General features: G+C 63.4%; 53 protein-coding genes (2 of these 53 running past the window's edge). 28 read left to right on the plus strand and 25 right to left on the minus strand.

Features of this window, described 5'->3' with window-relative positions:
- A protein-coding gene (gene dhaL / locus NKJ91_RS08940) for a dihydroxyacetone kinase subunit DhaL (RefSeq protein WP_352455235.1) crosses the window boundary here: on the plus strand, positions 1 to 450 show its 3' portion. 189 nt of this gene lie to the left of the window's left edge; only the last 450 of its 639 coding nucleotides appear in the window; its start codon lies beyond the left edge, outside the window; it ends in the stop codon at positions 448 to 450.
- Here dhaL and derI read toward each other — a convergent pair.
- The 3 genes from derI to NKJ91_RS08955 are packed head-to-tail and all read right to left on the minus strand — an operon-like array spanning position 447 to position 2,450.
- A complete protein-coding gene (derI, locus tag NKJ91_RS08945) occupies positions 447 to 890 on the minus strand; it encodes a D-erythrulose-4-phosphate isomerase (RefSeq protein ID WP_023676015.1) in 444 nt (147 codons plus the stop codon). The two genes, dhaL and derI, sit on opposite strands and share 4 nt — an antisense overlap.
- A 26-nt stretch (positions 891 to 916) precedes the next feature.
- Positions 917 to 1,675, minus strand: coding sequence for a triose-phosphate isomerase (locus NKJ91_RS08950; protein WP_352455236.1), 759 nt, complete (start codon positions 1,673 to 1,675; stop codon positions 917 to 919).
- 10 nt (positions 1,676 to 1,685) lie between these two features.
- The gene (locus NKJ91_RS08955) at positions 1,686 to 2,450 is read right to left on the minus strand and encodes a DeoR/GlpR family DNA-binding transcription regulator (protein WP_023676017.1); all 765 of its coding nucleotides are present in this window, start codon (positions 2,448 to 2,450) and stop codon (positions 1,686 to 1,688) included.
- A gap of 255 nt (positions 2,451 to 2,705) precedes the next feature.
- Between NKJ91_RS08955 and fba the strand changes: the two genes are divergently transcribed.
- Positions 2,706 to 3,770, plus strand: coding sequence for a class II fructose-bisphosphate aldolase (gene fba, locus NKJ91_RS08960; protein WP_352455237.1), 1,065 nt, complete (start codon positions 2,706 to 2,708; stop codon positions 3,768 to 3,770).
- A gap of 47 nt (positions 3,771 to 3,817) precedes the next feature.
- Here the strand turns inward: fba and NKJ91_RS08965 are convergent, their stop codons facing one another.
- The 10 genes from NKJ91_RS08965 to NKJ91_RS09010 form a co-directional block, all read right to left on the minus strand.
- Positions 3,818 to 4,756 carry a sugar phosphate isomerase/epimerase family protein gene (locus tag NKJ91_RS08965; RefSeq protein ID WP_352455305.1) on the minus strand — a complete coding sequence of 313 codons (939 nt, stop codon included), beginning with the start codon at positions 4,754 to 4,756 and terminating at the stop codon, positions 3,818 to 3,820.
- Positions 4,756 to 6,273, minus strand: a complete 1,518-nt coding sequence (locus NKJ91_RS08970) for a glycerol-3-phosphate dehydrogenase (protein WP_352455238.1) — start codon at positions 6,271 to 6,273, stop codon at positions 4,756 to 4,758. The genes NKJ91_RS08965 and NKJ91_RS08970 overlap by 1 nt, the downstream gene beginning before the upstream one ends.
- Positions 6,274 to 6,292: 19 nt before the next feature.
- Entirely contained in the window at positions 6,293 to 7,333 is a 1,041-nt protein-coding gene (locus NKJ91_RS08975; RefSeq protein WP_352455239.1) for a 2-hydroxyacid dehydrogenase, read from the minus strand.
- Positions 7,334 to 7,340: 7 nt separating this feature from the next.
- Positions 7,341 to 8,903 carry an FGGY-family carbohydrate kinase gene (locus NKJ91_RS08980; RefSeq protein ID WP_023676022.1) on the minus strand — a complete coding sequence of 521 codons (1,563 nt, stop codon included), beginning with the start codon at positions 8,901 to 8,903 and terminating at the stop codon, positions 7,341 to 7,343.
- The gene (locus NKJ91_RS08985) at positions 8,903 to 10,027 is read right to left on the minus strand and encodes an ABC transporter ATP-binding protein (protein ID WP_352455240.1); all 1,125 of its coding nucleotides are present in this window, start codon (positions 10,025 to 10,027) and stop codon (positions 8,903 to 8,905) included. Before NKJ91_RS08985 ends, NKJ91_RS08980 begins: the two co-directional genes overlap by 1 nt.
- A complete protein-coding gene (locus NKJ91_RS08990) occupies positions 10,024 to 11,142 on the minus strand; it encodes an ABC transporter ATP-binding protein (RefSeq protein WP_023676024.1) in 1,119 nt (372 codons plus the stop codon). Before NKJ91_RS08990 ends, NKJ91_RS08985 begins: the two co-directional genes overlap by 4 nt.
- A gap of 4 nt (positions 11,143 to 11,146) precedes the next feature.
- Positions 11,147 to 12,004, minus strand: a complete 858-nt coding sequence (locus NKJ91_RS08995; RefSeq protein ID WP_023676025.1) for a carbohydrate ABC transporter permease — start codon at positions 12,002 to 12,004, stop codon at positions 11,147 to 11,149.
- Between the two features lie 9 nt (positions 12,005 to 12,013).
- Positions 12,014 to 12,937 (minus strand): carbohydrate ABC transporter permease, encoded by a 924-nt coding sequence (locus NKJ91_RS09000; RefSeq protein WP_352452414.1) that lies wholly within the window; start codon positions 12,935 to 12,937, stop codon positions 12,014 to 12,016.
- A 152-nt stretch (positions 12,938 to 13,089) separates the two neighbouring features.
- Complete coding sequence (locus NKJ91_RS09005) at positions 13,090 to 14,535, minus strand: ABC transporter substrate-binding protein (RefSeq protein ID WP_352455241.1); 1,446 nt, start codon at positions 14,533 to 14,535, stop codon at positions 13,090 to 13,092.
- 44 nt (positions 14,536 to 14,579) lie between these two features.
- On the minus strand, positions 14,580 to 15,554 hold the full coding sequence (locus tag NKJ91_RS09010; protein WP_352455242.1) for a sugar-binding transcriptional regulator: 975 nt from the start codon (positions 15,552 to 15,554) through the stop codon (positions 14,580 to 14,582).
- A gap of 228 nt (positions 15,555 to 15,782) precedes the next feature.
- On the opposite strand from NKJ91_RS09010, the gene NKJ91_RS09015 reads away from it, so the two are divergent.
- The 3 genes from NKJ91_RS09015 to NKJ91_RS09025 all read left to right on the plus strand — a co-directional run bounded on the left by NKJ91_RS09015 (position 15,783) and on the right by NKJ91_RS09025 (position 19,052).
- A complete protein-coding gene (locus tag NKJ91_RS09015) occupies positions 15,783 to 16,826 on the plus strand; it encodes a LacI family DNA-binding transcriptional regulator (RefSeq protein WP_352455243.1) in 1,044 nt (347 codons plus the stop codon).
- Positions 16,827 to 16,862: 36 nt separating this feature from the next.
- Positions 16,863 to 18,131, plus strand: a complete 1,269-nt coding sequence (locus NKJ91_RS09020; RefSeq protein ID WP_352455244.1) for an ABC transporter substrate-binding protein — start codon at positions 16,863 to 16,865, stop codon at positions 18,129 to 18,131.
- Between the two features lie 75 nt (positions 18,132 to 18,206).
- On the plus strand, positions 18,207 to 19,052 hold the full coding sequence (locus NKJ91_RS09025; RefSeq protein ID WP_352455245.1) for a carbohydrate ABC transporter permease: 846 nt from the start codon (positions 18,207 to 18,209) through the stop codon (positions 19,050 to 19,052).
- 8 nt (positions 19,053 to 19,060) lie between these two features.
- Here the strand turns inward: NKJ91_RS09025 and NKJ91_RS09030 are convergent, their stop codons facing one another.
- A complete protein-coding gene (locus NKJ91_RS09030) occupies positions 19,061 to 20,272 on the minus strand; it encodes an IS110 family RNA-guided transposase (RefSeq protein ID WP_352455246.1) in 1,212 nt (403 codons plus the stop codon).
- A 263-nt stretch (positions 20,273 to 20,535) separates the two neighbouring features.
- Between NKJ91_RS09030 and NKJ91_RS09035 the strand changes: the two genes are divergently transcribed.
- The 9 genes from NKJ91_RS09035 to NKJ91_RS09075 all read left to right on the plus strand — a co-directional run bounded on the left by NKJ91_RS09035 (position 20,536) and on the right by NKJ91_RS09075 (position 32,974).
- Positions 20,536 to 21,378, plus strand: a complete 843-nt coding sequence (locus tag NKJ91_RS09035; RefSeq protein WP_352455247.1) for a carbohydrate ABC transporter permease — start codon at positions 20,536 to 20,538, stop codon at positions 21,376 to 21,378.
- 21 nt (positions 21,379 to 21,399) lie between these two features.
- Positions 21,400 to 22,440 (plus strand): ABC transporter ATP-binding protein, encoded by a 1,041-nt coding sequence (locus tag NKJ91_RS09040; RefSeq protein ID WP_352455248.1) that lies wholly within the window; start codon positions 21,400 to 21,402, stop codon positions 22,438 to 22,440.
- Positions 22,441 to 22,472: 32 nt separating this feature from the next.
- Positions 22,473 to 23,753: an amylo-alpha-1,6-glucosidase gene (locus NKJ91_RS09045; protein ID WP_352455249.1), complete on the plus strand. Its 1,281-nt coding sequence runs from the start codon at positions 22,473 to 22,475 to the stop codon at positions 23,751 to 23,753.
- A gap of 192 nt (positions 23,754 to 23,945) precedes the next feature.
- Complete coding sequence (locus NKJ91_RS09050) at positions 23,946 to 25,346, plus strand: SWIM zinc finger family protein (RefSeq protein WP_352455250.1); 1,401 nt, start codon at positions 23,946 to 23,948, stop codon at positions 25,344 to 25,346.
- A 305-nt stretch (positions 25,347 to 25,651) separates the two neighbouring features.
- Complete coding sequence (locus NKJ91_RS09055; protein WP_352455251.1) at positions 25,652 to 26,776, plus strand: DUF5691 domain-containing protein; 1,125 nt, start codon at positions 25,652 to 25,654, stop codon at positions 26,774 to 26,776.
- 20 nt (positions 26,777 to 26,796) lie between these two features.
- Positions 26,797 to 27,876 (plus strand): ATP-binding protein, encoded by a 1,080-nt coding sequence (locus NKJ91_RS09060; RefSeq protein ID WP_352455252.1) that lies wholly within the window; start codon positions 26,797 to 26,799, stop codon positions 27,874 to 27,876.
- Positions 27,877 to 27,880: 4 nt separating this feature from the next.
- Positions 27,881 to 30,139, plus strand: a complete 2,259-nt coding sequence (locus tag NKJ91_RS09065) for a DUF5682 family protein (protein WP_352455253.1) — start codon at positions 27,881 to 27,883, stop codon at positions 30,137 to 30,139.
- A complete protein-coding gene (locus NKJ91_RS09070) occupies positions 30,132 to 31,388 on the plus strand; it encodes a VWA domain-containing protein (protein WP_352455254.1) in 1,257 nt (418 codons plus the stop codon). The genes NKJ91_RS09065 and NKJ91_RS09070 overlap by 8 nt, the downstream gene beginning before the upstream one ends.
- Before the next feature lie 185 nt (positions 31,389 to 31,573).
- Complete coding sequence (locus NKJ91_RS09075) at positions 31,574 to 32,974, plus strand: FAD-binding oxidoreductase (protein WP_502900682.1); 1,401 nt, start codon at positions 31,574 to 31,576, stop codon at positions 32,972 to 32,974.
- A gap of 35 nt (positions 32,975 to 33,009) precedes the next feature.
- On the opposite strand, the gene NKJ91_RS09080 is transcribed toward NKJ91_RS09075, so the two are convergent.
- From NKJ91_RS09080 to NKJ91_RS09090, 3 genes are all read right to left on the minus strand, one after another.
- On the minus strand, positions 33,010 to 33,939 hold the full coding sequence (locus NKJ91_RS09080; protein WP_023676041.1) for a pseudouridine-5'-phosphate glycosidase: 930 nt from the start codon (positions 33,937 to 33,939) through the stop codon (positions 33,010 to 33,012).
- 12 nt (positions 33,940 to 33,951) lie between these two features.
- On the minus strand, positions 33,952 to 35,061 hold the full coding sequence (locus NKJ91_RS09085; RefSeq protein WP_352455255.1) for a carbohydrate kinase: 1,110 nt from the start codon (positions 35,059 to 35,061) through the stop codon (positions 33,952 to 33,954).
- A gap of 242 nt (positions 35,062 to 35,303) precedes the next feature.
- Positions 35,304 to 36,152 carry a MurR/RpiR family transcriptional regulator gene (locus NKJ91_RS09090; protein ID WP_352455256.1) on the minus strand — a complete coding sequence of 283 codons (849 nt, stop codon included), beginning with the start codon at positions 36,150 to 36,152 and terminating at the stop codon, positions 35,304 to 35,306.
- Between the two features lie 186 nt (positions 36,153 to 36,338).
- Here NKJ91_RS09090 and murA point away from each other — a divergent pair, with 186 nt between their 5' ends.
- The 9 genes from murA (at position 36,339) to NKJ91_RS09135 (ending at position 46,996) form a co-directional block, all read left to right on the plus strand.
- Positions 36,339 to 37,595, plus strand: coding sequence for a UDP-N-acetylglucosamine 1-carboxyvinyltransferase (gene murA / locus NKJ91_RS09095; RefSeq protein ID WP_352455257.1), 1,257 nt, complete (start codon positions 36,339 to 36,341; stop codon positions 37,593 to 37,595).
- Positions 37,592 to 38,482 carry a glucosamine kinase nucleotide-binding domain-containing protein gene (locus tag NKJ91_RS09100; protein ID WP_352455258.1) on the plus strand — a complete coding sequence of 297 codons (891 nt, stop codon included), beginning with the start codon at positions 37,592 to 37,594 and terminating at the stop codon, positions 38,480 to 38,482. Before murA ends, NKJ91_RS09100 begins: the two co-directional genes overlap by 4 nt.
- Before the next feature lie 185 nt (positions 38,483 to 38,667).
- Positions 38,668 to 39,591, plus strand: a complete 924-nt coding sequence (murQ, locus tag NKJ91_RS09105; protein WP_352455307.1) for an N-acetylmuramic acid 6-phosphate etherase — start codon at positions 38,668 to 38,670, stop codon at positions 39,589 to 39,591.
- Positions 39,592 to 39,690: 99 nt separating this feature from the next.
- Positions 39,691 to 41,211 (plus strand): ABC transporter substrate-binding protein, encoded by a 1,521-nt coding sequence (locus NKJ91_RS09110; RefSeq protein WP_352455259.1) that lies wholly within the window; start codon positions 39,691 to 39,693, stop codon positions 41,209 to 41,211.
- A gap of 34 nt (positions 41,212 to 41,245) precedes the next feature.
- On the plus strand, positions 41,246 to 42,205 hold the full coding sequence (locus NKJ91_RS09115) for an ABC transporter permease (RefSeq protein ID WP_352452397.1): 960 nt from the start codon (positions 41,246 to 41,248) through the stop codon (positions 42,203 to 42,205).
- A complete protein-coding gene (locus NKJ91_RS09120) occupies positions 42,205 to 43,044 on the plus strand; it encodes an ABC transporter permease (protein ID WP_023676049.1) in 840 nt (279 codons plus the stop codon). Before NKJ91_RS09115 ends, NKJ91_RS09120 begins: the two co-directional genes overlap by 1 nt.
- On the plus strand, positions 43,041 to 44,789 hold the full coding sequence (locus NKJ91_RS09125) for an ABC transporter ATP-binding protein (protein WP_352455260.1): 1,749 nt from the start codon (positions 43,041 to 43,043) through the stop codon (positions 44,787 to 44,789). Before NKJ91_RS09120 ends, NKJ91_RS09125 begins: the two co-directional genes overlap by 4 nt.
- Before the next feature lie 69 nt (positions 44,790 to 44,858).
- On the plus strand, positions 44,859 to 45,860 hold the full coding sequence (locus NKJ91_RS09130; protein WP_352455261.1) for a serine hydrolase domain-containing protein: 1,002 nt from the start codon (positions 44,859 to 44,861) through the stop codon (positions 45,858 to 45,860).
- Between the two features lie 5 nt (positions 45,861 to 45,865).
- Positions 45,866 to 46,996, plus strand: coding sequence for an anhydro-N-acetylmuramic acid kinase (locus NKJ91_RS09135; RefSeq protein WP_352455262.1), 1,131 nt, complete (start codon positions 45,866 to 45,868; stop codon positions 46,994 to 46,996).
- On the opposite strand, the gene NKJ91_RS09140 is transcribed toward NKJ91_RS09135, so the two are convergent.
- Positions 46,997 to 47,425 (minus strand): GNAT family N-acetyltransferase, encoded by a 429-nt coding sequence (locus NKJ91_RS09140; RefSeq protein ID WP_352455263.1) that lies wholly within the window; start codon positions 47,423 to 47,425, stop codon positions 46,997 to 46,999. It abuts the gene before it with no gap.
- A 49-nt stretch (positions 47,426 to 47,474) separates the two neighbouring features.
- Positions 47,475 to 48,656, minus strand: a complete 1,182-nt coding sequence (locus NKJ91_RS09145) for an MFS transporter (RefSeq protein ID WP_352455264.1) — start codon at positions 48,654 to 48,656, stop codon at positions 47,475 to 47,477.
- A 48-nt stretch (positions 48,657 to 48,704) separates the two neighbouring features.
- On the opposite strand from NKJ91_RS09145, the gene NKJ91_RS09150 reads away from it, so the two are divergent.
- The 3 genes from NKJ91_RS09150 (at position 48,705) to NKJ91_RS09160 (ending at position 50,851) form a co-directional block, all read left to right on the plus strand.
- Entirely contained in the window at positions 48,705 to 49,244 is a 540-nt protein-coding gene (locus NKJ91_RS09150) for an Lrp/AsnC family transcriptional regulator (protein ID WP_352455265.1), read from the plus strand.
- Between the two features lie 139 nt (positions 49,245 to 49,383).
- Positions 49,384 to 49,923: a dihydrofolate reductase family protein gene (locus tag NKJ91_RS09155; protein ID WP_352455266.1), complete on the plus strand. Its 540-nt coding sequence runs from the start codon at positions 49,384 to 49,386 to the stop codon at positions 49,921 to 49,923.
- A gap of 10 nt (positions 49,924 to 49,933) precedes the next feature.
- Complete coding sequence (locus NKJ91_RS09160) at positions 49,934 to 50,851, plus strand: sigma-70 family RNA polymerase sigma factor (protein WP_352455267.1); 918 nt, start codon at positions 49,934 to 49,936, stop codon at positions 50,849 to 50,851.
- A gap of 75 nt (positions 50,852 to 50,926) precedes the next feature.
- Here the strand turns inward: NKJ91_RS09160 and NKJ91_RS09165 are convergent, their stop codons facing one another.
- Genes NKJ91_RS09165 through NKJ91_RS09190 form a run of 6 tightly spaced genes read right to left on the minus strand, consistent with a single transcriptional unit; the run spans position 50,927 to position 55,306 of the window.
- On the minus strand, positions 50,927 to 52,186 hold the full coding sequence (locus NKJ91_RS09165; protein ID WP_352455268.1) for an ABC transporter substrate-binding protein: 1,260 nt from the start codon (positions 52,184 to 52,186) through the stop codon (positions 50,927 to 50,929).
- A gap of 48 nt (positions 52,187 to 52,234) precedes the next feature.
- Positions 52,235 to 52,663, minus strand: a complete 429-nt coding sequence (locus tag NKJ91_RS09170; RefSeq protein WP_023676059.1) for a DUF4440 domain-containing protein — start codon at positions 52,661 to 52,663, stop codon at positions 52,235 to 52,237.
- A gap of 8 nt (positions 52,664 to 52,671) precedes the next feature.
- Entirely contained in the window at positions 52,672 to 53,727 is a 1,056-nt protein-coding gene (locus tag NKJ91_RS09175) for an aldo/keto reductase (protein WP_352455269.1), read from the minus strand.
- Positions 53,724 to 54,083: a TIGR04076 family protein gene (locus NKJ91_RS09180; protein WP_352455270.1), complete on the minus strand. Its 360-nt coding sequence runs from the start codon at positions 54,081 to 54,083 to the stop codon at positions 53,724 to 53,726. Before NKJ91_RS09180 ends, NKJ91_RS09175 begins: the two co-directional genes overlap by 4 nt.
- Positions 54,084 to 54,572 carry a DUF3830 family protein gene (locus tag NKJ91_RS09185; protein ID WP_031211593.1) on the minus strand — a complete coding sequence of 163 codons (489 nt, stop codon included), beginning with the start codon at positions 54,570 to 54,572 and terminating at the stop codon, positions 54,084 to 54,086.
- A complete protein-coding gene (locus NKJ91_RS09190) occupies positions 54,569 to 55,306 on the minus strand; it encodes a GntR family transcriptional regulator (RefSeq protein ID WP_352455271.1) in 738 nt (245 codons plus the stop codon). Before NKJ91_RS09190 ends, NKJ91_RS09185 begins: the two co-directional genes overlap by 4 nt.
- A 126-nt stretch (positions 55,307 to 55,432) precedes the next feature.
- Between NKJ91_RS09190 and NKJ91_RS09195 the strand changes: the two genes are divergently transcribed.
- Positions 55,433 to 56,230, plus strand: coding sequence for an ABC transporter ATP-binding protein (locus NKJ91_RS09195; protein WP_352455272.1), 798 nt, complete (start codon positions 55,433 to 55,435; stop codon positions 56,228 to 56,230).
- Positions 56,227 to 56,865: the 5' portion of an ABC transporter ATP-binding protein gene (locus tag NKJ91_RS09200; protein ID WP_352455273.1), read on the plus strand. It continues 111 nt past the right edge of the window; the window shows 639 of its 750 coding nt (coding positions 1-639); it begins with the start codon at positions 56,227 to 56,229; the stop codon falls past the right edge of the window. Before NKJ91_RS09195 ends, NKJ91_RS09200 begins: the two co-directional genes overlap by 4 nt.

Here is a 56,865-nt window from a genome sequence, read left to right on the forward strand (position 1 = left end):
CCGACGGCGCTGCTCAACACTGCGGCGAAATCCTTCCTCAACGCGGTCGGCGCCTCGTCAGGCCCGCTCTATGCGACCGCCTTCATGCGCGGTGCCGCCGCCGTCAAAGGCAAGGCAATTCTGGAGGACGCTGACATCATCGCCATGCTCCGGGCGATGGCGCAAGGCATCCAGGATCGCGGCAAGGCCGAGCTCGGCGAAAAGACCATGGTCGACGCCTGGCTGCCGGCGGCGCAAGCAGCGGGTGCCGCGCAGGAAGCCGGCAAGAGCCTGTCCGAGAGCCTGGAGGCTGCACTTGCAGCGGCCGAACGAGGTGCCGAGGCGACCAAGGACATGATCGCCGCCAAGGGCCGCTCATCGCGGCTCGGCGAGCGCTCGCTCGGGCATATGGACCCCGGCGCCGCATCGGCCGTGACGATCATCAGAGCGATGTGGAACAGTCTGGCTTAACCCCGCTTCGCCGCGTCGAGCCTGTCGATCGCCTGGACATTGCCGGCCGATGGTCCCTTCTCATCGAATTCCGATGCAAGCCATGCATCGACGATCGACTTGGCCAGTTCCGGGCCGATGACGCGGGCGCCCATGGTGATGATCTGGGCGTTGTTGGATTTTGCCGCGCGCTCGGCCGAATAGGTGTCGTGGGTGAGTGCGGCGCGAATGCCGGGCACCTTGTTGGCGGATATGGATACGCCGATGCCGGTGCCGCAAAACAGGATGCCGCGATCGTTTTCGCCGTCCAGGATGGTCTGCGCGAGCTTCTGTGACAGGTCGGCATAGTAGCCCGACTGGCTGAGGTCGCTAACCGTGAGGCCGGGCTTGGTAGCGAGGTGAGCGGCAATGACGTCGAGCAGCGGCTTGCCGGCGCTATCAGCTCCAATGGCAATTTTCATGTTCCGTTTCCTTCCTGTTTGATGATTCAGATCGCCGCCGAGGCGCGCTTGAGGATGTCGACATAGCCGTCCGCCTGCCAGGCCGAGCGGCCGATGAACAAGCCGTCGATGTTGGGCTGGCCGACCAGTTCGGCGGCATTTTGCGGATTGACGCTGCCGCCATAAAGCACCGGCGGCACCATCGGCAGCAGGTCGCGTGCGATTTTCTTGATTAGCGCCTGCTGCCTGTCGGCATAGTCCGAACTGGCCGGCACGCCCTTGTCGCCGATCGCCCAGACGGGCTCATAGGCAAACAGGATCGTCGCCGCCTTCGCCGCGCCTTCGAGAAACTGCAGCGCGCCGTGCACCTGCAAGGCCAGCACCGCAGCGGCCTGCCCGCTGTCGCGTTGAGCCAAGGTCTCGCCGACGCAGATGAGTGGCACGAGACCGTGCTTCACCGCCGCCGCAGTCTTCAGCCCGACAGCCTTGTCGGTCTCGCCGAAATGCTCGCGCCGTTCGCTGTGGCCGAGCTCGACCATGTCGAGCCCGCAGTCTTTCAGCATGACCGGCGAGATCTCGCCGGTCCAGGCGCCGGCGTCGGCCCAATGCATGTTCTGCGCGCCGACCTTGATGCGCGTCGGCGACAGCGCTTTCCTGACCTCGCGGATCGCCGTGAAGGGCGGGATGACGAAAGGCTGGATGCGCTCGTCGAAACCGGGGACGAACTCCGCCAGCGCCTCGGCGAAAGCCATCGCCTCGGCGAGCGTCTTGTTCATTTTCCAGCTGGTGCCGACCCAATAAACCATGCGTGCCCTCCTATTCTGCGATCACTGTCAGCGAAACGCCGGCACCATCCAGCGCGGCGCGCATCTGCGGCTGCGGCTCGCGGCCGGTGAAGACCGTGTCAAAGGCCTTGAGATCTGTCAGGAAGTGCAAGGCAGTGCGGCCGAATTTCCCATGATCGACCAGCAGATATTTGCGCGCTGCTGCGGCCATCATCAGCCGTTTGGTCTGGACCACTTCCTGATCCTGGTGAAAGGCAGAGGCACCATGGATGGCCGATGACGACAGGAACGCGACATCGGCGCGCAATGATTTCAGCGTGTCCTCGGCGAGCAGGCCGAAGAAGCCGTGAAACTTCTTGTTGTATTGGCCGCCGAGCGCAATCAGGTTGATGCCGGCAACGCCCGCCAAATCCTGGATGACAGCCAGATTGTTCGAGATCACCGTCAGCGGACGCAGATCGGCAAGATGCCGAGCAACGCCGCCCGCGGTTGAGCCGTCGTCGATGATCACCGTCTGACCCGGTTCGATCATCGTCACGGCAGCGGCGGCGATGCGCTTCTTCTCGTCGCCGGCCAGCCGCTGGCGGTAGCGGAAATCGCTCTCGAAAAGGCTGCTCGGCTGGATCGAGGCGCCGCCGCGCACCTTGCGCAGGAAGCCGCTTTCCTCGAGCTCGTCGAGGTCGCGGTGGACAGTCATCTTTGACACGCCGAAGCGTGAGGCAAGATCGTCGACACTGGCGGTGCCGATGTCCATCAGAAAATCCATGATGCCTTGCCGACGGCCGTCGCTCTTCATTTCCGCGGCTTCCTCGTGCAATCCGGTTCCGAGATATAACAGCAAACGTCGCACAAGCCACCAAATTTTTGTGATAATGTTATATCTCTATGGGATATCATGACGCTTCTGGTCGCGTCCTGTAACAAGAATTGCTGCCGGCCGAGCGCCTAGCGGTTGCGGTGCCGCGGAAATCCGGCCAGAAGCATCAGGGGCTCGACGACAACCGAACGGCCCGCAAACACTGGCTCGAAACCGGATACGGGAGACTACTGAGTGGCTCGCATCACACTGAGACAATTGCTCGATCATGCCGCCGAATACGGCTACGGCGTGCCTGCCTTCAACATGAACAATATGGAACAGGGCCTCGCCATCATGGAGGCAGCCGAGGAGACCAAATCGCCGGTTATCCTGCAGGCGAGCCGCGGCGCGCGAGCCTACGCCAACGACGTGGTGCTGGCCAAGCTGATCGACGCGCTGGTCGAAATCCATCCCGATATCCCGGTCTGCATGCATCTCGACCATGGCAACAACGAAGCCACTTGCGTCACGGCGATCCAGCACGGCTTCACTTCGGTGATGATGGACGGATCGCTGAGGGAAGACGGCAAGACGCCGGCCGACTACGCCTATAATTCCGGCATCACCCGCCGCGTCGTCGACATGGCGCATTGGGGCGGCGTCGCGGTGGAAGGCGAGATCGGCGTCCTTGGATCGCTTGAGATGGGCGGCGGCGAGCAGGAAGACGGCCATGGCGTCGAGGGCGTCATCAGCCACGACCAGCTGCTGACCGACCCGGTGCAGGCCGAACAATTCGTGCGCGACACCCGTGTCGATGCGCTGGCCGTCGCCATGGGCACCAGCCACGGCGCCTACAAGTTCAGCCGCAAGCCGGACGGCGCTGTACTGGCCATGAACGTCATCGAGGAAATCCACCGCCGTCTGCCGAGCATGCATCTCGTCATGCACGGCTCGTCCTCGGTGCCGGAGGAGTTGCAGGAGATCATCAACAAATATGGCGGCCAGATGAAGCCGACATGGGGCGTGCCGGTCGAAGAGATCCAGCGCGGCATCAAGCACGGGGTGCGCAAGATCAATATCGATACCGACAACCGCATGGCGCTGACCGGCGCAATCCGCAAGGTGCTGACCGAGAACCCGAGCGAATTCGATCCGCGCAAATATCTGACGCCGGCAATGGCCGCGATGCGGAAGCTGTGCAAGGAGCGCTTCGAGCAATTCGGCACCGCCGGCAACGCACCGAAGATCAAGCCGCTGCCGCTGTCGGAAATGGCCAAGCGCTACAAGTCCGGAAGCCTCGATCCGAAATTTGGCTGACGTATTCCGGTTCTGAGCAGGAGCTGCCTCAGCTCCTGCTCATCCGATCATGCTCGCGGCAAGAGATCGGCCCTGCCGGTGTCGATAAATGGTGCCCAGTAGTCGACCGACTCGCGGATCATGGCGATGACCTGGTGGTCGACGGGCTCGCGCTCGCGGAACGACAATTCGAGGCAGATCTCGTTGTCGACGCCGCCGCCGCGACGCACCGTCTGAAGGAGCTTTTCCGGCGTGATACGGCCGTCGTTGTTGTAGGTCGCAGTGAACGGCCAATGGCCGCCCTTGTTCATCGACGACTGCTTGACGTGGATGATCGGCGATTGCCTGGGAAAGACTTCGGCCCAGGCATAAGGGTCGGTGTCCGCCGGATTGCTCGAGGTCACGTCGCCATGGTCGATGTCGACCATCATCTTGAGCGGGACGGCCATGCCGGCCGCTTCGATCTCGCGCTGCAGTGCCCGGCAGCTTTCGATCGTATGGCCGAATTCGCGGCCGACCGACATCGGCTCCCAGAACAGGTAGGTCAAGCCGGCTGCTTTCGCATGCTCGGCGACCTCGCGCCAGCATTCCAGCGCGATGTCGAAAAGCCGCGCGCGACGTTCAGGATTGTCGTAATCCCGGTGGGTGAAGATCGCGAATTGCGTGCCCATGCCCGCGGCGCCGAGCTCGGCCGAAATTTCGGCAAAGGTCTTGAACCAGTCGACATAATAACGCCGCACGTCGGCATCGGGATGGCCGAAATGATTGAGCCGGCCGTAAGGGCCAGTCATCGCGGAGGTCACGCGCACACCGGTGCGATTGAGCGCGGAGCGGAACAGGCGGACGAATTTGGCGATCGTCGCCGCCGGCCAGCCGGGATTGACGAATTCATGGGTGAGTTGGACGTCCCTGATGCCGATGTCGTAGGCGATCGCATCGATCAGATCGTCCGGTTCGGCGAAACGGTTGACCAGCGGATTGGTGTTGAGGGACAGCGTGAATGCCATCAGCCGGCCTTCGCCAGCCGGCTCGAACACCAGTCCTCGAAGGCGGTTCTTTCCGCGGCCGACAGATGCAGGCCGTGCTTGGTGCGCCGTTCGAGGATATCGGCGGCGGTCTCGGCCCATTCATGCTCGAACAGGTAATTGGCTTCGCGCTCGAAAAAATCCTTGCCGAAGCGCCGGCCCAGTTCGGCGAGCGAGGTGGCCGCGCCGACCAGATCGCGCGTCCTTGTGCCGTAGAGCCTGCCGTAATGCTTGACCAACGATGCCGGCATCCAGGGAAATTCATGGCCGAGGTCGCCCAGAAACTGCTCGAAATCGGCATTGGCGATATCGCCGCCCGGCAGGTGCCCTTTCGAGGTCCACGGCTTGCCCATTTTCGGAAAGAACGGGGCGATACGGTCGAGCGCGTGCTCGGCCAATTTGCGGAAGGTGGTGATCTTGCCGCCGAAGACCGAAAGCAGCGGCGCCTGCCCAGCCGGTGCGTCGAGTTCGAATATGTAATCGCGGGTCACCGCGCTCGGATTGTCGGCATTGTCGTCATAGAGCGGCCTGACGCCGGAAAACGAGTAGACGACGTCGCTTCGTGCGAGCTGGCGCTTGAAGTAGCGATTGACTGCCTTGATCAGGTAATCGATCTCGCTCGCATCGGCGGTCACGTCTTCCGGCCGCCCGTCATAGGGAATGTCGGTGGTACCGATCAGCGCCAGATCGTTCTGGTAGGGATTGATGAAGATCACGCGCTTGTCGCTGTTTTGGACGAGATAGGCCTGTCGCCCTTCCCAGAATTTCGGCACAACGATGTGGCTGCCCTTGACCAGGCGCACGTTGCGCCTGGAATTCTGGCCGGCGACGCGGTTGATGACGTCGTTGACCCAGGGTCCGGCGGCGTTGATCAGCGCCCGCGCCCGGACTGTGGTCCTGACGCCGGTTCGACCGTCGCGCATCTCCACCGACCACAGGCCGTTTTCGCGACGGGCGGCTGTGCAGGCGGTGCGGGTGAATATCCTGGCTCCGCGCTCAGCGGCGTCGAGCGCGTCGATGACGACCAGGCGAGCGTCATCGACCCAACAGTCAGAATATTCGAAGCCGCGCTTGAAGGCGTCCTTGATCGGCGCGCCTTCGGGCGCGGTGCGCAGGTCGAGCGTACGCGTGGCCGGCAGCCGCTTGCGGCCGCCAAGATGGTCGTAGAGGAACAGGCCGAGCCGGACCAGCCAGGCCGGCCGGTCATCGGGGCTGTGCGGCAGCACGAAGCGCATCGGCCAGATGATGTGCGGCGCGGATTCGAGCAGCACCTCGCGTTCGATCAGCGCCTCCCGCACCAAGCGGAACTCGTAATATTCCAGATAGCGCAAACCGCCATGAACGAGCTTTCCCGATCGCGAACTGGTGCCCTCGGCGAGATCGTCTTTTTCGCAAAGAATGACCGACAGGCCCCGGCCTGCCGCATCGCGCGCGATCCCGGCGCCATTGACGCCGCCGCCGATGACGAAGAGGTCGACGATTTCGGTTTCACCGCTCATCTCGCTCTATGCCCTGTCGTCAGCATGGATTGACCGGAGGCAGACCGGCGATGAAGCGGCGCACTTCCTCGGCCGCCTGCTCGGCCGCGTAGGTCACGGTGCGTACCGACGCGCCGGCGATATGCGGCGTCAGTGTCACGTTCGGCAGCTGCAGCAAGGGCCAGTCGGCAGGCACCGGCTCGACGGCGAACGTCTCCAGCATAGCACTGCCGATGTGTCCCGCGACGAGCGCCTCGTAGAGCGCATCGTAGTCGACCAGCGGTCCGCGCGCGGTATTGACGAAGATCACGCCGGGTTTCATCCGGGCGATGGCGTCCTTGCCGATCAGGCCGCGCGTCTCCTCGGTGACCCGGGAGTGCAGCGTGACCACATCGGAGCGCGACAGCAGATCGTCCAGCGCAACCAGCTCGACGCCGGCATTGCGGTCCTCGGCGCTTAATTGCACATAGGGATCGCAGACCAGGATGCGGCAGCCGAAGGCGCGCAGCAGCCGAACCAGCCTGGTGCCGATATTGCCGTAGCCGATGACGCCGACGGTCATTTCGTTGAGCTCGCGGCCGGTACGGTCGGCGCGGTAGAGATCGCCGCGCCACTCGCCCTTGCGCAAAGCTTCGTGACCGACGCGGATCAGCCGCGTTTCAGCGAGAATGGCGCCGATGGTGAACTCGGCCACGGCGCTGGCGTTGCGGCCGGGCACATTGACCACGGTGATGCCGTGGGCCTTGGCGGCGGCCATGTCGATGTTGATCGGTCCGCCGCGCGAGACCGCAACCAGCTTGAGCGTGGGCAGGCGCTGCATCATGCTTTCGGAGAGCGGCGCAAGCTGGGTGACGAAGATTTCGGCGTCGCCGATGAAATCCACCACCTCGTCGGGATCGCCGAAATACTCCTTGACCTTGTCCAGACCAAGCGCGGCATTGCCGAATTGCATCGGCTCGTCGGGCCAAGCGGTCTCAATGCTGCGGATGTCGAGGTTGTCGCCGCAGGCTGCCTCGATTTTCTCGCGAAACACTTCCGGAAGCATGAAGCGGTCGCCGATGATCGCAATTTTTTTGGGCATGCTCTTCTCAATTCACGTCGGTTTGTCTGGACGCGGCCATCGAACGCCAGACCGGCCGCAGCGCCTCATGCGCCAATGTGTAGGACGGAGCCATCGCCTCATAGGCAGCGGCAAGTTTCCGATCGCTGGGTTCGGCCGTACGGAGCAAAGGCGTGACCCATTCGCTGACGCAATCGTCCATCGATGCGTATTGGCCGACGCAGACCGCAGCAATCATTGCGGCGCCCGCAGCACCGGCCTCCTCGCGCTCGCTGGTGCGAATGTCGGCGCCGACCGCAGCACCCAGGATCTTGCGCAGAGCCGGGCTCCTGGCCGCTCCGCCGGTCAGGCGGATTTCCTTGGGAAGTGGCCCCATGGCGGCGTAGCAATCGCGTGCCGCGAAAGCCAGCCCCTCGAACACCGCGCGGACCATGTCGGCATAGCCGTGCCTGGACGAAATGCCGATGAAGCCGGCCCTGGCATTGGCATCGACGAACGGCCCGCGCTCGCCGGCCTCCGAGACATAGGGCTGGTAGAGCAGCGAGCCTGGCTCGGACGACGATATCCACTGGTCGACCAGCGCGATCATCTCGCCATTGGTCCGCGTAATACCTTGCGAGGCGAGAATGCCGGAGGCGAGGCCAAGGACCCAGTCGATATTGAGCGTTGCCGCCATGTTCGACTGCATCTGCGCAAAGACGCCGGGTGCCGGCATCGTCATCGTGTAGCCGGTTGCAGCCTCGTTGAGCAGAACCTCGTCCGGCGTTTCGGCAAGCCGCATATGCATTCCGGTGGAGCCGATGATCGAGCATCCCGGCTTGCGTTCGCGATCGAACAGGCCGGCGCCGAGCGCCGTGCAGGCGACATCGACATAGGCCAGAACGACCGGTGTGCCGGCGAGCAGGCCGGTCGCATCGGCTGCTGCCACCGACAGCGAGGTGCTTTGCCTGGTGCCATCGACGATGGGCGGCAGTAGATGCCGGAGATCGGTGACGCCGAGTACCTCGAGCACATCATCGCAATAGCCGCGCGTGCGGAAGTCGCCGAAGGTGAAGGTGCCCTCGGACGGATCGGTGGCGCGGTGGCCGGTCAACTTGAAATAGAGCCAGTCCTTGCAGTGGAACGCCGTCGCTGCATTGGCAAGCATCGCGGGCATGTGGCGCTTCATGAACACGAACTGCGATCCCTGCTGGCAGGCAGCGAGCCCGCTGCCGGTCTTTTCGAAGCGCAGCCGGTCCTCCGGCCGCGCGCGGATCTCCTCGACGACCGCGGCAGCGCGCGCGTCGAGCCACAGCCAGCCCTTGGCAACCGGCTCGCCATCCTTGTCGATCAGCCAGGTACCGTCGCCCTGCCCGGTCACGGCGATGGCAATGGTCCGGCTGGCGAGATCCGGCACCTTGTCGGCAAGCTCGCGCAAGGTCGTCGCGGTATCGGCCCAGGTGCGTGTCAGGTCCTGCTCGGCACCGCCGCCCGGCAGTGTCTCGTATTTATTGGGCAGCGCGGCGGACGCGATCTGCCTGCCCGCCGTGTCAAAGGCGACGGATTTTATGACAGACGTGCCGGCGTCGATGCCGATCAGCACATCCTGCATCAAGCAAGCTCCGTGCCGTGCGAAATGGCGTCGCCGCTCGCCTGATCGAAGACGTGCAGGTTTTTCGGATCGATGCTGATCTTGATCGGTGCGCCGAGCTCCAGGCGCGTCCGGTCATGTTCGACCAGAACCAGCGAACCGCCGGCGAAATCGGCGGCAATATGGGTCTGGTCGCCAAGCCATTGATTGGCCGAAACCATGGCCGGGACGCCATCCTTCGAGCGGCGCACGGCATAGGGCCTGACGCCGATGACGACGCGTTGGCGGTTGAGCAATTCGTCGCGAACCGGGCCGCTGAACGCATCCTTGTCGTAGTCGAGCGAAAGCCCGTCGGGCAGCTTGAGACTGATCTTGCCGGCAGCCGTGCCGACATAGGCCTCGAAGACATTCATCGGCGGCTCGCCGACGAAGGTGCCGGTGAACAGGTTTGCTGGCCGCTCCTTGAGCCTGTCAGGCGTATCGAACTGCTGCAGCACGCCGCCCTCCATAACGGCGATGCGGTCGGCCAGCGCATTGGCCTCGGTCTGGTCGTGGGTGACCAGAATCGCGGTCAGGCCGCGCTCCTTGATGAAGTGCTTGATGCGGCCGCGCAGCACGGCGCGAAGCTGCGGCTCGAGCTGGCCCATCGGCTCGTCCAGCAGATGCAGGTCGGCCTCGCGGATCAGCGCCCGGCCGAGGCTGGCGCGCTGCTGCTGGCCGCCGGAGATCGAGCTCGGATAGCGCTCGAGAATGTCCTCGATCTCGAGCAGCTTGGCGATGTTGGCAACCTTTGCATCGACCGCACTCTTCGCCAGCCTGGCCGCCTTGAGGGCGAAGGCCATGTTCTCGCGCACGGTCAGCGGCGGGTAGAGCGAATAGCCCTCGAAGGCCATTGCGACGTTGCGCCTGACCGGCGGCAACGTGTGCACCTTGCGGCCGGCAACCGCGATGGTGCCGCGCGAGACCTCTTCGAAGCCTGCGATCATGCGCAATGTCGAGGTCTTGCCGCAGCCGGACGAGCCGAGCAGCGCCACGATCTCGCCCTTGGCGATTTCCATCGTCAGGTTCTTGACGGCGTGTACGCCGCGGTCGATCGGACCGTAGAACTTGTCGACGCCCGAAATGGTGATTGCGGTCGGGCTCATGCCGCTTCTCCGCTGCGCAAATTGACGACGTTTTTCGAGCCGATGCGCTCGCCGCTTGTGCGATCGAACAAAAGGGCGCTTTTACTGTCGACGGCAATGTAGACCTTGCCCTCGGATTGGCCCGGTGTCCCGGAAGGACGCGAAACCAGGATTTCACGGCCGCGCACGGTGCGCACCAGCGTGACGATCTTCTCGTTGAGCGGCGTCTCGGCCTCGACCGTCACCGGGATGGCGCCGGGCGTGCGTTCATCGACAAACGCCAGCGCCTCCGGCCGCAAACCGATCACGCAGTCGCGGCCGACCGCCGCCTCATGAGCGCCGGCAAGATGGACCTGGACGTTGGACAGGCCGACATAGATGCCCTTGGCGTCCCGCGCCGGCTTGACGTCCAGAAGGTTGATGGTCGGATCGCCGAACAGCCGGGCGATCTCGACATTGGCCGGCTCGCGGTAGATCTGCTCGGGCGTGCCGAGCTGTTTGACGACGCCCTGCGACATCACCGCGATGCGGTCGCCGAGCGCCATCGCTTCCTTGTAGTCCTGGGTGACGTAGATGACGGTCGCGCCACGATCCGCCAGCAGTCTTGGCAATTCCAGCCGCATTTCGAAGCGCAATTTGGCATCGACGTTGCGCAAGGGATCATCGAGCAGCAGCAGCGGCGGCGAGCCGACCAGGGCGCGGGCAAGTGCGGTGCGTTGCTTCTGGCCGTTGGACAGCGCCCGTGGCTTGTGGCTGAGCACATGGCCGATTTTCAACAGCTTGGCGACGCTCTCGACGCCGGTCTTTATCGTGCCTTGCGATGAGTGCTTCGCCTGCAGCGGCGTCGCAATGTTATCGAACGCCGTCATATGCGGGAACAGCGCGAAGTTCTGAAATGCCATGCCGACGCCGCGGAACTCGGCGTCGAGATCGGTCATGTCCTCGCCGCCGATGAGTATCTTTCCCTCGTCGGGGTCGATGACGCCGGCCACCAGCCGCAGCAGCACGGTCTTGCCGGCGCCGGACGGCCCGAACAGGACCAGCGTTTCGCCGTCGGCGACGGTCAGCGACAGATTGTCGAGAACAGTCTGGCTTTTATAGCGCTTGACGATGTTTCGCAGTTCGAGGCTTGCCATCGGACTATCCTTTCACCGCGCCAAGCGACAGGCCTTCGACGAGATAACGTTGTGCATAGAGCGCGAGCGCCAGCGTTGGCGTGATCGACAGCACGATCGCCGCCGAGATCTGGCCGTACTGGATGCCCGAGGAGGTGATGAAGGCGAGCGCGCCGACCGTCACCGGCTGCTTGTCGGCCGAGGCGAGCACCAGCGCAAAAACGAAATTGTTCCAGGCAAAGATGAAGGCGAGCAGACCGGCAGCGGCAATGCCTGGGCCGGCGAGCGGCAGCGCGATCTTGCGGAAGGTGGCAAACCAGGAATGTCCGGCAATGCGGTAGGCGTATTCGATGTCGGCGGGAATGTCCTCGAAATAGCCGCGCACGATCCACAGGATCAACGGCAGGCAGATCAGCTGATAGACCCAGATCAGCCCGATATAGGTGTTGGCCAGCCCGAGCTTCTGGAAATAGAGGGTGAGCGGCAGGAGCACCAGCAGCGCCGGCGCAAACCGGAACGACAGCAGCGTAAAGGCAATGTCCTCCGAGCCGCGGAATTTGTGCCGCGCAAAGGCGTAGGCCGCCGGAACGCCGAGCAGCAACGCGACGGCAACCGAGGTGACCGACAGGAAGACGGAATTCCAGAGGTTGCGCATGAAGGCGATATCGAGCGTGCCGGCCGCCGTCATCAGCTTGCCGGTGATCAAGGCAGTGTAGTTGGCGAGCGTCGGCTCGAAGACAAGCTGCGGCGGAATCCGCAGGATTGTCTCGTTGGTCTGGAACGACATCATCAGGATCCAGACGATCGGGAACATGAAGAAGATCACGACCAGCGCCAGGGCAATGCCGCGCAGGATGCGTTCGAGAAGCGAGGTGTGTTCCACGCCAGCCTCCTATGCCTGGCCGCGGGCGCGTTCGCGCAGCCGCAGCCAGTTCTTGATGAAAATGTTCGAGAGGAAATAGGTGATCGCCCACAGGATGATCATCAGTGCCGCCGAGCGGCCGACATTGGTCGACTGGAAGAAATTGAGATAGGCCTCGACCTGGAACACGGTCAGCGTGTCGCCCGGGCCGCCCTGGGTCATAGCGTAGATGATGTCGAATTGCTGGATCGAATCGAGCAGGCGGAACAAGGTCGCCGTCAAGATGTAGGGGGTCAGCATCGGCAGTGTGATGCGGAAGAAGACGAAGCTGCGTGGCACGCCGTCGAGTGCTGCCGCCTCGAAGGGCTGCGTCGGCAGGCTGCGCAGGCCTGCAAGCAGCAGGATCATGATGAAGGGCGTGTAGACCCAAATGTCGACGAGCACGACGGTGAGCAGCGCCGTCGACGGAGACGAGGCCCAGCGGAAATCCTGCAACCCGATCAGGCTGGCGAGATAGCTGAGCACGCCGAAACCGGGATTGGTCATCAGCTTCCACATCAGCGCGGCGAGCGCCGGCGCCGTCATCAGCGGCATCAGCAGCATGATCGAGATGAAGTTGTTCAGCGTCGAGCGCTTTTGCAGCAGCATGGCGATGCCGAGACCGAGAAGCAGTTCAAGCACAACGGTGATGCCGGCGTAGAGCAGCGAGATCTCCAGCGTGTTCCAGAACTTCGGGTCGGTGAAGAAGGAGATATAGTTGTCGCCCCAGTTGAACTGCCGCGCCCAGGGTTGGCTCAACCGGTAGCGCTGGAACGAATAGACCACCGACGTCAGGAACGGGATCAGGATGCCGATGCAGACCAGCAGAGCCGGCAGGCTGAGGAGATAGGGCAGCACCCGCTTGCTGATCCTGAAGCCCGACGGCCTGTTTCTTTGTATTGTCGCCGCAGTCATCGGCTGCTCCGTCATCCTGTTGCTTCGCCGTCCCGGCCGCCCAAGGGAGCAAGGCGGCCGGTCGGGCGAGCAGGCGGCACCTTTCGGGACCGCGTCGCAAACGTATCACATCTCAAAGGCTGGCCCGCGGACGGGTCAGCCTTGGCCGCGGCTTAGCCGAGCCCGGCTTCCTTGAGCTGGCTGTTGATGCTCTCGGCCAGCTTGTCGAGGCCCTCGTCGACCGGCACTTCCTTGGCCACCATCTTCTGCAGCGTCGCCGCCCATTCGGTGGTGAGATCGAAGAACAGCGGCTGCGGGGTGAACTTGATGCTGGCGCCTGGCGCCGAGACGTCGAACATCTCGACATAACCCGGATAGCTCTTGTTCAGCTTCTCGCGGAACATCTCGTCGTTCCAGACCGACTGACGAACCGGATTGACGAAGTCCATCTTGGTCGCACCGAACAATGCATGCTCGGGTCCGGATGCCCATTGCATGAAGTACCAGGTGGCGTCCTTGTCCTTGGAGAAGTTGGACATCGACAGCGACCAGATCCAGATATTGGGCGTCGGCGCCTTGGCGGCAGGATTGGCCTTGAATGCCGAAAAGGCGAGCTTGCCGGCCATCTTGTTGTCGCCGCCATTCATGAAGTAGCCAAGGATGTCGGCGTCGTAAATCATCGCCGAAGCACCTGCACCGAGATCGGTGCCGACCTGATACCAGGTGTAGGTCGACCAGTCCTTCGGGCCGCTCTCCTGGATCATCTGGACCCACTGCTTGTGGAAAGCCTTGGATTCGGCGGTGCTCATCGCGGCCGACAGCTTGCCGTCAGCCGAGACGTTCAGGTCCTTCTGGTCGAAATTGGCGTAGGCCGACAGGAAGCCCGGGTGGATCGTTGCCCAGGAGCGCGAGCCGCGCACGCCGATGCCGTAGACGCCACCGCCGACGTCCTTGGTGAGCTTCGCCGCCGTAGCGACCATCTCATCCATATTGCCGGGAACGCTGACGCCGACCTTGTCGAACATGCCCTTGTTGTAGGTGATGTTGTTCTGCTCGAAGCCCCACGGAATGCACCATTGCTTGGCGTCCGCCGAACCGAGCGCGCCGCCCGGCTGGCCGTTCCAGGCGCAGGAGTTCTTGACGCCTGGCAGGAAGTCGTCCCAGGCATATTTCGGGTTGGTCTTGGCCGGATCCTTGATCCATTCGTTGAGGTCGGTGATCCAGCCGGCCGGGCCGTAGGTCCAGGTCATGTAGGCGCCGGTCATGAAGGCATCGTATTCGGGCGAGCTGGCCGACAGCGCGGCGGTAACCTTGTCGAAATAGACGTCTTCCGGGAATACGTCATAGACGACTTCCATGCCGGTCAGCTTCTTGAAATTGTCGAGGTTGGCGATCATCGCATCGGCGTAAGGATGCTTGTTGAGCAACAGCTTGATGGTTTTGCCCTTATGCGCCTGCCAGTCGAAATCAGCCGCCAGGGCGCGGGTCTGCCCGAAATTGAGCAGTGTGCCGGCGGTGCTGGCGGCAAGGCCCATTGCACCGAGGCCCTTGATCAGCCCACGGCGGTCGACTTGTCCACGCAGGAATGCGTCGATGAGGTCTTTCTCTTTCTCATGCATTTCTCTTCTCCTCCACAGGGTAGTTTCAACGAAATGGTTGCCGGCTACCCGACCGGCGTCTGTTCCACGAGCGATCGCGCCGTCCGCTCGTCGGTTATCAAGCCTTTGAGATAACGGCCCTCCAGCACTGACTTGATGGCGCGAACCTTCACCTTGCCGCCGGCGACGGCGACAATCCTGCGGTTGCTGATGTCTTCGCGCGCCAATGCCAGCGCCCGGTTGGAAAGGGTCGTCGCAACGGCCTTTCCGGCATCGTCGAAGAAATGGCCGAGCAGTTCGCCGACGCCGCCGTTGCGGCGGATCTCCTCCATCTCGCCCTTCTCGATCATGCCGGTGGCGACAAGCGAGGCCTCACGCTCGGCGGTGCCGATGCCGGCAATGAGCAGGTCGGCGGTCTTGGCGAGGTCGAAGACATCGCTGACGCCCTTCTGCCCGAGCAACACCGTTCGATCCTCGACCGTGTTGGCGAACATCGGTACGGGCATCACATAGGCCTCCGCACCAGTCCGCTCGGCGACGCGGTGGATGACGTCATGCGGATTGGCCGAGAATTTGCGCGTCAGGCCGCCAAGCAGCGAGACGAAACGGATCCTGCCGGCCGATATGCGCGGCAGATATTCCACGCAGGCGGCAAGCGTGCGGCCGTGGCCGACGCCGATCAGCGCCTCTTCGCCGCGTTCGATCTCGCGCTTGAGAAACTGCGCGCCAGCAATGCCGAGCGCCTTGAGCGGCAGGTCTTCGGCATCGAAGTCCGGAACCACCTCGCAGTAGTCGAGGCCGTACCGGCCGGACAACTCATCCTCAAGCTCCACGCATTCGGAGACTTCGCCGTCGATGTAGACTTTGACCAGGCCTTCCTGATTGGCCTTGGTGATCAGGCGATGCGCCTTGAGACTGGTCAGGCCAAGCCGTTTGGCGACTTCCGACTGGGTCAGGCCGCCGGCATAGTGAAGCCAGGCGGCACGGGCTGCCATGCCGGTCTCATCGTCGCGCAGCAGGCCGTTGCCAAAACCAACCATTTCCGCCCTTTGATATTTTTATCAGTTGCTGCAAAATTTTTCACAAGGCGTCGCCCGAGTCAAGCAACCGCTGCGTTTAAATCTCCGGCCAGGAGCTTGCCGGCCGGGGCCGAATAGGGGCCGCGCTAACCAACGGGCAAGAAACAACACCGACCGCGCACCATTTAAAACGTTTGCAATTTCGCTTGAAGTGATTACAAACGTTTCAAACTTCGTTCGGGAGGAACGATGCCGGCCCGCGTTACCACCCTCAAGGAACTTGCTGCGCAGCTCGGCCTGTCGATTACCACCGTTTCGCGCGCCCTTGCCGGTCACGAGCAAATTGCCTTGAAAACGCGCCAACGTGTCGCCGAGGCTGCGCATCAGGCCGGCTATGTGCCGAACACCGCAGCCCGCACGCTGGTCTCCGGCCGCAGCGGCTTTGTCGGCATGGTACTTCCGATCCGCGGCCCCAATCTGGTCGATTCCTTCCTCGGCGAATTCGTCACCGGGCTCGGCGAAGGGTTGGTTTCGCACGGCTCCGACCTGATCCTGGCCGCAGCGGCGCAAGGCCAGTCGGAACTTTCCGTGCTTCGCCATGTCGTCGAATCCGGACGCGCCGATGGGGTCGTCGTCACCCGCATCGCCGAGGTCGACGAGCGGCTTGCCTATCTGCGTCACCGCAATTTCCCGTTCGTCGCGCATGGCCGGCTGCTCGACGGCGACTTTGCCTACCATTGGCTCGATACCGATGGCGCGCACGCATTCGGCGAGGCCTTCGACATGCTCTACGATCTCGGACACCGCCATTTCGGCCTGGTGACGATTTCCGAGCCGATGACATTTCGCCATCTCAGACAGGACGGGCTCGCCGCCGCGATCGCCCGCCGGGGCGATCCGTCCGTCAGGCTCGATGTGGCGACGGCGCCGCGTTTCGATCGCGGTGCCCGCATCCAGGCAATCAACCGGCTTCTGCACGCCACCGACCGGCCGACGGCGATTGTCGCGCTGTTCGACGAGCTGGCGCTGACTGTGATGGAAGAGGCGGGGCGCGCCGGACTTGCCATTCCTCGCGACCTTTCGGTGATCGGCTTCGACAACATAGCCGCCTCCGCCTATGCGCCGCCGGGGCTGACCACTTTCGACGCCTCGATCCGCCGGTGTGCGCGCGAGATCGGCGAGATGCTGCTGACCGTCATCGGCGACAGGCCGGACGCGCCACTGACGCGGCTGGTCCGGCCGACACTTGTCTCGCGGGCAAGCCATGGCCCGGCACCCACAGGACGGAACTGACGCCTTAGCGGCGCACAACCAGGGAGGAAGACGACGATGAATGCGTTGAGGACATTGGCAGGTGCGGTGCTGGCGTTGTCGCTTGCTGCCGGCGCAGCACAAGCCCAGCAGGTGTTGTTCTGGTCGACACAGGCGCGACCAGTGGAAGAGACACAGAAGATGCGCAGCGAAGTGCTGAAGGGGTTTGACGGCCAGGTCGACTATCAGGTCGCCGAGGACGGGCCCTGGCTCACCCGCCTTCAGGCCGAACTGCAGGCCGGCTCCGGCACCATAGGCGTGCTCGGCGGCCTGCACGGAGACTTCTCCACCGTCGGCGCGAACCTTGTCGATCTCTCTGGCGTCGATCTCGGTGGCGTCAAGGTCAACGAGACCTACAAGAAGCTCGGCATGCTCGGCACCGGCGAGCAGAAGTACCTGCCATGGATGCAGGCCACCTTTCTGATGGCGGCCAACAAACAGGCGCTGCAATATCTGCCGGCCGGCACCGATCTCAACACCATCACTTATGACCAACTGATCGAGTGGGCGAAAAACATCGCTGAAAAGACCGGTTCGCCCAAATTCGGTTTTCCGGCCGGCCCGAAAGGGCTGAAGCACCGTTTCTTCGAGGGTTTTCTCCTTCCATCGTATACCGGCTCGATGGTGACGAAATTCCGCTCGGCGGAGGCCGAGACGGCGTGGAATAAGTTCAAGGAATTGTGGCAATACACCAACCCGAATTCGACCAACTATGCCTTCATGCAGGAGCCGCTGCTGACCGGCGAAGTCTGGGTGGCATTCGATCACGTGGCGCGCCTCGCCGACGCCTTCAACCAGAAACCCGACGAGTTTGTCGCCTTCCCGGCGCCGGCTGGCCCGGCAGGCCGCGGCTACATGCCGGTGGTGGCCGGTGTCGCTATCCCGAAGACCTCGCCTGACATGGACAAGGCCAAGGCGCTGGTCGCCTATATGCTGAAACCGGAAACCCAGATCGCGACGGTGAAGGCGACAAACTTCTTCCCCATCGTCGACGTCAAGCTGCCCGACGACATGCCGGCCTCGGTGAAGGCCTTCAGCCCAGTGATCGCCACCATGACCGGAGCTCCCGATGCGTTGCCGGCGCTGCTGCCGATGGGACTTGGCGGCCTCGGCGGCAAGTTCAACCAGGTCTACACCGACAGCTTCGAGCGCATCGTGCTCGGCGGCGACGATGTGCACGGCGTGCTCGACGAACAGGCGACGGCGCTGAAGGCGATCATCGACCAGGCGAAGGCGCCATGCTGGGCGCCCGACAAGCCCTCGCAAGGCGCCTGCCCGGTCGATTAAGAATCCTCCCGGGCGTCCGGATTTCCAGCGCGCCGGGCGCCCACCCCTTTTGAAGCTTCGAATAGAGAGCGCTCCATGCACAGCAAGGCCCTGCCCTATCTGCTGCTGACGCCGGCGACGCTGTTCCTCTGTGTCTTTTTCCTCTACCCGTTCGTGTTGGTCGCCTTCGAGGCGTTCACCCGCGACGGCGGCTTTACGCTCGACAATTTCCGCACCATGGCGGGCAGCTGGAAGTTTCCGGTCACTGTCCGCAATACGCTGCTGCTGAGCGCCATCGTCGTGCCGATCCAACTGGTGATGGCGCTGCTGATGGCAACGGTGGTGTCGCGGCTTGAAACCGGGCGCAGCGCTGCGCTTTACATCTTCGCTATTCCGCTCGGCATCTCCGATCTCGCCGCCGGGCTGATCTGGCTCGCCATCTTCGACCAGTCCGGCTTCCTGAACACCTTGCTCTCCAATCTCGGCGTCATCGACAGGCCGGTCATGTTCCTCGGCTACCAGAGCAAGCTGACGATCTTCATCGCCGTGGCGCTGGCTGAGATCTGGCGCGCGACCGCCATCATGATGGTCATTCTGGTCGCCGGCATGGGGCTGATCCCCCGGGAATACTACGAGGCGGCGGAGGTTTTTGGCGCTAGCCCGTGGAAGCGCTTCATCAAGATCACGCTGCCTCTGCTGCGCCCAAGCCTGCAGACGGCGATCATCCTGCGCGTCATCCTTGCCTTTGAGGTCTTTGCCGTGGTTGCAGCACTCGGCGGCACCAATCTGCCGGTGCTGATGGGCGAGACCTACAATTGGCAGTTCACGCTGCAGGACCACAATGTCGCCGCCGCCATGGCGCTGTTCATCCTCGCCATCTCGATCGGCTTCACGCTGTTCTTCCTGCGGGTGCTGCGTGTGCCGAAGGAGGCGCGGATATGATTCCTGTGTCAACCACTGGCGAGCAAAGCGCGTGCGGCTGGGTGTTTTTGGGGATCGTAGGGCATACCGTCCTGCCATGCTCTCCAGAGGATGCGCAGCCATGCGCGAGCGAGGATGCGCACGGCGTGAGGATGCCGGCATCCGCGTCTTCTGGCGTCTTGATAGATCTTCGCGGCCCATGGGCTTGCATGTCTGGAGTTGTCGGCGAAGCAGGTTATGGCAGCGCGCAGGCGTTTGTTGCAGGCCCATCGCCAGCCGACGCCTCTGGATTTGCCGCTCTGGTAGGTGACGGGAGCGACGCCGGCCTCGGCGGCGAGATGATCCTCGCTCTGGAAGCGGGTGCGCACGTCACCCAGCTCGGCGGTGATCTGGGCGGCGCAGATTTTTCCGGCGCGCGGAAACGACATGACGATGCGTCCTTCCGGCAATTGAGCAACGGCATGTTCGATGCGGCTGGAGAGCTTGGCGATCTGGGCGACGAGGCCTTCGAGAGTGCCGGCGATGGCGCGGACGAGTTCGCCCTTGGCGTCGGCTTCGGCTTCGGCGGCGGTTGGACTGGGAGCGGAGCGGAGCCGGCCGAGCACATCAGCGACGCTGCGCCGGCCGCAATACTGGTTCTGGGCAAGGAAGGCGGCCATGCGCTTCTCGGCCAGGCGGCTGGCGCTTTCCGGCGTCGGGTAGCGCTGGATGAACGCCAGCGCGATGGGGCTTGCGATGTCGGCGAACAGGCCGGCGGGACCAGGCCAGAAGCTGTCGAGCAGGGCGCGCAGCTGGTTGGCGAGCACAACCTTGCTGGCGACGAGATCGTCGCGGCCGCGCACCAGCGCGCGCAGGGCCTTGATGGCGTCGGATTGTGGCCTGAGCGGGATCAGCCGATGGCCGTCGGTCCGCAGGATGTCGGCGAGGATGTAGGCATCGCCGGGATCGCTCTTGGCGGCGACGGCGCGATAGCGCGACCGGCACGCCTTGACGACATTGGGATGGATCGGGGTGACGACGAACCCGGCCTCGACCAGCACGTCGACGAGAAGCCCGCTCGGCCGTTCGATGGCGACCGACATCTCGCCGGGCGGGCCGTACCGGCGCAGGCGGGCAAGGAGATCGGCAAGCCCGTCGCGATCATGGGCGACGGTAAAGTGGTCGAGGATCTTGCCGGCAGCGTCGACGATACAGACGGCATGGCTCGATCCGCCCCAATCGAGACCGACGAAAATGGTCATGGATGCACCTCAGCAAACTGGAGTATGGTGCCCGGTGCCGGGAGCCCTCACGGGATGCTCATCAATCGGCGCTCTGGACCTATCTTGGCCGAAATGTCCGTGGCGCATCTTCCTGTAGCCCGTCTGGAGCTCCCGGCCACCGCAACGCCTCAAGTCTCATTTGGGCCCTCGTGGGGCAAGCAACGCAGGCGGTCGTCACGGTGGCGCGGGACCAACGCCCAATCAGCCCTTAAACTGATTCAACGCAATCGCGAGGTTGCCTGATGAGCACTGTCGCGGAGATCTCGATCGCCGCGCCTGAGGCCCGCAAAGCCGGCAACTGGTTGCTGGTCGCAACGGTCATCCTGCTTTGCGTCTGGGTGCTGCTGCCGATCTATCTGTTGATCGTCAACGCGCTGTCGTCGCCGGAAGAGGTGACCGCCTTTCCCAAGCGCTTCTTCCCGTCATTCGATTTCGGCAGCCTTTCTTTCTTCATCAATTTCGCCGGCGTCGCCAAGGCGCTGTGGAACTCCGTGCTCGTCGCCACGCTGACGATGATCCTCTCGATCGGCTTCGGCGCACCCGCGGGCTACGCGCTGTCGCGCTTCGATTTCCCCGGCAAGGAAACGTTCCGTTTCCTCGTGCTGATGACCCGCGCCTTCCCGCTGCCGCTGCTGGCGCTGCCGCTGGCGGTGATGTTCATCCGCACCGGCCTCGACGACACCGCGATCGGGCTGGCGCTGGTCCACACCACGCTGGCGCTGCCGTTTGCGGTGCTGATCACCTTCTCGCTGTTCTCCGGCATTCCCGTCGAGCTGGAGGAGGCGGCCTGGACGCTCGGCTGCACGAGATTGCAGGCATTCCGAAAAGTCATTCTGCCGCTGGCGCTGCCGGGCATCGCGGCGTCGGCGGTGTTTGCCTTCACCATCTCCTGGAACGAGGTGTTTGCTGCCGCAGTGCTCACCATAGAGAACCGGACGCTGACTGCCTTCCTGTTGCAGAGCCTCGGCGAATCGCCGCTCTACCTCAAATTTGCCGGTGGCGCGGCACTGGTCATTCCGGCGCTGATCTTCATCTTCGCCGTTCGCAAATATCTGTTCGCCATGTGGGGGATCGCCAACCGATGACGCGCACAAAAGAGAACGCCGATGGCTGAGATCGTCATCAAGCAGGTGGCAAAACGTTTCGGCGGCTTCACCGCGCTGCATTCGATCGACCTGACCATCGCCGACCAGGAATTCATGGTGCTGCTTGGCGCCTCGGGTTGCGGCAAGACCACGCTGCTGAGGATCGTCGCCGGGCTGGAAACGCCAAGCCAGGGCGAGGTCTGGATCGGCGGCCGTCGCGTCGACCATCTGCCGCCGCGCGAACGCGGCATCGCCATGGTGTTCCAGAATTACGCCGTGTTTCCGCACCTGACGGTATTCGAGAATATCGCCTTCGGCCTGCGCATGAAGAAGCTGCCGCAGCAGGAGGTCGACGGGCGCGTCAACCGCACCGCCGAGCTCATGCATATCGAACAGCTTTTGAAGCGCTATTCGGGCCAGCTTTCCGGCGGTCAGCGCCAACGCGTGGCTGTGGCCCGGGCCCTGGCGATGGAGCCTGACGTGATCTTGATGGACGAGCCGCTGTCCAACCTAGACGCGCTGCTGCGGCTCGAAATGCGCGCCGAGCTCAAAGGTGTGCTCGCGGCGTCCAAGACCACCACCATCTACGTTACCCACGACCAGGTCGAGGCGATGAGCCTCGCCGACCGCATCGCCGTCATGCATCAGGGCCGCATCGTCCAGGCCGCCTCGCCGGTAGAGGTCTACCGCAATCCGGCGGCCCGCTTCGTCGGCTCCTTCATCGGCAACCCGCCGATGAATTTCATCCCGGCGACGAAGACGGCCGACGGCAGTTGGACCGTCGCCGGGCTGACGCTGCCCGGCCCCAAATCGGACAAGCAGACGATAGAATTCGCCATTCGCCCCGAGGATGTGGACGCCGGCAACGAAGGTATTAACGCCACCGTGCGCGTTGTCGAGCCGCTCGGACCGCACACGCTGGTCACCTGCGACGTCGAGGGCGGCCTGTTCCGCGCCATCCTCGAATCGAATGCCACGGTCGCCGTCGGCGATCACTTGCGGCTTTCGCCCAAACCCGATCGCATCCGCTGGTTCGATCCCGAAACCACCAACGCCCTTTGATCCCCTTCGATTCTGAAAGTACGAACGCCCCGATGATATCTCTTGCTGTCGACGAAACCATCGCCCGCGCCGTCGAGGTGCTCAGGGAAAATGACCAAGGCACCTATACCATACCGACCAAGGGGCTCTACCCGTTTCAGTGGAACTGGGATTCCTGCCTGACCGCGCTCGGCCTTGCCCACTATGACGAGGCGCGCGCCTGGACCGAGATCGACACGCTGTTCGCCCACCAATGGCCAGACGGCATGGTGCCGCACATCGTCTTCCATGTCTGGAGCGACGGCTATTTCCCCGGGCCGGAGGTCTGGCGAACCAACCGCCCGACTGCCACCTCCGGCATCACCCAGCCGGCGGTCGCCGGCTTTGCCGTGCGCCGCTTGTTCGACCAGGCCAAGGACAAGACCCTGGCGGCCGAGCGCGCCCGCGCGCTGTTGCCGAAAATCGATGCCTGGCACCGCTGGTTCTACGAAAATCGCGACCCGGACGGCGAAGGGCTGGTCGCCATAATCCACCCATGGGAGTCCGGCCGCGACAACTCGATCGACTGGGACGAGGCGTTCGAGCGCGTGCCGACCGAAGGCGTCGAGCCCTACACCCGCCGCGACATCCTGCACGCCGATCCGGCGCATCGTCCAACCAAGGCACAGTATGACCGCTATGTCTGGCTGTTGCAGCATTTCCGCGGGCTTGGCTGGGATAATGCCCGGCTGCACGATGCCTCGCCATTCCAGGTCGTCGATCCCGGATTCAACGCCATCCTGATCCGTTCCGCCGCCGACCTTGCCGATCTCGCCGAGGCACTTGGCGAAACCGAAATCGCAGAAGCCAATCGCGCCCGTGCCGAAAAGGGGCTTTCGGCAATGGAACGGCTGTGGAGCGACGCGCATGGCCAGTACATTTGTTTCGACCGAGTGGCCGGAAAGCATGTTGACAGCGCGTCGGTCGGCGGCATTCTGTCGGTATTTTCGGCCATCCCGGAAAGCCGGGCAGCGACCATCGCTGCAACGATCGAGCGCATCGCCGGCAAAGCGCGTTACATCGTCCCGTCGCACGATCCTGAGGATGGGCGCTTCGACCCAAAGCGCTACTGGCGCGGCCCGGTCTGGCTGGTGGTCAACTACATGATCGCCGACGGCCTTGCCGCCGCCGGCCACAGCCAAATCGCACAACGGATCACGCAATCCAGTCTCGAGCTGATCGCCGAGAGCGGTTTTGCCGAATATTACGATCCCCTCAGCGGCGAGCCGCTCGGCGGCAATCGCTTCACCTGGACCGCGGCAATGGTGGTCGAGTTCCTGAAGGGCAGAGCCTGAACGCTTCCGCCTAGGCCGCCGGCTACCAAAGCCCGTTCTGTCTGCCGAATAACAGTCGACCCCATTTGCGTCTGAGGCATGTCCCGGCCCATCAAAACAGGGCCAAGGCATGCCAATCTTCACCATGCCAGAGCTATAATAATTCTTCACAAACCGCTATCTATACTGCGTCGGGGCGGGGAGAAGCGCGGCTTGGAATTCGATCTGAAAAGCATTGAGGCGCTTGCTCCCGATCAGGCGTCGCTGAGCGCCGCCTCCAAGCTCACCAAACGAACGAACTGGCCGCGGCTCGAAAAGCATGAGCAGCAGGCGCTCATCTGGGGCGAATGCCAGGGCTCCGGCTCCAATCCTTATCGAGTGGTGGTCGACACGGGTGATCACGGCTACAAATGCACCTGCCCTTCGCGCAAATTCCCATGCAAGCACACGCTGGCCCTGATGTGGATTGCCGCCACCGCGCCAGCCAGTTTTGCCGCTGCCAATACCACGCCGGAATGGGTGAATGACTGGCTTGGCCGACGCAGGAAGACAACGCCACAGCCGGCGCAACCAGTACCCGGCGCGGAAGCCAAGCGCATTGGCGAAGCCGCACGAGCCGACGAGAGCACCGCCGTTGAAGACATCGCGGCGCTGGAGCGTCGCGAGGCGGCGCAGCGCAAGCGGGCGGAAAGCACACGAGAAGCAGTGTCGGCTGGGCTTGATGAGCTTGATCAGTGGATAGCCGACCAGTTACGGCTCGGTCTGTCCGGGTTTGTCGACGCCAGCAGCGACCGTTGCCGGCGGATTGCTGCGCGGCTAGTCGATATGAAGGCAGCCGCGCTCGCCGGCCGTATCGACGAGATTCCGTCGCGGCTGATGGCGCTGCGCAGCGAGGAACGGTCTGATGCGGCAATCCGCGAGCTCGGCAAGCTCGTGCTGCTGGCCAAGGCGTGGCGGTCGGAGCCCGACGACCCCGAGCTGAAGCGCCTCGTATCAACGTCTGAACCCCGCGAACAGGTTCTCAGCAGTCCGGATGCAAGACGGGTTGAAAGCCTCTGGGAAGTTCTCGGCGAGAAGATCGAGAGCCGCCGCGATGGTCTGGTCAGCCATTCGACCTGGCTGCTCGATTTGAAAAGCGCCACCCCGCAATTTGCCGTGCTGCTCGACTTTTTCCCGGCTTCGGCCGGGCGCCGGTCCAACGCTTTTGCACCAGGCGACCGTTTCAATGCCCGACTGGTGTTTTATCCATCACGCATGCCGCTCCGCGCCCTCGTGGTGGAGCGCATAGGGGAGGTTGCGCCCGGCGCGTGGCCCGATTTTGCTTTTGGCACCGCGAAGGATCCGCTCGCCACGCATGCTTCCCATCAGGACGCCGCGCCCTGGATCGCCGATTGTCCCCTCATGCTGCCGCCCGGCGCTATCCTGCTCGACGATCGGGGCACGGCATGGTGGCAGGCGGAGGATGAACCGCAGGGGATCGCCTTGCCGATCGCCGGCGCGGTAGATCAAACCTTGCTCGGCCTCGACCTTGCGGCCACGGCAGCGCTCTGGAACGGCGCCCGGCTTGAGCTTCTGGCGGCGCAAAGCGAGTTCGGGAGGCTTGATCTGGCGTGAACGAAAGCGAGCAAACAGGCCTGGCGGCAATGCGCGATTGCTGGATCACCGGCGGTGCTACGTTCGATCTGGCTCCGGCCGGATGGAAGGCAATCGCCAGCGGTGCAAGTCCCGACGAACAGGAGCGCCGGCTCCTGGCAATCGCAGCACAAGCGCTCGACGTCGCGCTGCGGCCGGCCGCGCCGACGACACTCAAGCGTCGTCCGCCGCTGCCCAGACTTGCCCTGCCCATTCTGCCGGCACGATTTCGGCCGTTGTTGAGAGCCGCTCTGAAGCACGCCGCCGACGCGAGGCGAAAGGCACGCGTGGCGGCGCTCGTCGCCAGCCGCGGCTTTGTGCTCCATCCCATGGACTGGATGCCCTCGGATCAGAACAGCTCGGACGTCTACGCACCATGGGTAGACTGGCAAGCAAGCATGAACGGGGAAAGGCTTGCCCCACAAGAGAAACTGACTGCGGAAAACTGGGATGAGTTCTATCCCGCCGCGCGACGCTTGGCCCTTGCCGATATGCGCCGTACCGACCCGACATCGGCTCGAATGTTGATCGAAGCCAAGGCGTCGGGCGAACCGGCGGAAGTCAGGCTTGCGCTGGTCGAGCTTATGCGCTTCGGCCTGAGTGCCGAGGACGTGCCTTTCCTGAAAAGCCTTTCCGCCGACAGGTCCGGCAAGGTGCGCGAACTGGCTGGCCGGCTGCTGGCAAGATTAGGAGAGCACGTTCGCCCGAGCGACGGTGGACCGGACGATCCCGTAGCCGAACTCGCCGCCTTTATCACTGAAGGCAGATCGGGCTTCATCCGCCGCCGGACGATCTACACTCCAGCAAAACTAAAATCCCAAGCGCAGGAGCAACGCCGCGCCGAACTGTTCGAGATATGCAACCTCGTCGACCTTACCGAACGGTTCAACACTACGGAAGCCGAATTCATAGGAGGCTGGCAATTCGGTGCCGACAATAAAGCCGACATCCTGATCGCACGAATGGTCGCCGCCTCAGGGAGCGAAGCCGCCCTTACGCAGATGGCGGATACGCTTATCGCCGAAGGCGGCAAACCGGCGCTGTTCGTGCTTCACCTCATGCCGCGCCTGGACAGCCGCAGAAAGCGTGTCCTCATCAGGCTGATCCTCAAGGAGACAACTTATCTTGGCATGATCAACCTGGCGGAAGGCATCGATGTCGACTGGCTGGAATGGGACGACCTGACGAATGGACAGGCGCTCGCCGCACTGCGTTCCGCCGCCGGCGGAAAAGACGACGCCGCGCGGCGGGGTCTCGACGATGTACTGGAGACGATCGGCTTCCTTGCCACCGCGACCACGGCAGCGAAATTGATCGACGACATGGTCGCGGCGGGCGTGCCGCCCGCGGCTCCTTCACTCGGGCTTCTACGTCTCAACGCATCACTGGCGGGGCCTGGAAGCAACACATGACCAATCCGGAGAACAGCAAAATGAACGCAGCCATCCGCCTCCCGGTCGAGCAGGCCTACGCTTCGGAATTGCAGGCGCTGGCGCGCGATGACGACCGGCAGAGGCCTGCCGGCTGGAGCCTGTCGCCACAGGCTGTGCTGACCTATTTGCTAGGCGGGAAGGCCGGTGACGGCACCTTGGTAACGCCAAAATATGTCGGTCGCCGCCGGTTGATGGAAACCGCGGTAGCGACGCTCGCCACCGACCGTGCACTCTTGCTGCTCGGCGTTCCCGGAACCGCCAAGTCCTGGGTGTCTGAACATCTTGCCGCCGCCATCATGGGCGACTCGACGCTGATCGTGCAGTGCACGGCCGGCACCGACGAGAACCAGATCCGCTATGGCTGGAACTATGCGCAGCTACTGGCAAAGGGCCCGAGCCAGGAAGCGTTGGTGCCGACGCCGCTCTACCGAGCCATGCAGAACGGCAAGCTCTGCCGGCTGGAGGAACTGACCCGCATGGGCTCAGACGTGCAGGACACGCTGATCACCGTGCTTTCCGAAAAGATGATGCCTATCCCGGAATTGAACACCTCGATCTACGCCCAGCGCGGCTTCAACATTATCGCCACGGCAAACAACCGCGACAAAGGTGTCAACGAGCTCTCCTCGGCGCTCAAGCGTCGCTTCAATGTCGTGGTGCTGCCATTGCCGGAAGACATGGCCGAAGAGGTGGCGATCGTCTCCAAACGGGTCGACGAGATGGCTGGTGGACTCGACCTGCCGGTGCCGAAAAATGTCGGCGAGGAGATCGCCCGTGTGCTGACCATCTTCCGCGAATTGCGCTCCGGCGCGACTGCCGACGGCAAGGTGACGCTGAAGACGCCTTCCGGCTCGCTGTCGACCGCAGAAGCGATCGCCACGATGGTTGGCGGGCTCAGCCAGGCGGCGTGGTTCGACAGTGGCAAGCTCGGCGCCGAAGGTCTCGCCGCCAGCCTTGTCGGGGCGATCGTGAAGGATCCGGTGCAGGACAAGGTGGTGCTGGAGGAATATCTGGAAACCGTGCTCAAGAGGCGGGCCGACTATGCCGGCTATTACGCGGCGCTGAACGCAGCGATCTGACGCCATGGGCCACGGCGACATTGCCTATTTCGGGATACGCCATCACGGGCCGGGTTCCGCCGACAGCCTGGTGCAGGCACTGCAGGATTTGAACCCGGTCGCCGTGCTGATCGAGGGGCCGATCGACGCCTCTGAGCTTCTGCCCATGCTGGCCCGCCCCGAAATGCAGCCGCCTGTGGCGCTCCTTTGCTATCCGGAGGACGATCCGGCTTCGACAAGCTTCTGGCCTTTTGCCGAGTTCTCGCCCGAATACCAGGCGGCGCTTTGGGCTGTGGGCAATAAGGCGACGTTGCAGTTTATCGACCTGCCGTCATCGGCACGGTTCACCACTGCTGCGATCGGTGGCGCGGAGGACACCGATGCGACCGAAGCTACCCAAGCCCCCGAGGATGGTGACGCGGCTCCGCTTCCGCGTGATCCGATAGCCATGCTGGCACACGCCGCCGGTTATGAGGACGGCGAAAGCTGGTGGTCGGACATCATTGAACAGAACCCGGAACCCGGCCCCATATTTGCGGCCATCGCCGATGCGATGACGACACTGCGGAATGGTGAGGGTCCGATCGCGCAGTTCGAAGCCAAGCGCGAGGCGCATATGCGGCTCGAAATCGCCAAGGCGCGTAAGCAGTTCGACGGGCCGATCGCCGTCGTCTGCGGGGCATGGCATGTGCCGGCGCTGCAGGCCACCCACACTCAGAAAAACGATCAGGTCCTGATCAAGGGAATTGCCCGGCGCAAGAGCACAATGACATGGGCACCGTGGACGGGACCGCGCCTGGCGCTGGGATACGGCTATGGCGCGGGCGTCGTCGCACCGGGCTGGTGTAAGCATCTCTGGCGCACGCGCGGCCGGCGCGATGCGGCGACCCTGTGGCTTGCGACGATCGCCGCCGTGCTGCGGGCGAAGGGTCACTTGATCTCGACCGCCTCGCTGATCGAAGCGGAGCGGCTCGCCCGGACGCTTGCCGCGATTCGCGAACGACCGAAACCCGGATTTGAGGAATTGCGCGACGCCGCGATCGCCGCCCTCTTCAACGGCGAAGCGTTGCTGTGGAGGTTGGTTGAGGCCGAGCTGCTTCTGGGTTCGGACGTAGGGGAAATTCCGCCCGACACACCGCTGGCGCCGCTGATCGAGGATCTGCAGCGTAGCCAAAAGGCGGCGCGCCTAAAACCCGAGGCGCTGGAGCGGGAACTGTCGGTCGACCTGCGAAGCGAGAGCGGGCTGTTTCGCTCGACATTGCTGCATCGGCTGCACGTGCTTGGTGTGCATTGGGGCAGACTGACCGATGCCGGTCGCAGCCGTGGCACCTTCCGCGAGCGGTGGACCCTAGCGTGGGAACCGGAATATGCCGTTCGTCTGGTCGAGAACCTGATCTACGGGCCGACCATCGAAAAGGCTGCCAATGGCCGCCTGATCCGGATGATCGAAACGGCGGCGACGCTCGATACGCTTGCGGCACTGGTCCAGAGCGCCATCACGGCAAACTTGTCGGAAGCATCTACTGCCGGCCTCACGGCGTTGGAGGCACGCGCGGCGCGCAGCAGTGAATGCCTGGAGATCCTGGCGTCGGTGCCGCCGCTCGCCGACATTGTCCGCTACGGCGAGGCCCGCAAAACGCAAACGGACCGTCTGTCCGGCCTCATGGAGCGGCTGATCGTTGAAGGTGCGATCGCGCTTCCCTACGCTGCGCGCGATCTGGATGAGCAGGCCGCCGCGACACTGGTTGGGGCGATGCGCAAGGCCGATGAGGCGATCAGGCTGGTCGAACCCGGCCAAGACGTGCTGGACGGATGGCGCAACGGGCTGGCGGCCGTGCCGGAGGCGTCACGGTCGACGGCGCTGCTGGCCGGGTGCGCCGCGCACCTGCTGTATGAAGCCGGTCGCCTGTCCGCCGAAGCCGCTGCCGGGCTGCTCGGGCGACACCTGTCACCGGGGACGCCTGTCACTGACGCGGCCGGGTTCTTCGAAGGCTTCTTCAGCACAGCCGGTCAACGGCTGATTTATGACGAGGGTCTGCGCGGTGCGGTCGATGGGTGGCTCAGATCCCTGGACGAAGATGCTTTCATTGCGCATCTACCGCTGCTGCGCCGTGTCTTTTCCAATCTGGACAGCATGGAACGCCGCCGGCTGATCGAAGCGGTCCTCGGCCGCGCGGCGCGCTTGCCGGCTGGCGTGACGCCGACGCCGGATGGCGGCGAGGCATGGCGCCGGCACCTGGGGCTGCTTGGACCGTTGCTCAACGGAGAAACCGGCAATGGATGACGAGGCCGAAATGAACGAACCCGGCCCGCTCACTGCCGATGGCGGAAGGGAGCGCCGCTGGCGACTGGCGAGCGGCGCCGATGACGAAACGTCTGGGGCACTTTCCAGCGACGATAAACGGCTTTCGGCGGCACTCGACGCTCTCTACGGCGACGGCGTTAGCGCCGCTTCTGCCGACCCGCGCAAGCGGCGTGGCGGCCTTGGCCGGTCGGCGCCGCGCGTCGCGCAATGGATGAGCGACATTCGCTCCTTCTTTCCGGCGCAGGTCGTCCAGATCGTCCAGAAGGACGCGTTCGAACGGCTGGACCTGAAGCAGATGCTGATGGAACCGGAATTCCTCAAAGCGATCGAGGCTGACGTCAATCTCGTCGCCGACCTGATTTCGCTGCGCTCGGTCATGCCGGCCAAGACCAAGGACATTGCCCGGACGATCATTGCCGATATCGTCGGCAAGCTGATGCAGAAGCTGGAGCAGAAGACCGCGGAGGCGATACGCGGCGCTCTCGATCGATCGAGACGCACCAACCGCCCGCGTGCACGCGATATCGACTGGCAGCGCACTATTTCGGCGAACCTTCGCCACTATCAACCCGAGCATAGGACCATCGTGCCGGAGAAACTGGTCGGCTTCATGCGCAAGCAGCGCCGGCTTGTCGATCTGGATGAGGTCGTTCTCTGCGTCGACCAGTCCGGCTCGATGGCAAGCTCGGTGGTCTACGCCTCGATCTTCGCGGCGGTGATGGCCTCGCTGCCGGTTGTGCGCACGAAGCTTGTCTGCTTCGATACGGCGATCGTCGACCTGACCGAAGAGCTCAGCGATCCCGTCGAGGTGCTGTTCGGCGTGCAGCTTGGCGGCGGCACCGACATCAATCAGGCGGTCGCCTATTGCGCCGACCGTATCGAACGGCCCACCAAGTCGCATCTGGTGCTGATCACCGATCTCTATGAAGGCGGTAATGGCCAGGACCTGCTGCGGCGACTGGCAGCGCTGGTTCGATCCGGCGTAAATGTCGTCGTGCTTCTGGCGCTGACCGATCAAGGCCGGCCCGGCTACGATCCCACAATGGCAGGCTCGGTAGCAGCCCTTGGTATTCCCGTCTTTGCCTGCACGCCGGATCTGTTTCCGGACATGATGGCTGCGGCCTTACGCCGCGACGATATCGGAGCATGGGCGGCAGGCGCCGACATCAAGGTGGTCCGCGCCGAAACGCAGGCGTCGAGCCACCCATCACCAACTGCCACAGTTTGACAAAACGCGGTCCGCGCCTATGGTCGACCTGTTACACAGGAGCGGTGCATGGCGACAGCAACCGACTGCATTTTTGGCGGGTTTTCCGCATGTTTTCTTTCCAGCGAAATTCGCGTCAAGCCGCTCCTGCAATCCTCGCCGGTCTTCGCGTGCGTTGCATCGATATCTGCGCGCCAATAGCGTCCGTGAGCGCCCTCTCCTCGCGAACCGCCGAGCTTCTGTCGCGACTTGAGGGTCGGCTGGATCGGTCCGCGATCGTCTCGGCAGATGAGGCCGGGCCGCGTTACAGGGAAGACCCCGACGGCAAAACCGGTGCGCGGCCGGAGGTCGTGCTGCGACCGCGCACTGCCGGCGAGGTGTCGGACATACTGCGCCTGTGCAATGAGGCGGGGCAGAGGCTTGTGGTCCAGGGGGGCCGGACCGGGCTTGCCGGCGGCGCTCGCATCCAACCCGGCGAAGCTGTGCTGTCGCTGGAGCGCATGACTTCCGTTGAAGCTCTCGACCGCGAGGCGGCGACCATCATCGCCGAGGCCGGCGCGCCGCTGCAAGCGGTGCAGGAAGCCGCCGATGCGGCCGGCTTGCTGTTCGGCGTCGACATCGGAGCGCGCGGCACGGCCACCGTCGGCGGCAATGTCGCCACCAATGCCGGCGGCATCCGCGTGCTGCGCTACGGTATGTACCGGGCTCAGGTGCTTGGCCTGGAAGCGGTGCTTGCCGACGGCAGTATCCTGACCTCGCTCAAGGGTTTGGCGAAGGACAACTCCGGCTACGACCTCAGCCAATTGTTCATCGGCAGCGAAGGCACGCTCGGCGTGGTCACGCGCGCATGCCTGCGGCTGCATCCGAAGCCGGCCACCGAGATCAACGGCTTCTGCGCGCTTGCTTCGCTGGACGCGGCGATCACGCTGCTTGCGCTGCTCAGGCGGAAGCTCGGGCCCTTGCTATCGGCCTATGAGGTGAATTTCGCACCGCTCTATGGCGCCATGATCGCCGGCATGGAGGCGCTGGCGCCGCTGCCCGCCGGCTCGCCCGTCTATGTGCTTGCCGAGATACAGGGCAGCGAGCCCGACCGCGACGGCGAACGTTTTGCCGCGGTGCTGATGCAGGCGGTTGAAGATGGCGTGATCGACGACGTGGTCGTCTCGCAATCGCCGCGCGAATTCCGGGCGCTCTGGGCGGTGCGAGAAGAGGCCAACCGTTTCCTGTTTTCGATGGCAGGCCTGATCGGCGTCGATATCAGCATCCCACTGGTGAGAATGGCGACTTTCCTGGGCGAAACAGAAGCCGCCATCAGGGCCGTCGACCCTGGCGCCGACATCTACGTCTTCGGCCATCTCGGCGATGGCAATCTGCATTATCAGGTCCGCACCGCGGATCCGGCGGCCGCATACGGCATCGTGTACCGCGGTGTTGCCGCCGCCGGCGGCGGCGTTTCGGCCGAACATGGCATCGGCCTCGACAAGAAGGAATGGCTGCACCTTGTGCGCAGCGACGCCGAGATCGCGGCCATGCGCCGCCTGAAAGCAGCCTTCGACCCGAACAACATCCTCAATGCCGGGCGCATCTTCGACCTGGCGCCGGGCTGAAATCGAAGGCCGGTAGCGCTGGCCGGATGCTGTCTCTATCTGGTCGCGCTCTTCAATTCCGCATGCGCCACCGCAATGCGGGCAGCAAGCGCGGCGTTGTTGCGGACCAGCGCGATGTTGGCCTTCAGGCTGCGGCCTTGCGAAAGCTCATTGATGCGTGCGAGCAGAAACGGCGTTAGTTCCTTGCGCCCGATGCCGCGCTTCTCGGCCTCAGCCACGGCCGCTGCGATCGTGCCGTCGATGAACGCCGGATCGAGCGCGTCCGCTTCGGGGATAGGGTTGGCGACGAGAATGCCGGTGCCGGATTCCATCTCGTCATGCAGCAGCATGGCTCGCGCGATCTCGTCGGGCGTGTCGAGGCGATGATCGGCCTTGAGCCCGCTGGAGCGGGTGTAGAAAGCCGGAAAATCATCGCTCCCATAGGCGATCACCGGCACGCGCTGAGTTTCCAGATATTCCAGCGTCTTCGCAATATCGAGGATCGACTTAACTCCGGCGCAGACGACGGTCGTGCCGGTTTGGCCGAGTTCGGTCAGGTCGGCGGAGATATCGAAAGTGGCTTCGGCGCCGCGATGCACGCCGCCGACGCCGCCGGTCGCAAAAATGCCGATCCCGGCTAAAGCGGCGATCCGCATCGTCGCCGAGACGGTGGTTCCGGCCGAGCCGCCGCGCACCATGATGGCGGCGAGATCGCGCCCGGAAGCCTTGACCACGCCCTTTGCCGCTGCCAGCTCTTCCAGTTCACGGTCGTCGAGGCCAACCTTGATCTTGCCGGCGACCACTGCGATCGTGGCGGGCACGGCGCCGTTTTCACGCACTACGGTCTCGACACCACGGGCAGTTTCCAGATTGGCCGGATATGGCATGCCGTGGGTGATAATCGTCGATTCCAATGCCACCACCGCGCGGCCTTCATCAAGCGCAGCAGCGACTTCATCGTTCAGGTGGACAAGGAAAGGTTTCATATCATCTCGCTTTCAGGCAGGAATGCGGTACATGCCGGCGGCAAGGAAGCGCGGCGACAGATCGGGATGGACGCTGGATTCGCTCTCGGTGGTCAGTGTGGCAAGCAGCGCGCCGATGCGCACGGCATGAGCGACCGGCTCACCCGAAAGCACCTTGTACAGTGTGCCGGCGATCATCGCGTCACCGGCGCCGGTGATATCGACGGGCTGCGCCGGGACGGAGTGCATGGTCGTCACACCGCTCTCGGTCGCAACGGCAAATCCATGCGCGCCCACGGTCACGACCACCTCGCCGGCGCCGGCCGCGCGCAGCGCTGCCGCTGCTTCCTCCGGCGTCAGCCGCCTGTCGGCATCCGTCATGCCGAGCATCGTGTTGGCCTCGTCATGATTGGTGAACAGAAGATCGACGCCGGTCAGGTCCTTCGGCAGGCGCGCTGATTTCGGCGCCGATACCGTGTCGACTGCGAGCTTGAAGCGCGCACCCTGCTTGCGCGAGATCAGTGCTGCGAGGGTCGCGGCCGGCAGATTGCAGTCGATGAACACCCATGTCGCCGAAGCCAGATGCGGCCAGAAGCGGTCGAGATAGGACGACGAAAACAGATCGAAGATCTCCATGTCGGCAATGCCGAGCACGAGGTCGTTGTTGCGGTCGAGGATGGCCGCGTATTCCGCCGTCGGCCGTTCCGTGGTGGTGATGACCTGGCTGACATCGGCGCCGAGGTCGCGCAGATGCCGCACCAGTGAGCGGCCGGTTTCATCGTCGCCGACGATCGAGACGAAGCTTATGTCGACGCCGAGGCGGGCAAGGTTTTCGGCGACGTTGCGGGCAACCCCGCCGAAGCTGCGATAGCCGTCGACCGGGTTCGACGTCTCGAAAATCAGATCCTTCTTGGCGTGGTATTTGCGGTCGAGCACCGCGCCGCCGACGCAGACCATGCGCTTGGACGTCGGCAAGACGTAACCACGGCCGAGAATGTATCCCTTGTTGACGAGTTGCACGATGTGGGCCGCGACCGTCGAGCGGGCGATGCCGAGCACCGTTGCTATGTCCTGCTGGCCGGCGAATGGGTTCGCCGCAATGAGGTCGAGAACCGCTTGTTCCTGTGCTCCAAGGTCGTCCATTGTCTCACCCGGCCGTCAAATTCGAGGCTGAACGCTTTCGCAACAACAGATGACATTGTCAACATTTGTTTCGACCGGCGGCATTTGACCAATCGGCGCTCCCGCGACTCTCTGCCAGCCGGACGAAGAAAGCGGGTGAGCACATTGAAGAAAGCTATTTCACCAAGGAGGACGAAAGTTGCTCTTGTCGGCGTGCAGCGCCAGGGAGGAACTGAGGCCTTAACGCGAGACGGCGAAGAGCGCTAAGCCTTCAGCACCGAGACGGCCAATTCGCTGTTGTGGACGTATTCGTTGGCGTCAGGCTGCTTCTGCACGAGCAGGATGAACAGCAGGTCGGTCAGCGTCAGTTGTGCATCACGCGCAGTTATCGATGACGAGCGCGCGCGCTCTTCATCGGCGATCGTGTGGAGGCGAATGTCGGCAACCCGGCTCAGCGGATTGTCGCGAAGTCCGGTGACGGCGATAACGGTGGTGCCACGTTTGCGGGCAAGTTCAGCTATCCGCAGGGTTTCGATGCTCGCCCCGGAATAGGAGAGCGCGAACAGCACGTCACCTCGTCCAAGCGTCGAGACATTGGCCATTTGCACATGGCTGTCGCTGTCATGCAGCACGTTGCGGCCGAGCTTCATCAGCTTGTAGGAAAAATCGCGCGCCACCAGCGAGGATGCGCCGACGCCGGCCAAATGAATGCGGCGCGCACCGTGCAACGCTTCGAGGGCCTTGCCGATTTCCTGCTCGGTGTTGGCCGCGACGGTCTGTTGCATCGACAAGAGCTTGCTGCCGATCAGCTTGCGCAAGATGACCAGATAGCTGTCATCGACCTCAATCGAACCGTGGATCATGCCGGCCGGCACGTGCCATTCCTGCGACTTGGCCTCACTGACGGCGAGCTTAAGCTCCTGATAGCTGGAATAGCCGAGCTTCTGGCTGAATTTGACGACGCTCGATTGGCTGCGGCCGATCTCGGCGGCAAGCGCCGCCGTCGACAGGCGGAGCATCTGGTCGGGATTATCGACGATATACCGACCGATCTCGCGGTCGCCGGGCGCCATGACTTCGAGCTTGGCCTCGATCTTCTTCAGGACGGACATGCGTTCCTCCATTGCCTGTCATCGACAATGCCAAGCCAAGGAATAAATTATTCCGTCTCTGATTGACAGCCAAGAATGAACCATCAAATCTCGACTGGTGCGGTTGCGGCCCAGCCTTCGGGCATGTCGACGATTCGGACATGAAAGATCGTAGACTCGCCGACAGCTCGGGATTAGGTCAGAGCCATGGACAAATTGCGGATCGTCGGCGGGCACAGGCTTGAGGGCGCGGTGACGATCTCCGGCGCCAAGAACGCGGCCTTGCCGCAAATAGCGGCGGCGTTGCTCAGCCCCTATCCGCTGCAGCTGACCAACCTGCCTGAGGTGACGGATGTCGACAACATGCTTGGCGTCGTCGGCCTTCATGGGGCCGAAGTCACCAGATCGGCGCATGCCGCCACAATCGATACCAGTGCTGCCGCTTCCAGGGAGACAAGCTACGATACCGTCAGGCGCATGCGCGCGACGGTGCTGGTTCTCGGTCCACTGCTTGCCCGCTTCGGCCATGCCCGGGTCTCGCTGCCTGGCGGCTGCGCGATCGGCGCACGGCCGGTCGACATGCATGTCGCCGCACTTGCCGCACTTGGCGCCGATATCGCGATCAAAAACGGACTGATCGTCGCGTCTGCGCCGGGCGGACTGAAAGGCGCGCGCATCGTTTTGAGCTCGCCGTCGGTCGGCGCGACCGAAACGGCGATGATGGCGGCGACGACGGCAAACGGCGAGACCGAGATCCTCAACGCGGCCCGCGAGCCGGAGGTGGCCGATCTTGCCGCCTGCCTGAACGACATGGGCGCGCGGATCGAGGGCGCCGGCACGCACCGCATCCTGATCGGGGGCAGCACAGACTGGCGCGCCGCCACGCACGACATCATCCCGGACCGGATAGAGGCCGGCACCTATGCCGTCGCAGCGGCCATCACCGGCGGTCAGCTCGAGCTGACCCACGCGCGGCTCGAGCACATGGCATCCGTCGTCCAGCTGCTCGAAGCAGCCGGTGTGAGAATATGGCCGGGCGACCGCGGGCTGATCGTATCGAGAGACGGGCCGCTCAAGGCGGTCGACGTGACGACGGAGCCCTATCCGGGCTTTCCGACCGATCTCCAGGCGCAGTTCATGGCGTTGATGTGCTGTGCCGAGGGCGCTTCGCTGTTGCGCGAGACGATCTTCGAGAACCGCTTCATGCATGTGCCTGAACTGATGCGGCTCGGCGCCAATATCAAGCTGCAAGGCACCATGGCGCTGGTGCGCGGAGGCGAGAAGCTGAAGGGCGCGCAAGTGATGGCGACCGACCTGCGCGCCTCCGTCTCGCTGGTGCTGGCAGCGCTGGTGTCGGAGGGCGAGACGACGATCAATCGCGTCTATCATCTCGACCGCGGGTACGAGCAGTTGGACCGCAAGCTCCGGCTGTGCGGCGCCCAGATCGAACGAATAAGGCAATGAGTGCCGGTGGGGCGTCTCCGCATTATTTCCTGGGCGTCGATGGCGGCGGAACCGGCTGCCGGGCGCGTATCGAAGACGAGGCAGGAACCGTGCTCGGGCAAGGCCTGTCGGGCCCGGCGACAACGCGACTCGGTATAGAGGTGGCCTGGGCCTCGATTGCCAAAGCCTTTGGCGCGGCGATCGAAGAGGCAGGGTTCGCGGCGGCGGAAATCGCCAGTATCCGCGCGGGTATCGGTGTTGCCGGCATCGGCCGTAAGGGTGCGCTCGAGGCGTTTCATGGCATCGAACAACCCTTTGCGAGCATCGACTTCCTCAGCGACGGCGTCGCGGCTTGCCTTGGCGCGCATTCGGGTCAAGACGGCGCCATCGTCATAGCCGGGACCGGTTCGATCGGGCTCGGCTTTGTCGAAGGGCGCGACCTGCGCGTCGGCGGCTACGGTTTTCCGATTTCCGACGAGGGCAGCGGCGCCGATCTTGGACTGAAGGCAGTGCAGCTTGCCTTGCGAGCCCATGACGGCCGGCATGAGCGGACGGCGCTGCTGGCCGAGGTGATGCAGCGCTTCAAGGACGATCCGTTCGAGGCGGTGGCCTGGATGGACCGCGCCAGCGCGACGGACTATGCCGCCATGGCGCCGATGGTGATCCGCCATGCCGACCAGGGCGATCCGGCCGGTCGGCGGATCGTGCAAGGCGCTGCCGAGCAGATCGACACCTTCGTGCGGGTGCTGTTCGAAAAAGGCGCGCCGCGGGTTACGTTGCTCGGAGGGTTGTCCAGCCCGCTTGAGCCATGGCTCGCTCCCGACGTCCGCCGACGGCTGAAGCCGGCCGACGGCGATGCGGTTTCGGGAGCCATAATCCTGGCCAGAAAATCCCTCTGCCGCCAGTGATGCCTTGCTCGGCAAGGAATATAATATTCCTACTTTCCGTTGACAAAGGGAATATCGAATTCTAAAAAGTTAACGAAACAGAACCGGCGCAGCCGGTACGGAGCCGACGGCCAGGTGCAGGCACTGGACGCCGCTTGCCGCGGGCATCACAGTCCTGCTCGCAGTCGCACTTGAAAGTAAGCGAAGTGGTCGAACAAGGGTTGATGTCGGAGCTGGAGCGGCTGGTTTCCGAGGACCGGAACCCGAAAACCATGGACATCGATCTGTTGCCGACCCTCGAGGTGCTGCGCAAGATCAATGACGAGGACAAAGGCGTTGCGGCAGCCGTCGAGAAGGTCATCCCCGATATTGCTGCGGCCGTGGATCGGATCGTGAGCGCGTTCCAGAACGGTGCACGCCTTGTCTATATGGGGGCTGGCACCAGCGGCCGGCTCGGCGTCCTCGACGCCTCGGAATGTCCGCCGACCTTCGGCGTACCCGAGGACATGGTGGTGGGCCTGATCGCCGGCGGCGTCGACGCGCTGGTGCACTCTGCGGAAGGCGCCGAGGACGATCCGAAACAGGGAATAAAGGCGCTGCAGGACATCAAGCTGACCGCTGGCGACGTGGTGGTCGGCATCGCTGTCAGCGGACGCACACCTTATGTCATCGGTGGCCTGACCTATGCCAAGGAAGTGGGAGCCACCACCGTGGCGTTGTCCTGCAATCCTCGATCGACCATTGCGGGCATTGCCGATATTGGCATCTCTCCGGTGGTTGGCCCGGAGGTCCTCACCGGCTCGACCCGGCTGAAATCGGGAACCGCGCAAAAGCTGGTGCTCAATATGCTGTCTACCGCCAGCATGATCCGCATCGGCAAGAGCTATCAGAACCTGATGGTTGACCTCAATCCAAGCAACAAGAAGCTTGTCGCAAGGGCGGTCAGGATCGTGATGCAGACGACCGGCTGCGCGGCACAGCAGGCACGACAGGCACTCGACCAGACCGGCAATGATGTAAAACTGGCAATCCTGGTGACGATCACCGGCATGGGTGTCGAAGAAGCACGTAAGGCGCTTGCCAACGCGGGAGGTTTCCTGCGCAAGGCGATAGGCGAAAAGACGGTGTAAGACCGCATGGATACTGGGCCGATGTTCCGGGGCGTGTGTCCCTTTGAAGCGGTCCGGGGAACTGCAAGGCATCTGGTTTAACAATAATGGGAGACGACAATGGTACGGCACATTGGCAAGAAACTGCTTTCCGGCATGACGCTCGCGGCAATGGTTGGCATCGCCGCGCTACCGGTGCAGGCGAGTGCGGCGACGCTGCATATGGCGTGGTCGCAGGACGCCACCGGTCTTGATCCGCACAAGCAGACGGCATTCTCCTCACTGCGGCTGCTGGAGCTGATCTACGAACCGCTGGTGCGACTCGACGCAAACCTGCAAATCACGCCCGCGATTGCCGATTCATGGCAGTTCTCGCCGGACGGCAAGGAGCTGAGCTTCAAGCTCAATCCGAAAGCAAAATTCCAGAACGGCGCCGCCGTGACCTCGGCCGACGTCAAGGCATCGTTCGAGCGCATACTTGACGAGAAGACGGGTGCTGCGGCGCGCGCCAACTTTCTCTCGATCGCCAGCATCGACACGCCCGATCCCGCCACCGTCGTGTTCCACCTCTCGCAGCCGGACGTGCCGATCCTGACGGCGATGAGCGACGTCAATGCGGCGATCGTCCCGGCAAGCGAAATCGCGGCCGGCTCGATCGGCACGACAACGATCGGCTCGGGTCCGTTCAAGCTCGAAAAATGGGATCCGAATTCCAAGGAAGTGCTTGTCGCCGACAAGGACTGGGCAGGCGGCGCGACCGGCGTCGACGGCATCGATATCAGCGTGCTGCCGGACGAGACGGCGATCCTGGCGGCGATGCGCACCAAGCAGATCGATTTTGCCCTGCTCAACGATCCGCTTGTCGCCACGCTGGTGCCCAAGGAAGCCAGCCTGCAGTTGAACCGCGTGCCGGTGCTTGCCTATCACGTGCTGCAGCTCAATCCCTCCCGCAAGCCGATGACCGAACTCAAGGTGCGTCAGGCGATTTCCTGCGCCATCGACCGGCAGGAAGTGCTGGACACCGCCTCGCTCGGCGAAGGCAAGGTCACCGGCCCGCTGACCATCCCGGCACTGGCGACCGATCCGAAGCAGTTGTTCTGCTATAAGCGCGACATTGAGAAGGCCAAGCAGTTGATGGCCGAAGCCGGCTATGCCGACGGCTTTTCGGCGACCGTGATCGGCGCCACCGGCGAGCCGCCGACGGCAGCGGCGGAAGCCCAGGTCATCCAGTCGCAGCTCGCAGAAATCGGCGTCAAGCTCGACATCAAGATGATGGAGCTCAACGTCTATGTCGACGCCTGGCTGAAGGGCGATTTCGACATGGCCGTTGCGCTGAACGGCGGCAGGGCCGATCCCTACACTATGTACAACCGCTACTGGACCAAGACGGGCAATCTGCAGAAGGTGGCGAACTATATCGACGACACGCTGGACAGTCTTATGCAGAAGGGCCGCACCGAGACCGACCCGGCAGCGCGCAAAGCGATCTTCGCCGACTTCGAGAAGCACATCACTGAGATGTCGCCCTGGATCTGGCTCTACACGTCCTACAGCTACACGGCACAGCAGAAGAATATCGCAGGATTCGAACCGGTGCCGACAGGCTCGCTGTTCAGCCTCGCCAAGGTGACGATCCAGTAGCTGCTTTGATGCCGGACGAGAGGGTATTCTTCGCGTGAACTATCTGATGCGGCGACTGGCGACCTTCCCTCTCGTCCTGCTTGGCGTGTCCATCGTGGTGTTCCTGGCGATCCGGATGGTTCCGGGCGATTCGATCACGGCAATGCTGGGGACCGAAGCCGGCCTGCTGACGCCGCAGCAGCGCGATGCGCTTGCAGCTTATTTCGGCATCGACCAGCCCTGGTTCATCCAATACTGGCGCTGGCTGCTTGGTCTTTTCCAAGGTAATCTCGGCATTTCGTCCACCTATGGCAGGCCGGTGCTCGACGTCATCCTCGAGCGTTTCCCGCTAACGTTGGAACTCGCCCTGCTGTCGATGGTCATCGCCCTGCTTGTCGGCATGCCGGCGGGGATCTTTGCCGCCACCCATAACGAAAAGCTGTCCGACCTCGGCGTGCGCGTTGTCGCAATGATCGGGCAGTCGACGCCGAACTTCGTCCTTGCCCTGCTGATCATCTACACGCTGTCGGCGGGGTTTGGCGTTTTGCCGGCGATGGGCGAGTTTTCGCCGCTGTGGCAGGATCCGCTGCGCAATCTCGGCCAGTTGTTGCTGCCTGCGGTCACGCTTGGATTTGCCTTCGCGGCTTCGGTGACCCGCATATCGCGTTCGGCGATGCTCGATGTGCTCAGCGACGACTATGTCAGGACGGCGCGCAGCAAGGGCGTTTCGGCGCGCGGCGTCATCTGGCGGCATGCCTTGCCCAACGCGCTCATCCCGGTCGTGACGCTGAGCGGCATAGAGTTCGGCTACCTCCTGGGCGGAGCTGTCATCGTCGAGCAGATCTATGCGCTGCCCGGTCTCGGCCGCATGGTGCTGGATGCCATCCTGCAGCGCGACTACGCGCTGGTGCAGGGAAGCGTGCTGTTCATCGCCTTCAACTTCATGATCGTCAATCTCCTCGTCGACCTCGCCTATGTCGCGCTCGACCCGCGTATCCGGCTAAGCGAGCACTGATGGCGACATTGCGAGCTATATTTGCGCATCCCAGCGGCCGCATCGGCGGTGCGATCGTTGCGCTTTATCTGCTGCTTGCCGTGCTTGGCATGCTGGGGCTGACGCCGCACAATCCGCTGACGCAGCACCGGGTCGAACGGCTGCATGCGCCTGATAGCACCTACTGGATGGGCACGGACCTGTTCGGCCGCGATGTCGCAAGCCGGCTGATGACCGGGATCGGCCAGTCCTTCATCGTGGCCTTCTTTTCGGTCGCCGTCGCGACACTGGCCGGCACCGTGCTCGGGCTGGCGGCAGCCTGGTTCGGGCGCCGCTGGGACGGCCTAGTGATGCGCATCATGGACGTTGTGCTGGCGTTCCCGGCGATCCTGCTGGCGCTGCTGATCGTCGCGGTTGCGGGACCGGGAACCTCGACCAGCGTCATTGCCATCGCCATCGTCTACACACCGATCTTCACGCGCGTCGTGCGAGGTCCGGCTCTGTCGCTCAAGGCGCGCGAGTTCGTCGACGCGGCCCGCACGTTCGGCAGCAGTGCGGGCTATATCGTAACACGGCATCTGCTGCTCAATTTGGTGGCGCCACTGACGGTTCAGGTGACGCTGGCGCTGGCCTGGGCACTGCTGACCGAAGCCGGCTTAAGCTTCCTCGGGCTCGGCACGCAGCCGCCCGCCGCGTCGCTCGGCCTGATGCTGAGCGACAGCCGCAATCTGATGGAGACAGCTCCCTGGCTGATGATCTTCCCGGGCGTGGCGATCATGATCGGCATCCTCGGTTTCAACCTGCTCGGCGATGCGTTGCGCGATGTCCTCGACCCGAAGATGCGGAGATCGATCGCATGATCCCGCTGCTGTCCGTCAGCGGATTGCGCGTCGGCTTCGGTCGCAACCCGCAAGCCAATGAGGTCGTGCGCGGCGTCAGCTTCGATCTCGCCGACGGCGAAACGCTGGCCATCGTCGGCGAAAGCGGCTCGGGCAAATCGGTTACGGCGCTGTCGATCAATCGCCTTGTCGATTATGGCGGCGGCCGCATCACCGGCGGGTCGATCAAGCTGAGGCGGGCCGACGGCAGCACCTTCGACCTGACCGCCGCAGCCGAGCCGCAATTGACGAAGATCCGCGGCGGCGAAATCGGCATGATCTTCCAGGAGCCGATGAGCTCGCTCAATCCGGTGCTGACCATTGGCTGGCAGATCGAGGAATCATTTCGCCTGCATCGCGGCCTGACCGGACGACAAGCAACGGCGGCGGCCAAGGACGCGCTCGACCGCGTCCGTATTCCCGACGCTGCACGGCGGCTGAAATACACGCCCAACCAGCTGTCGGGCGGCATGCTGCAGCGGGTGATGATCGCCATGGCGATTGCGTGCAACCCGCGCCTGCTCATTGCCGACGAGCCAACGACGGCGCTGGATGTTACGGTGCAGGCGCAGATCATGGCGCTGCTCGCCGAGTTGAAGCAGGAAACCGGGATGTCGATGATCTTCATCACCCACGACATCGGTCTGGTTGCAGGCATCGCCGACAAGGTGATGGTGATGCAAGGCGGAGAAGCTGTCGAGCAGGGCGCATTGAACCAGATATTGGACGATCCGCAGCATCCCTATACGCGGCATCTGCTACATGCGGTGCCGCATTTCGCCGGCGGCAGCGCGACACGCAGGGACGCGCAACGCGAAAAACAAAAAGCTGCCGAGCCGGCGCTGAAGGTCGATGGCCTCGTAGTGCGATTTCCAGTCAAGGGTGGCTTTCTCAGCCGTACCAGCGGTGCCGTCCATGCCGTGGACGGTGTGGATTTCGAGCTAATGCCGGGCGAGACATTGGCGGTCGTCGGCGAGAGCGGTTCCGGAAAGTCCACCACCGCCCGCGCGATTCTGGGGCTGGTGCGCTCGACGCGCGGCACAATCTCGGCCGGCGCGCGCAAGGCCGCCGCCGGGCAGAGCGCCCTTCCCGTGCAGATGGTGTTCCAGAATCCCTATGGCTCGCTCAATCCCAGACTCACCGTCGAAAACCTCCTCGCAGAGCCGGTGATCGCTACCGGCGGACGGATAACTGCTGAAACACGGGCGAAAATGGCCGCGCTGCTGAAACGCGTCGGCCTTCCGGAAAACAGCCTGCAGCGCTATCCGCACGAATTCTCCGGCGGCCAGCGGCAACGCCTGTGCATCGCTCGCGCGCTGATGCTCAATCCTTCGGTTATCGTCCTCGACGAAGCGGTTTCGGCGCTCGATGTGTCGGTGCAGGCCAGGGTGTTGAAGCTTTTGATCGAGCTGCAGCGTGAATTCGGGCTGGCCTATCTGTTCATCTCGCATGACATGGCTGTCGTCGAGCGGATCGCCCATCGCATCGCAGTCATCTATGCCGGCCAGATTGTCGAGATCGGCGATGCCAGATCGGTGCTCTCGGAGCCGAAGCACTCCTATACCAAACAGCTTATCGCGGCCGTTCCTACTATAGACCGGCGGCATGAACGTTTCGAGCTGGACACGCGCCAGGTCCCCTCGCTCGTGCGTCCGCTGGGGTTTGAGCCGGGCCCGGCCAATTGGCAGCAATTCGGGCCGGATCATAGAGCACGGGTGGAAGTGTGATGATTGTCGCCCAAGGATATGAAAGGCCGGAGGGACGGCCCCATCGCTGCCTTCCAAACGGAGGCGTAGTTGATCGACCATGATCTCTTCTCCCGCGCATTCGCCCCGCTCGAAGCGGCCGTGGCCGCATCGCGCATTCCGGGCGGCGTGCTCGGCATAGTTGACGGGGACGGCGAACGCATCGTCCGGGCAATCGGCTCAGCCCAAGTCGTGCCCAAGATACGGCCGATGCATGTCGGGACATGGTTCGACCTGGCATCCCTGACCAAAGTCATCTTCACCACGTCGCGTATCCTGGCGCTGGCGGAAGAAGGCGTCATCGACCTCGACGCGCCGCTGATTTCCGTCTTGCCCGACCTTCGCCAATATGACGAAAAAGCCTGGGAACGGAACGTAACGTTTCGCCAGTGTCTCGGCCATCAGACACCGTTTCCCGCCGTCGCGCCAATCTACACCTATGGGCGTGACCCCGAGCTGCTGCGCGCCTTCATCCTGCAGCGCGAATGGCAGGCTGGCGAGCCGGTCTATTCCGATATCAACTTCATCCTGCTCGGCTTCGTCCTGGAGCGCCTGTCTGGCAAGACCATTCGCGACATAGATCCCGGTCCGGGCTTCGCGTTCTCCGCCGAACCGGATCAAGCGGCGGCGACCGAAGACTGCACATGGCGCCATCGCGTGCTCTGCGGCGAGGTCCACGACGACAATTGCTCGGCCTTGCAAGGTGCCGGTCACGCCGGCCTGTTCGGAACGGCGGCTTCGGTCCTCGACTTTGCGCAAGGGCTGCTGGACGGGACCGGCGCGTCGCAGCGTTCGATCGCGCTAATGCGCACGCCCTTGTCGGCAACCCGCACCCATGGCTGGGAGCGACCCTACGAAGGCTGGTCCGGCGGCCGGTTATGCAGCCCCGAAACCATCGGGCATACCGGCTTTACCGGTGTCGGGCTGTGGGTCGACTTCGACAAAGGCAGAGCCTGGACCTTGCTCACCAACCGGATCCATCCGACACGTCATTTCAACAGCGGGATCGCAGCGCTTCGCCAAGCGGTCGGCGATCTCGTCAACGGAGCCTGACAACCATGATTGCGAAAAATGGCGAACCAATGTGGGCCGTCGGCCTGATGACCGGCACCGTGCTGGACGGCAATATCGACGTCGCGCTGATCAAGACCGACGGCGAACGGATCGTGGATTTCGGCACCTACACGCTGGCCCCCTACCCGCAGTCGATCCGGGCCTTGCTGGAAGAGACATTGCGCCAGGCAAGGAGCTGGAATTTCACAGGGCCGGAACCGGCAATCTTCCACGAGGCAGAGGAGGCGCTGACGCGCGCCCAATCCGCCGCGGTCAAGGATCTTGTCGAAAGTCACGGTCTGACCATGGCCGATATCGGCGTCGTCGGCTTCCATGGCCAGACCGTGCTGCACCGTGCCCCCCAAGTGGGCCGACTGGGCCAGACCCGCCAGCTTGGCGACGGCGAGCTGATGCATGCCATCCTTGGCACCAGGGTCGCCTATGACTTCCGCTCGGCCGACATGCGCGCCGGCGGCCAGGGCGCGCCGCTGTCGGCCGCCTATCACGCCGCGCTGCTGCGCGAAGCCGACGCCACCGGCGACACGGCGGTGCTCAATCTCGGCGGCGTCGCCAACATCACCTGGTGGGACGGCAAGGACAATGTTGTTGCCTTCGACACCGGGCCTGCCAACGCACCGCTGAACGACTTCATCAAATCGAAGGGGCTTGGCGAAATGGACCGCGACGGCGCCCTTGCCCGCGCCGGCACGGTCGACGAGGCACGGCTGGCCAAGCTCCTGCAGCATCCGTATTTGACCAAACCCTACCCGAAATCGCTGGACCGTTTCGATTTCGGCGCCTCGATGGCGGACGGAATGAACGCCGAGGATGGCGCAGCCCTGCTGACGGCCTTCACCGCGGCCGCCGTCGGCAAGGCGCTCGATCTTCTGCCGCGCCGGCCGAAGCGGCTGGTGGTCAGCGGTGGCGGTCGACACAACCCAACGATCATGGCCATGCTTGCCAGCCGCGCTGGCGTCGAAGCGGTTCCGGCCGAGGCGCTTGGCTGGAAGGGCGATGCGGTGGAGGCGGAGTGTTTTGCGTTCCTGGCAGTGCGCGTGCTCAGAGGCTTGCCGATCAGCTTCCCCAGTACGACCGGCGTGCCCCAGCCGATGCGCGGCGGACGCCTTGCCGGCTAACTAAGCCAACAATTTCTTCTGCAGGAAGATACGGCTGCGGCCAATGGGGAAATCGGCGAGCACGCCGAAGGGCTGATAGCCCTGGCGCTCATAGGCCTTGGCGGCCTTGGGATTGAACGTGTCGATCCAGGCGCCGTGACAGTCGCGCGCGATCGCCTCCCTCTCGGCCGCCTCGAGCATCCTGCCGGCCATGCGGTGACCGCGCAGTTTTTCATCGACCCAGAGCCATTGCACATAGAGCCAGCCCCAGGCTGTATATCCCGAGATGCCGGCGACAATAGCGCCATGCTCATCGCGCACGAACACGGCCAATGCCTTCCTGCAGGAGGCGCCGACATCACTGTCGTTGAACGCCGCAAGCCGCTCTCCGAGAAAAGCCAGCTCGTGCGGCAAGGGATCGGCGGTTGTCTCAAGCGTTGTATTGTCCATCCACCAAGCATCTATCGAAGGACGGGACCGAGAAGCAAGCCTTGCTGCGCTATAGCTTCGGCGAACGCCACGCCGCTGCCGCAGCAGCGATTAGCATGAGCAAAGCTGCAATCACCGCCGATGCTGCAAAACCGAACGTGGAATAGAGCGGTCCGAACGCCGTGGTGCCTACGAACACCGCAAGATAGGTCACCGCGCTGTTCAAACCCATGATCGTGCCGCGACGCGCAGGGTCGAGCGCCGACAGGCGCATCACCAGGACGTTCAGCCCGAAATGATTGGCAAGGCCCCAGACGGCTATCACCGCTATGGTCAGATGAAAACTACTGCTTGCCGCGGCAATCACTACATAGACGACCGCGACAAGCAGATAGGCAAATGGCATGACACGCCGCGCGCCTAAGCGGTCGATAACGCCGTCAAGAAGTGCCGCCGCGCCGAAGCCGGCGCCATAGGCGAGCGCGGCAAGCCCATTGGCACTGACCGGCCGTCCCAAGCCGTTGTGAAGGTGATCGCCAAGATAGCCGTAGATGCCGTAGAACGCGGTCATGAAGGCGGCGCAGGCAACCAGAAGCGGCACGATGCCCGGAACGCTCAAGGCGCCCAGTGGCGTCGGCGCCGGACCGCTCTTCCTGACATCGCTGAGCGACGTCAGAGACAGGCTGGCCAATGCGAGTGCTGCGAGCACCGCGACCGTCGCGAAAACGGCGCGCCAATGTACCAGATCGGCAAGTACGGCCGACAGCGAAACGCCGGCGACCATGCTCAGCGTCCAGCCGGTCAGCACGACGCCTATGGTGCCGCTTTCGCGGCCGGGCGGTGCAATCGCGGCGGAGCTGGCATAGATTGCCGGCATGGCGACACCTGCAGCGATGCCGGCGAGAAGCTGGGCCGCGACCAGCGCCGTCACGGTCGGCGCAGCGGCGCTGGCGACGAGCGCTATCGCCAGCAGCAGCAACGCCCCTTGCAGCATGCGGCGGGCGCCAAGCCGATCGATATAGCGCGCCAGGAACAAGGCGCTTGCCGACGTCCCGAGCCCGAACGCGGCCGACGCGATCATGACCGCCGGCACGCTTGTGCCGAAGGACGCGGCCACCGCCGGCGCGATCGGACCGAGCACCAGCGAGTTCGAGCCGATCACGGCAATGCACCCCGTCAGCAGGTAAGCGAGTGCCGGGATTGGCGGCTTGGGGGCCGCTGCGAATGTGGCGACTTGATCAGTGTTCGACATATGGCAATAATGGCCGTATTAAATTCTGCATCAATCGGGAATTTTAATATGAATGAAGAAACAGATGGCATTCCGCAGAACAGGCCCGCCGCCCGCGATATCGATGCAACCGACCGAAAAATATTAGGCGTTCTGGTCGACGACGCCACGATCAGCTATGCCGAGCTCGGCGACCGCGTCGGCCTTTCACCGCCGGCAGCCCATGAACGCGTCAAGCGCCTCCGGCGCAGCGGCGCCATCCGCAACACCGCGGTCATCATCGATCCCAAGGCGGTGCACAAGCCGCTGCTTGCCTTTGTCCATATCGACACAAAGGGGTGGGGAAAGACGCCGGAGCTGATGGCAATCTCCGAACACCCCGAAGTCGAGGAGATCCATTCGGTGGCCGGCGACACATGCATGCTGATCAAGGTCCGCACCGAGGACACGCGGGCGCTCGAGGGCCTGCTGTCGCGCCTCTACGAAACGCCTGGCGTCACCTCGACCCGAAGCTATGTGGTCCTGTCGACCTATCTCGAGCGGCCGGTGCAGCCGGGGATAACGACGGAATGGCCGACCCCCCGGCATATGGCCAAGCCGCTTTATTAGCTCAAACGATTCTCACGCGTATCCAAAGTCGAACCGGAAACGTCTTAGGCACTGCATCCTGTGGTCATCCGTCCGGCCGGTTCGTTTGCGCCGGTTCTTGGATCCGACGGGATGCCTGTTGCGCAACCGGAGACACGCGATGAGAAAATTGATCGTGGGCAGCTTCATTTCGCTGGACGGCGTCATCGAAGCACCAATGGAATGGGCGTCACCGTTCTTCGACGAGGAGATGAAGGAACACTCCTATGAAAAGGCCGGCGAGGCGGATTTTTTCCTGCTCGGCCGCGTCACCTACGAAATGTTTTCGGCGCGTTGGCCGCAGGTCAAAGGCAGCAAGTACGTGGATCGCATGAACGGGCTGAAGAAGCTCGTCGCGTCGCGCAGCCTCAAGGAAGTGAGCTGGAACGCGTCGCTGATCGAAGGCGACATCGCTGCCGAAATTGCCAGGATCAAGCAGCAGGCCGGCGGCAACATTTTGAAGTACGGAGTGAGCAATCTCGACCAGACGCTGCTCGCCAACAGGCTTGTCGACGAGTATCAGCTCTCGATCGTGCCGACCCGCGTCGGCCATGGCAAACGCGCTTTCCAGGATGTCGACCCGTCCCTGGTCAGACTGGAGCTTATAGATACCCACCGTTTCAAGAACGGCGTCATTGCGTTGACCTATGTCCCGCTATGATCCGTATGCCATGAAGATGCAGCCAAGACTTGACCCGACCGGGCTTTTCGACGTCCGCTACGCCGGTTTTCTGGAGACAGTCGCGCATTTGCGTGGACGGCTGCACCGCTACTGTGCACGCATGACCGGTTCAACGCTCGACGCCGAAGACGTGATGCAAGAGGCGCTGTTCGAGGCCTATCGGAAGATCGAGAAGCTGGACGATGCGAGTGCTCTTCGCCCTTGGCTGTTTCGCATTGCGCATAATCGCTGCATCGATTTCCTGCGAAGCCGGCAGGTGCGTCGGCATGCGGAGGCCAATTTCGCCGAAGACGAGATCGTCCTGCCGGTCGAGCCGGCGGGCCAGGGCGCGGATCGCGCGATCGAACGGCTGGTGATCCACCTGCCGCCCAAAGAACGCGCCTGCGTCCTGCTCAAGGACGTCTTCGACTATTCGCTGGAAGAGATCGCCGACCTCGTCGGCTCGACTGTGGGCGGCGTCAAGGCTGCGTTGAGCCGTGGCCGTTCGAAATTGGCCGCCTTGTCAGGCGAGCCAATCGTCCGTTCGGAGCCCCAACGCGATCCGGAATTCCTGGAATTGCTCAGCCGCTATGTCGAACTGTTCAACCGCCGCGACTGGGATGGGGTACGGGCGTTGACCAGCGCCGACGCACAATTGCGTGTCGCGGATTGCTTCAAGGGCAGGCTGTCGGAATCACCTTACTTCGTCGAATATGAAAGAGCCTCGGCGACCTGGAAAATGGCGATTGGCGAGATCGATGGCCAGGCCGTGCTGCTCGTGCTCCACCATGGCGAAAACGGTTGGAAGCCGGCCCATCCGGTTCGGATCGAAGCCGCCGGCGGGATCATAAATCGCATCACTGATTACTATGCCTGCCCCTGGATCATGCCGACGGCTGGTGCGGTAGTCGTTTCCAGGCCGGCCTAACCAGCAGCAGGACATGCAAGTGTCCGGCATCAACCTCAATGGAATGGGATCGATGCCGAACAAGACATAGGCGGCTTACTGAAGCTTCGCCTGCAGGGCGTTGACGTCATCCGTAGTCATTTCGCCGTCGGTCGTCACCTTGCCATCGACGATCTTCCAGAGGCGGAACGGGCCGGTGATGTCGCCGTATTTGTCGAAGGCGACCGGGCCGATGACGCCTTCGTAGCGGATCGGCTTGCCGTCCTTGATCAGGCCGAGCGCCTTGGCGAACTCGTCCTTGCCGGCATAGATCGGCGTGCCGGTCGGGTCGACCGCCTTGTACATCGCCTCCTTGATCTTGGCCGGATCCTCGGAGCCCGCAATGGCGATGGCCAGGCCGACGATGGCGCCGGCATCATACGACCGGTCGGCCGCCGGGTTCGACGGTTCGATGCCCGAAAATTCCTTGTAGTTCTTGGTGAAATACTCGGTCGATGCGGTCGGGCTGGTGCCGGAGGAAGTGCCGTACGCATCCTTCAGATAATCCGCGCCAACGGATTCGATGAAGTCCGGGCTGTTCATGCCGTCATTGAGCAGGAATTTCTGGACACCGCCCTGCGAAATCCAGGTGCGGGCGATGGTTGCGCCGTCGACAGGCGTGCTGACGAGATAAAGCCCGTCGGGCTCGCCGGCCATCGCCGCCGTCACTTCCGAGGCATAGCTCGACTGCTTTTCATTGTAGGGCGTGTCGGAGACGATGGTGCCGCCGAGTGCCTTATAGGCGCGCGAAAATTCCGCCACCATGTTGACGCCGAAGTCGTTGTTGACGTGGATGACCGACAGCTTCTTGAAGCCTTTGTCGATGGCATATTTGGCGGCAGCGACGCCCTGCAGCGCATCAGATGTGATGGTGCGGAAGAAGATGCCGTTGGTCTTGCCGTCGCGCCCGAGCGCCGTCAGCGTCGGCGACGAGGAAGCAGGCGACACCTGGACTATCTTGGCCGGAGCGGTGACCGAGGTCAGGATCGGGATCGACACCGAGGAGATGATGCCGCCGATGATCACCGGCACCTTCTTGACCTGCACGAGCTGCGTCGCGGCGTCGACCGCAATGTTGCCCTGGCTCTGGCTGTCGCGCGTGTCGGTCGCGAGATCGCAGCCGCGGACGCCGCCCGCATCGTTGATGTCGCGGAAGGCCATCTCGACCGATTTGGCGCCGGCCTGGCCGTACTCGCCGGCCGGGCCTGTCAGTTCCATGACGAGGCCGACGGTGATCTTGCAATCGGCGGCTTGCGCTGCGCCGGCCGCTGTCAGCAGTGCGAGCGCGGTGGTGATCTGAAGTATGGTCTTTTTCATTGTTGTTCCCCTTTCGTTACACGACTCTCATTGATGTCTTGAGCCTGTTCAGCCTTCCGGCATCTGCAGCCAGGTTTCATGCAGATGTCGCCATTCGACGCCGTTGGGCGCCGATGAACTGGTGGTGAAAACGGCACTCGAGCGGCGGCGGCTATGTTTGCCGGCGCGCTGCTGCGCTTCGATGTAGCTGACGACGATCGTGTCGCCTTGTTGCCAGCCGGCCCGGATTTCCTCGATCGAGATGGTGAAATCGCCGTCACAAGTGGCGCGGCTTGCCCTGACATGGTCGAGCACCGCGTCACGATCGAGGACCTGGCCATCCGGCACAACCATGCAGAAGCCTTCGCCCATGACGCGTTCGAAGCGCCTGAAATCTGCATTGTCCGCACTCGCCGCATTGAACCAGTCGACGAAGAAGCGGTGGAGATCGACCACCTCGGCGCTGGCGCGGGAAAGCAAGGAGGGCTTTTCGTCCATGGCCGCGTTCATTTCCTGCCTGCATTCAAATTGTAATGCATGATCGAGCCGTGGCGGCCGTGACGGTCGCGTTCCAATGTGTAGACGTCGCCCAGCGGCCCACGGCTTTGCGCGATCACGGCAGCGATCCTCGCCCGGTCGTCGGCATCGAGCGCGACGTCCATGATTCTGGCATTGGCAAGGGCGTGCGCCTGGTTGCGGGCGCCGACGATGACGGCCGCCACTTGCGGCTGCTCCAGCACCCAGGCGCTGGCGATGGTGGCGATATCGACGCCGTGGCGGTCGGCGACGGCCTTCAGTGTGCGAAGCAACTCCTGGAAAAGCTCCCAGCCACCAAAGTCGTCAATGATCAGCTTGTATTTGACCAGCGATCGGTTTTCGAGCGGCGTCTGCGGCTCGGCAGCGCCAAGCCATTTTTCGCTGAGGAAGCCGCCCGCCACCGAACCGTAGCAGAGGAAACTGACGCCATGCCGGCTGGCGAGCGCTGCAAGGCTGTTGGCTGGCCGCTGGTCGAGCACCGAGTATTGCAATTGTTGGCTGACCAGCGGCACGCCGGCGGCCAGGATCTCGGCCAACCGCGGCGTGTCGAAGTTCGTGGTGCCGATGTTGCGCACCTTGCCTTCCCTGCGGATTTCGTTGAGCCAGCCCATCGCTTCGACGTAGCCGGGCAGCGCATAGTCCCACCAGTGGAACTGCACGAGATCGAGCCGCTCGGTCTTCAGCCGCCGCAGCGACTGCTCGACGATGCCTCTGATGTAGTCGCGGCTGATATTGGAAAGCCTTTCCAGGTCAGGTACCAGCTTGGTGTGCACCTTCATTTTGGTGGCAGCGTCGAGGCCACGCTCATTGGCAAGGCGTAGGCGCGCCGTGCCGATCAGCTCTTCGACACCGGTATAGATATCGGCGCAATCATAGGTCCTGATGCCGGCGTCGAAGGTGGCGATCAGGTCGGTTACCGCCTGTTGGCGGTCGATCGCGCCGTGCCCGCCGGCAAGCTGCCAGCCGCCGCGAATGACGCGCGAGATCGTATAGCCGGGGCTGAGCTCGAAAGCCTTGGCGGTCATCTCCGGTCATTCTCCTTCGGCAGCGGCACCGCCGTCGTTTCGGCATGGCTGAACCGCCGCTTGCCGGTCCTGACGATCCGGAGCCGGCTGGCACAATTGGGATCCGGACAAGCGATCTCGGCGTCCGACGTCATCCAGTCGTTCCTGTGGGTCGGGCGCTGCTTTGCGGCCAGAAGCGGCAACACTGCCGCAATGGAATAGATCGAGAAACCTTGCCCCGCCGGCATCGACAGCATCTCGCCCTTCAACTCGAAATAGTCGCCGGCCTTGGCGCCGCAATAGATCGGCTTGCCCTCGGGGACAACCGCCTCGACGCGAAGGTCGAAGAGTTCGAAAGTGTCGTCGGTCTCAGCCATTCAGATCTCCACCCGGGTGAAGGTGATGTCGCAGGCACCGTTGCGGCGGATCACGCCACAAGCAGCTGCGAATTTATCGCGATCCTCAGGCACCACCTGCGCGACGACGCTTCCGGCAAGCCAGCCGATCGGGAACAGCAGGCGTGCACCCGCTCCGTAGAACAGGCCGACGTCAAAGATGGCATTCGGGTTGCCGCCCCACATGCGCGGCGGCACGTAGGACAACACGATGTCGCCCGGCTGCGGCGTCAGCGTTGCGTTTTCCGCCGGCAAGGGCCTGGCATAGGTTTGGCCCTCAAGTTCGGCTGATGGAACCGGGCAGGAGATTTCCGGCCCCGTCCACATCGCATGGATGCCGGCAACGACGCGCGGCTGCTCGAGATACGCCAGCAGGAAGGCAGCGTTGTCGGGCGCCTTTTCAGGCAACAGCAGCGCGGTCACGGAAAGCATCGAGTGTGGCTCGGTGATGTTGATGCCAGGCACCGTCATGCCCTCAATCCTTCCTTGCTTGTGGATTGGAGCTTGTCGCGCAGAAAGGCGAAGGGCCGGCTGATGTCGGCCACCAGCGCCTCGCGCGCCGCTTGCGCATCCTGCCTGGAAAGCGCTGCGACGATGCTGCGGTGGTAATGGGCCGTATCGACCTCGCCGGCGTCGGAGAAGGCGTAAATGGCAACGCGGATGCAAGGCCCGGATTGCAACCACAGGCTCTCGATCATCGGGATCAGCACGGCGGAACCGCAGCAACGGTAGATCTCGAAATGGAAGCTCTGGTTGAGCGTGGCCTCGCGGTCGATATCCTTCTTGTGCTTCAGCGCCCGCATCTCGTCCCACTCGCCGAGCATGGCTTCGACCGAAGCGATCTGGGGCGGGTTCATGCGCGTGGCGGCCAGCGCGATCGCTTCGCCCTCGATCAGAGAGCGGGCGCGCAAGAGGTCGTCGATGCGCTCCAGCGTGATCGGCGGCACGCGCACCGAACGGTTGGGAAGCGCCTCCAGTGCCTTCTCGGTGATCAGCCGTCCGAGCGCCTCGCGCACCGGCATGGTGCTGGTGACCAGCGCGTCGGCGAGGCCGCGGATGGTCAGAACCTGGCTCGGCTCGAAAAGGCCGCCGATCAAGGCGCGGCGCAGCTCCGAATAGACGCGATCCTGCACGGTCTCGCGGCCGACCGGCGTAAGCTGGGCTGCGATCATCTCATTGTTCTTTTCGATGGCGGCCTTCTGCATAGGCAATCCCGGTCATGGCCGTTTTCGGCTTGCGGAAGAAATTAAAGCCGAATAGCGTGATCAAAGCAAGCGTGATCACAAATCAAATCATAGGCGACGAAGATCGCTTTTCGGCCAGAGGAATTGATGAGCGACACGACGGAACGGCAGGAGGAGATCCGTACGCCGGTCCTCACGGCCAGGAACGTCCTCAGACGCTTCGGCGGCCTGGTCGCGGTCAACAATGTCTCGTTCGACGTCCGGCCGGGCGAAATACTTGGCCTTATCGGCCCGAACGGCGCCGGCAAGACCACGATGTTCGACCTGCTCGCCGGCAGCATTCTGCCGACCAGCGGCGAAATCCTCCTCAACGGCGTATCGGTGTCGGGGGAAGCTGCCCATCGCCGCATTGGCCGCGGCCTTGGCCGCACATTCCAGATCCCCCGGCCCTTGCCTAACCTGACGCTGATCGAAAACGTCATGCTGGCCGCGCAAGGGCAGGCCGGAGAAAAACTGCTCGCCAATTTCCTGACGCCCCGGCGGGTCGCTGCCGAAGAAAGGGCTGCCGAGACAAGAGCCGTCGAACTGCTCGAGCTCGTCACGATCGCTCACCTCGCGCACGAACCTGCGCGCGTGCTTTCAGGCGGCCAGCGCAAGCTGCTCGAGTTGGCCCGCGTGATGATGGCCGACCCGGCGATCATCCTGCTCGACGAGCCGGCGGCCGGGGTCAACGCAACCCTGCTCGAGATCATTATCGACCGCATCCGCGACATCAATGCGCGCGGCATCACTTTCCTGCTGATCGAGCACAATATCGACATGGTGACGCGGCTTTGCCACCGCGTGCTGGTCATGGCGAGCGGCCAGCTTCTGTGCGAAGGCACCCCGGAGGAGGTGGCGCGCGACCCGCGCGTCATCGAGGCCTACCTCGGAGGCACGGCATGAGCCAAAAGGTACTCGATGTCCGCGATCTCGAAGCCGGCTACGAGCCTGGCGTTCCGATCGTGCGCGGCGCTTCGATCACCGTCGACCAGGGCGAGATCGTCGTCGTTCTCGGTCCCAACGGCGCCGGCAAGTCGAGCCTTATCAAGGCCATCGCCGGCCTTGTCCCGATCACCGGCGGCACGGTGCTGCTGGACGGCAAGGATATCACGGCGTCGCCCGCTCACATCATGGTCCGCCTTGGCCTTGCCTTCGTGCCACAGACAGAGAACATCTTCCCGCTGATGTCGGTCGAGGACAATCTCAGGGTCGCCTGCGGCATCCTGAGGCCGCGCGAGGTCCCAGCCCGCATCGAGGAAATGTATGCGGCCTTTCCCGATCTCGCCCGTCAGCGCAGAACGGCCGCGGGCAATCTGTCGGGTGGACAGCGGCAGATGCTGGCCGTCGCCCGGGCGTTGATCGTCCATCCCAAGGTGCTGGTGCTCGACGAGCCGTCGGCCGGCCTGTCGCCGAAATTCGTGGCGATGGTGTTCGAGATGCTGGCCGGCATCCGAAAGTCCGGCGTCACCATTCTGCTGGTCGAACAGAACGCCAAGGCAGCGCTTGCCATCGGCGATCGCGCCTATGTGCTGGTCGAG

Source organism: Mesorhizobium sp. M0040 (assembly GCF_040323505.1).
Classification (GTDB): Bacteria; Pseudomonadota; Alphaproteobacteria; order Rhizobiales; family Rhizobiaceae; genus Mesorhizobium.

Excerpts from the sequence above, each read along its gene's own strand:
- NKJ91_RS09110 (WP_352455259.1), top strand. The coding sequence starts at position 39,691 with ATGGTACGGCACATTGGCAAGAAACTGCTTTCCGGCATGACGCTCGCG.
- NKJ91_RS09125 (WP_352455260.1), top strand. The coding sequence starts at position 43,041 with ATGATCCCGCTGCTGTCCGTCAGCGGATTGCGCGTCGGCTTCGGTCGC.
- NKJ91_RS09190 (WP_352455271.1), bottom strand. The coding sequence starts at position 55,306 with ATGCAGAAGGCCGCCATCGAAAAGAACAATGAGATGATCGCAGCCCAG.
- NKJ91_RS09175 (WP_352455269.1), bottom strand. The coding sequence starts at position 53,727 with ATGACCGCCAAGGCTTTCGAGCTCAGCCCCGGCTATACGATCTCGCGC.
- NKJ91_RS09160 (WP_352455267.1), top strand. The coding sequence starts at position 49,934 with ATGAAGATGCAGCCAAGACTTGACCCGACCGGGCTTTTCGACGTCCGC.
- NKJ91_RS09180 (WP_352455270.1), bottom strand. The coding sequence starts at position 54,083 with ATGGCTGAGACCGACGACACTTTCGAACTCTTCGACCTTCGCGTCGAG.
- NKJ91_RS09080 (WP_023676041.1), bottom strand. The coding sequence starts at position 33,939 with ATGAAACCTTTCCTTGTCCACCTGAACGATGAAGTCGCTGCTGCGCTT.
- NKJ91_RS09070 (WP_352455254.1), top strand. The coding sequence starts at position 30,132 with ATGGATGACGAGGCCGAAATGAACGAACCCGGCCCGCTCACTGCCGAT.
- NKJ91_RS08965 (WP_352455305.1), bottom strand. The coding sequence starts at position 4,756 with ATGGCATTCACGCTGTCCCTCAACACCAATCCGCTGGTCAACCGTTTC.
- NKJ91_RS09140 (WP_352455263.1), bottom strand. The coding sequence starts at position 47,425 with ATGGACAATACAACGCTTGAGACAACCGCCGATCCCTTGCCGCACGAG.
- NKJ91_RS08975 (WP_352455239.1), bottom strand. The coding sequence starts at position 7,333 with ATGCCCAAAAAAATTGCGATCATCGGCGACCGCTTCATGCTTCCGGAA.
- NKJ91_RS08985 (WP_352455240.1), bottom strand. The coding sequence starts at position 10,027 with ATGAGCCCGACCGCAATCACCATTTCGGGCGTCGACAAGTTCTACGGT.
- NKJ91_RS09025 (WP_352455245.1), top strand. The coding sequence starts at position 18,207 with ATGCACAGCAAGGCCCTGCCCTATCTGCTGCTGACGCCGGCGACGCTG.
- NKJ91_RS09090 (WP_352455256.1), bottom strand. The coding sequence starts at position 36,152 with ATGTCCGTCCTGAAGAAGATCGAGGCCAAGCTCGAAGTCATGGCGCCC.
- NKJ91_RS09035 (WP_352455247.1), top strand. The coding sequence starts at position 20,536 with ATGAGCACTGTCGCGGAGATCTCGATCGCCGCGCCTGAGGCCCGCAAA.
- NKJ91_RS09060 (WP_352455252.1), top strand. The coding sequence starts at position 26,797 with ATGAACGCAGCCATCCGCCTCCCGGTCGAGCAGGCCTACGCTTCGGAA.
- NKJ91_RS09010 (WP_352455242.1), bottom strand. The coding sequence starts at position 15,554 with ATGGTTGGTTTTGGCAACGGCCTGCTGCGCGACGATGAGACCGGCATG.
- NKJ91_RS09185 (WP_031211593.1), bottom strand. The coding sequence starts at position 54,572 with ATGACGGTGCCTGGCATCAACATCACCGAGCCACACTCGATGCTTTCC.
- NKJ91_RS09065 (WP_352455253.1), top strand. The coding sequence starts at position 27,881 with ATGGGCCACGGCGACATTGCCTATTTCGGGATACGCCATCACGGGCCG.
- NKJ91_RS09135 (WP_352455262.1), top strand. The coding sequence starts at position 45,866 with ATGATTGCGAAAAATGGCGAACCAATGTGGGCCGTCGGCCTGATGACC.
- NKJ91_RS09085 (WP_352455255.1), bottom strand. The coding sequence starts at position 35,061 with ATGGACGACCTTGGAGCACAGGAACAAGCGGTTCTCGACCTCATTGCG.
- NKJ91_RS08980 (WP_023676022.1), bottom strand. The coding sequence starts at position 8,903 with ATGCAGGATGTGCTGATCGGCATCGACGCCGGCACGTCTGTCATAAAA.
- NKJ91_RS09195 (WP_352455272.1), top strand. The coding sequence starts at position 55,433 with ATGAGCGACACGACGGAACGGCAGGAGGAGATCCGTACGCCGGTCCTC.
- NKJ91_RS09040 (WP_352455248.1), top strand. The coding sequence starts at position 21,400 with ATGGCTGAGATCGTCATCAAGCAGGTGGCAAAACGTTTCGGCGGCTTC.
- NKJ91_RS09000 (WP_352452414.1), bottom strand. The coding sequence starts at position 12,937 with ATGACTGCGGCGACAATACAAAGAAACAGGCCGTCGGGCTTCAGGATC.
- NKJ91_RS09100 (WP_352455258.1), top strand. The coding sequence starts at position 37,592 with ATGAGTGCCGGTGGGGCGTCTCCGCATTATTTCCTGGGCGTCGATGGC.
- NKJ91_RS09150 (WP_352455265.1), top strand. The coding sequence starts at position 48,705 with ATGAATGAAGAAACAGATGGCATTCCGCAGAACAGGCCCGCCGCCCGC.
- NKJ91_RS09165 (WP_352455268.1), bottom strand. The coding sequence starts at position 52,186 with ATGAAAAAGACCATACTTCAGATCACCACCGCGCTCGCACTGCTGACA.
- NKJ91_RS09005 (WP_352455241.1), bottom strand. The coding sequence starts at position 14,535 with ATGCATGAGAAAGAGAAAGACCTCATCGACGCATTCCTGCGTGGACAA.
- NKJ91_RS09015 (WP_352455243.1), top strand. The coding sequence starts at position 15,783 with ATGCCGGCCCGCGTTACCACCCTCAAGGAACTTGCTGCGCAGCTCGGC.
- NKJ91_RS08990 (WP_023676024.1), bottom strand. The coding sequence starts at position 11,142 with ATGGCAAGCCTCGAACTGCGAAACATCGTCAAGCGCTATAAAAGCCAG.
- NKJ91_RS09030 (WP_352455246.1), bottom strand. The coding sequence starts at position 20,272 with ATGACCATTTTCGTCGGTCTCGATTGGGGCGGATCGAGCCATGCCGTC.
- NKJ91_RS09045 (WP_352455249.1), top strand. The coding sequence starts at position 22,473 with ATGATATCTCTTGCTGTCGACGAAACCATCGCCCGCGCCGTCGAGGTG.
- NKJ91_RS08970 (WP_352455238.1), bottom strand. The coding sequence starts at position 6,273 with ATGAGCGGTGAAACCGAAATCGTCGACCTCTTCGTCATCGGCGGCGGC.
- murA (WP_352455257.1), top strand. The coding sequence starts at position 36,339 with ATGGACAAATTGCGGATCGTCGGCGGGCACAGGCTTGAGGGCGCGGTG.
- derI (WP_023676015.1), bottom strand. The coding sequence starts at position 890 with ATGAAAATTGCCATTGGAGCTGATAGCGCCGGCAAGCCGCTGCTCGAC.
- NKJ91_RS09120 (WP_023676049.1), top strand. The coding sequence starts at position 42,205 with ATGGCGACATTGCGAGCTATATTTGCGCATCCCAGCGGCCGCATCGGC.
- NKJ91_RS09170 (WP_023676059.1), bottom strand. The coding sequence starts at position 52,663 with ATGGACGAAAAGCCCTCCTTGCTTTCCCGCGCCAGCGCCGAGGTGGTC.
- NKJ91_RS09020 (WP_352455244.1), top strand. The coding sequence starts at position 16,863 with ATGAATGCGTTGAGGACATTGGCAGGTGCGGTGCTGGCGTTGTCGCTT.
- NKJ91_RS09155 (WP_352455266.1), top strand. The coding sequence starts at position 49,384 with ATGAGAAAATTGATCGTGGGCAGCTTCATTTCGCTGGACGGCGTCATC.
- NKJ91_RS08950 (WP_352455236.1), bottom strand. The coding sequence starts at position 1,675 with ATGGTTTATTGGGTCGGCACCAGCTGGAAAATGAACAAGACGCTCGCC.
- NKJ91_RS09145 (WP_352455264.1), bottom strand. The coding sequence starts at position 48,656 with ATGTCGAACACTGATCAAGTCGCCACATTCGCAGCGGCCCCCAAGCCG.
- NKJ91_RS08955 (WP_023676017.1), bottom strand. The coding sequence starts at position 2,450 with ATGAAGAGCGACGGCCGTCGGCAAGGCATCATGGATTTTCTGATGGAC.